The following is a 57,671-nucleotide window of genomic DNA, read 5'->3' as shown; positions in this document are numbered from 1 at the left end:
TAACGTCATGTAAAATAACCGCCTGCCAGATTTTATTTTTGCAGGCGGTTTTTCTACATAACGTGTGGCACATATTTCTTTCAGCCCTTAATCATGTACCATGAGATTTCCTTTTCGTGATAGCGACAAAAGTCACCATTGCAGGCAGCGCCTGATGCGTGAAAAAATTAAATTTCCACTCAGTGGGCACATCGTTTTGGACAGAAGCCTCAGGCTGGCCCGGACCGTGGCACGCCATCAGCACCAGTACCGGAAGGAGCCCCGCCAAACGGTGTCTGCTACCAATTACCGTAGGGATAGGTTTTCCCTTTGATAAATTCAGGAGTATCTCCGTAATATTTATACCCATTGGGATGTTTAGTTATTCCTTTGCAAAGCTCTAATTTATCCCCGGACACGGTCTTTAAGACTGATGGCGTCACGCGATAATTAGGCTGACTACCGATACCTCGTAACCAGACAGCAACCTTACCTCCTGGCGCCAAACCAATTTGTATATTGTCGTAATACCCGACATTACCCTGATAATCCTTATATACGCTGGGTTTGCGCATTTTCTCCACAACGTCGTCAGACAAGGTCAGCCGAGTTTCATAGTATCACTGAGTCCCAGCAAAAAAGAATATGCCTGGGGGGCTGCTTAACGTGATTCCAGTGCCCGTTGAGCGCACGTGCGCGATCATTCCACTCGCCGACAACACCATACAGCGCCTTCGTGCTGTCGAGAGTATTAAACCGATAATCCGTACCGCCAGCATCAAGGATAGCGACAAAAGTCACCATTGCAGGCAGAGCCTGAGGCGTGAAGAAATTAAATTTCCATTCAGTGGGCACATCGTATTGGACAAGAGCCTCGGGCTGGCCCGCACCGTGGCACGCAGTCAGCAGTAGTACCGGAAGAAGCCCCGCCAGACGGGTTATTTTCATATTTTATTTCCATCCATATTGTAAACCGTTCGCTGCCAGCGTTCGTCCGGACGGTTGGTAAAGGTCACCAGCTTCGCCGGTTTGACGGCCCCAGCTATCATTCCCTCACCGTCTCTGACCACGCTGTTCCAGTTGGCTGAACAATGGATATATTTCTCTGTCAGCATTTCGATTTCCTGACTAGTGAATCCGGGAGCAGATGCCCCATTCCGTACCGCGCGGCCCATCGCAATCGCCGTTTCGCACAGGCAGTTTAGTTCTAGTGGCAATGAAAAGTCTGGAACACTGTCATCAATAGAATCAAATACCACGCCTGCATCCTGTGCCGCATCGATCATTACCCGCAGCACCACCTTCGACCAGTCGTTGCGCGTCGGGCGCTCAATGACCGCTGCCGCCCCGCTGCGTTTTTGCGGCATGCCGTAGCGATCGGCTGGCATCCGCTCGTCGTGCCAGGTATCAATGTTAATCTCCAATGCCTGCAATAAAGGGCCAATCGCTGGCCAGGTATCCATCGCACTGAGTTGCTCACAGGCCTGCATATAAACCCGCGTTTTCGTATCAGGTGTGGAAAAGGGTACGGTTTCAAACTGCGGACGGGTAATGAAATAAGCTTCGTACTCGTCAGGGTTGTAACCGCCACCAATGTCAGAGTGCGCACCGGGCAAAGCCAGTTCCGGCCATGCAGGCTTCACGCTGTTCAATGCAAAGTTAAACCGGCATTCGTGCTGTGCGGTGATATGAAAAACCTTCTCGGCCACCCCCGGACGCAGCACAATATTCACCTCGCCCGTATCGGCGCTGTGCGGATTGAACCCGTTGACCGGCGTACCGATGCCCGCCACCGTATCAAATATCCCCAGAAAACGGGTTTTACCGCCGGGCGTGCCTGAGAACTCAATACTTCCCAGACCAGCCTTGATGGCAGCGATAATCGCCTGATCCTGACTGAATACCCGGTTGGCAAAATGCCGTGCCGCCGCCGCTCCCCGGCTGAAACCGAAAATATCAAACTGTAATTCCCTGACGATGCCGATATCTGTTCCGGATGGATTGGTTAAATAGTCTTTGATGGCGGCAACCAGTGCCCTCACTGCCTTGTCGGTTTTACTCACCACGCCGGAGTTACCCCGGCCGGTGCCCATCCCGTATGCACTGTCGCCTTCCCCGCTTTCCGTACCAATCCCCTCGATATAAATTGCGTTCTGTCCCTGCTCACTATCAACAGGAAGGTTGGTAGAGTACAGCGTATTGAGCCAGTGCACATTGGTGTAATAACCGAGATGACTGCCTGCCGCGAAGCCGCTGTGTCCGCTTTTTAGCTGAACACACTGGAAATAAGCTGACTGAGCATCAGCATTGTTCATCCCAAAATGCTCTCCGGAGCAGGCATCAAGGCTGGCTGTAGTATTATCCGCATTATTGCCGGTGCCGTCGAAAAACACCCCGATGGTCAGGGTAATTTCACGCGTCTGTCTTTCCTTTTTGGCCACCTGCGCGTGCTGCTCTGGCTCTGCTGCCTGTTTCTTCGCGCTCTGGGCATTCTGTGCTGGCTCGGCTGCCTGTCCGCTATTCATCAGCATTGAGCGCGGAGATATGGATGGGGCAACCGAGAGCGGTTGACTGCTCGCAACAAGACGATGGCTACCAGCCGGACAACCGCACGCCACACGATGGCCGTCAAGTGCCGTTGGTACACCATAATTACTTCCCCTTCTGCAATAACCCCGATTTTCCCGCAAGCCGGACACGAAACCTTATGCCCTTTCAGCGCGACAGGAATACCATCACACGTGTAATGATTTCCCAGAACTCCCTCCAGTACCCGCCCTCCTGTGGTGGTCGTATCGCCCTGGCAAATGACCGATATCCCCTGGTAGTTCATTCCTCGGCTCATATCCTGCGAGCCTCTTTGTCATCCTCTTCCATGACATTACTCCATGTTTTATTAAGAGTTGTATCCGGAACCAGACTAAACGCTCTACGACAAACTGTCAAAAATTGAGCAGCCTGAAGAAGCAAGGAGACACCATCGGGTTAAACGTCAACATCACGAAATTGGCACCAATGCGCGTATCATCGGCCTGCCTCACACGGGTTCTTACAGGGAGATCAATCGGGTTTTCACTGAGCTATACCAACTGGTGATAAGCCGCCAGCTTTTTCGTCCTGGCATACTGGGTGTTGCTATTCTGCTGCTGTCTCTTTCGCCGGCACTGCCCCTTAGATAGCGGCGTCATACTAAGCATGGAAAGAATTATCTTTCTATCTAAAGGTATAAAATGTTAATAATCGGGATTTTATGCTTAGATTAAAATTTTTACAGACAAACATATCGCCCTGGGACGGTCGGCACATCATTAAATACTTTATTAATGCTTAAGCTTGCGGAATATGGCCTCTCATACCATATTTATTACACTCTGAAGAATGCGGTGGATTAAGTGAAATAAAAACTTAACCACGTACTTTAAGTAGTAAAATTCTGAACGAACTTTTATTTTAATGGGATACCACGAGCCTGCGCAATGCTGGTCCGCTATGTGTATTTCATTTTATTTAGCATAGCAATTCACCGCTAATATAATTACCCCGGGAAGTAAACGTTGTGAGCCTCACGTAACTGTTCGCCACCACCGGTGGCCTTGCTTGCGGACGGCATACACTATTCGTTCCAATTCAAAAGGTTAACACAGGTTAAATCACCGTTATTGTTTTTACAATAGCGTACTTTTTAGTGCGCCTAAAAAACAAAAAAAATCATGAACATCCACGTTACTGGAGGGTCAGGGATTAATACACCCTATTAATCCATAGCAATAAACAAAACGACTAATGCAACCTGTTTTATTGATTTTTCCCGGTGGCAGTAATAAGGCCGCCATAATAAAAACCTATACAGGCAGCACCTTATGAGCGATGAACAACTTGCATCCGATGCGGCACTACAGCAATTTATCGATCTTTCCCGTTTATTAACCGGCTTTGACCGTTTTGAGTTACTCGGTACTGGTCAAGCAGCCTTTTATTATGACTGGGTACAAACGCACGCGGCAGAACGTTTTGCCACATTGTTGGCGACCTACGGAGAACTCCCGGCAGATGCAGCACAGCACTCGTCTTTTGTGAAAACCCACCTGCTGGGTTCAGAAAAGTTATCAACGCTGGTGCGCAGCATTATCAAACTGTGGTACCTGGGCCAGTGGTATTCGCCAGACAACCCGAAGGATACCCAGATCCCCAGTGCAAACAGCTATCAACAGGGTTTGGTGTGGAATGCGATCCATGCCCATCCACAGGGCGCTAAACAGCAAGGCTTTGGCGCCTGGTCTGAACCGCCAGTAACCTCCTCCACGGTGGTGAAACTATGAATATCATCACCCCTGAAAAAGCAGCGAAAACCGAGTACGACGTGGTGATCGTGGGCGGTGGGATCTCCGGTGCCATCGTTGCCAAAACGCTGACACAGGCAGGTAAACGCTGTCTGATCGTTGAAGCCGGTACCGGCGTGGGGACGGATTATCAAGGCTACCTGGACTACCTCAACACCTTTTATACCGCCACCATTAAAATCCCCAATGGACCCTACCCTGATAACCCGAATGCCCGTGAACCACTGGAAACCGATGTTACCAAAACACCGAACGACCAAGGTTACTTTGTCCAGCGAGGAAAGCTGCCATTCAGTTCGACCTACACCCGCTATCTGGGGGGCACCACCCTGCACTGGCTCGGTACCTCGCTGCGCATGTTGCCAGAGGATTTTCGCCTGCAGTCGCTGTACGGCGTGGGTATCGATTGGCCGATCAATTATCAGGAGTTGGAGCCGTGGTACCGCAAGGCTGAGCTGGAGCTTGGAGTTTCCGCCAATGTGGAAGAACAGTCCTATCTTGGTGTCACCTTCCCCCCTGGTTATGTCTACCCCATGCACGGCCTGCCCGCGAGCTGGAGCGACAAGCAACTGGCCAGCCGCATCGATGGCATGCAGGTGGAAGATGATGGCAAGACATATACCCTGAAAGTACGCGGCACACCCGCTGCACGTAATAGCGTTCCCAATAGTGCTTACGATCAGGGCCGTGGTTATACCCCCAAAGGTGCCGTGGGTAACGACAACGTGGGCCACCGCTGCATGGGTAACTCCAGTTGCGTGCCTATCTGCCCCATTCAGGCCAAATACAACGCGCTGAAAACGCTGGATACGGCCAACCACGAAAAGCTCGATATCGTGGTGCAGAGCGTGGCGTTCCAATTGGATATCGATCCGTCAAGCAAGGCCATCAACGGCATTCAGTTCAAACACTATCGGTATCCGGGCGACGATTCCCACAGCCTGCATACGGTGAAAGGCAAACGCTATGTGCTTGCCGCCCACGCTGTCGCCAACGCGGTGCTATTACTGGCCTCCGGTGCCTGTAAAGGTAACAAGCTGGTTGGCCGCCATCTGATGGATCATCCGGAACTGCTGACCTGGGGGCTAGCCAAAACAACCCCTCTGTGGCCGCTACGTGGCCCATTGGCGACCTCTGGAATCGAAGATCTGCGCGGTGGCAGCTTCCGCAAACACCATGCATCGTATCGGTTCGAAATGGGAAACGACGGTTGGCTGTGGCCAGATCAGGCACCGTCGAAGGATGTGATCACTCTGGTAGACGAGGAGCAACTGCACGGTAAAGAGTTACGCCAAAAGCTCAAAGACAAGGTTTCACGTCAATTCCGCTTCGGCATCCTGGTGGAACAACTGCCGGATTACGATAACTACGTCACCATCGATCCGAAGTATCTAGACATGATGGGTAACTATCGCCCGGTCATTCATTACAATTTATCGCCCTATACCCGAGCCGGCTTTGCCAGTGCTTACGATATGTCGATGAAAATCTTCGACCAGGCCGATATCAAAAACTGCTCGTCCTATCTGGAGTCGGCTGCCGGAGCCTTCGACTGTCCAGACGGCAGAATCCTCACCTTTAACGGCGCCGGGCATTTTGCCGGGACCCATTGCATGGGTAATTCACCAGACAACTCCGTGGTGAATAAACACCAGCGCACCTGGGAGCACCCCAATCTCTATCTGGTGGGCTGCGGCAACATGATCAGCATGGGGACCTCAAACCCAACGCTAACCATGTCGGCGCTCACCTGTTGGGCAGCGCACAACATCCTGCAGGATCTGAACGGGGGGCATCATGCGGCAGATTGATTGGCAGCAAGCCACCGCCCAACCCTATGATGCGGTGATCGTAGGTTCAGGATTTGCCGGTTGTATCATGGCCAAGCAGCTGACCCGCGCTGGCCGCCGGGTGCTGATCGTCGAAGCCGGGACGGGCAACGACAGCTTTGGCCAGCATCTGGACCATGTGCAAACCTTTATGCAGGCCGTGGCAAAGACTCCTAACGCGCCCTATCCCGACTCCCCCAACGCCCCACAGCCGGAAGTGACCGACGTTGAACCCATCACGCCCGGGAAACCTTCGCACAAAGGGTATTTCGTGCAGATGGGCCCCTATCCCTTTGAAAGTAACTACACCCGCCGGTTGGGCGGCACTTCGCTGCACTGGTTCGGCAGTTGTCCACGGATGCTGCCAGAGGATTTTGCCATGGCCACGCTGTTTGGCCGTGGCGTGGACTGGCCGCTGAGCTATGAAGCGTTACTGCCGTATTATCAACGCGCCGAACTGGAGATTGGGGTTTCCGCCGACGTGCAGGATCAGCAATACCACGGCATCCATTTTGCGCCGGGCTATCAGTACCCGATGCAAAAAATCCCCCAGAGCTATCTGGATCGCTGGATGATCACCGGATTGGCACAGGCCGAATTACCCGGTACGGCAGAAAAAGCCCAGATCCGCTCTATCCCGCAAGGCAGAAACAGCGTGCCCAATGCAGGTTATACCCCGCGTGGTGCGGTGGGTAATCCGGCCGTGGGTCGCCGCTGTATGGGCAACTCCAGCTGTATTCCTATCTGCCCGATCCAGGCTCGTTACAACGCGTTAAAAACCCTGGTAGAAACGGATGCCGATTTGCTGATCCAGGCGGTTGCCTCTCGTCTGCATATCTCGCCAGAGACGGGTCATATCAGCGCGTTGGACTGCAAAGTGTGGAAGAACGACAGCAACCATGACTTTGAGCCGATCACCTTACACTGCGAGCTGTTTATTCTGGCCGCCAATGCCATCGAAAACGCCGTGTTATTACAGGCTTCACAGGCCTGTCAGTCCAGCGGAGAACTGGGGCGCAACCTGATGGATCACCCCGCCATCTTGTCTTGGGGATTAGCGCCGGAATCGATAGGCGCATTTCGTGGGCCGGGTTTGACATCCACGCTGGTGAACTACCGAGGTGGTGAATTCCGCCGCGAACGCGCCGCATTTGTGCTGGAGATCGGCAACTGGGGCTGGAGTTGGCCACGCAACGAACCGGTGGACAGTACGGTAGATATGGTGGATGTCGAGCGATTGTCTGGCAAGGCATTACGCCAGCGACTTGGGCAGGTACTGCCCCGTCAAATCCGCCTGGACATGATGACCGAACAACTGCCGGATGCCGCCAATCGAGTCACCATCGACGATCGCTGGCGTGATCCGCTCGGCAATTACCGGCCAGTGATCCACTACAACGTGGATGACTACAGCCAGGGCGGCATGGCGTTTGGCCGTGAAGTGGCCAGCAGCCTGTTCAGCCAACTGGGCATCAAGGATTTCACCCACTACCGGTCAGACAACCCTGGTTATTTCACCTGGCAAGGTAACGGTTACATCTGGGCGGGGGTTGGCCATGTGGCAGGCACCCACCGGATGGGAACACGGCCAGATAACTCGGTAGTCAACCGGCACCAGCAAAGCTGGGATCACCCCAACCTTTACGTTATTGGCTGCGGCAGCATGCCAACGCTGGGGACCTCAAACCCCACGCTCACCATGACGGCCCTGACCTTCGCCACTGCCGACCACATACTCGGACGGAAACATTGATATGAACATGACCGCAAAAGCCAAGACCTTCCAGCTTGCTGAAACCTCGTTTGCCGAATTCGGCTATGTGCAGTTTGCCGAAGAAAAAAACCTAGAGGAGGATCTGACCATACTGCGCGATCTGCTACAGAACGCCATGCGGCTGGAACATGCCACCATTCCCCCCTATCTGACGATGCTCTATACCCTGGATGACGACGTTGACTGGCGCATCATCGAAAGCCTGCGTTCAATCGTAGTTGAAGAGATGCTGCACTTCACCCTGACGGCCAACCTGCTTAACGCCATCGGCGGGACACCCGCGGTCGATTCGCCCGACTTCCTGCCCAGCTATCCGGCACGTCTGCCTTACGATATCGATGATATTGAAGTGAATCTGTACGGCTTCTCCAAAAACGGCATCTTCCAAGGCATGAAGATCGAGCATCCGAAAGATGTGCGCCCACGCGCTATCGCCAATGAAGTCCCCAGCGAGATGACCATCGGTGAATTTTATCTTTACGTCGAATCACGGCTGCGGGCTGCGGTGGAAACCCATGGTGAACAGGCGATTTTCTGCGGCGATCCGCAGCGCCAGATCCCACCGGATGTCTTCTACTACGGAGGCGGGGGCAACGTACTGAAAGTGATCGATTTGAAGTCCGCGCTAGCCGCCATGCAATTGATTACCGATCAGGGCGAAGGGACAGATAACAGCATTCAGGTCGCGAATGAAGATGAGTTGGCCCACTATTTCCGTTTTAGCCAGATCTACAAAGAAAGGCTTTATAAAACAAAAGATACCATAACCACTGGCCCTACCGGCGCTCATTTCCCGGTGCCGTGGAACAAAAGCGTGCTGATCGTCAGCAACGCCAAGGTCAGGGATTATCCACCTGGTGAAGTTCGTGACGCCATCGTCCAGTTTAACCAGCGTTACTGTCAGTTACTAGGCGATCTGCAAACGGCATTTACCGGTGCCCCAGACAAGTTGATGGCCGCCGTAGTGGCGATGTGCGCGCTGCGGGATGACTTCCGGGCCATCACCGCCAACCCTTTCCCCGGCAAGGAATTATTCCACTGCGCCCCCACGTTTGAGTATGACGTGGCTAATCGCCAGCCACTGGGTAAACGGATGTTGATGGCTGATCCGGCCACCGCAGCTGTAACCGTAACCGACGGTGAGGATGCCAGTGCCAGCAATGAGGCCACTCTGGATCAACTACAACAGGCCTATTCCACCGGTAACCTGCAGTTGGCACTCTCCTGCATGACTGACGAGGTGATCTGGGATATCTCCGGCCCCAGCGAATGCCCCTATCTGGGCGTGTTCTACGGCCACGAAGGGTTTACCCGCTTTTGGACGTTGCTCGGTGCGACGGTGAATTTTGGCAGCGCGGGCGTCGAGAAATCCTTCTTCAGCGGCGATCAGGCAATGTCCTACGGTGGCGAACAAGGCTCTACCAAATGCGGCCGCGTGCCCTATCGCTACGACTGGGCGATCCGTTATCAATTCAATGAACAGCATCAAATCATCCTGATGCGCCAGTACTTCAACCCACTGAACATTCTTTCGGCGCTGAAAGCCGCGCCTTATCCGGTACCGGCGGCTTGCCCACACTCGGCCAAACCTCAATCCCAACAACAGTAGGAACCACGCACATGTCTAGTCAGCAGAATGATTTACCCAGCATCCCGACGCCGTTCACCATGCCGTTCTACTACGCCTCACTGACCAACGTTGGTGTGTATTATCTGGTGCCGTTGAGCCGTGTGGAACCTTATTTGCAGGGAACCGGGCTAAGCCCGGCGCGGTTTGGCGATAAGGCGATGGTGAGCTTTAACTTCCAATTATACGCCGGGCAATTTGCCTCTGGCCTCAATACTCCACCGGAACAATGGGGCAGCAGCGGCGCGGCGATCACCCAGGAGCTGGAGCTAAACATTGTTGCCTATCCCGAGCACCGTAAAGACCAGTTGGCCCCGATTGGCTACCAAGAGTTTATCCAGGACGGCGATCAAACCAAGCTGTACGGCAACCATCGCGTCTGGGTGCCTTGCGATGCCCCCATCGCCATCGCCGCCGGTGAGCAGCTGTTTGGCGAGCCAAAATTCCAGACCACTTTCAAGGTCAATTTGGCCTCACAAAATCCGGTGCGGACCAACTCTGCGGTCTATCAACCCGAGTGGGTGGAAACCTGGGGCTTCCGGGTGGACGATCCTGAAAATGCCAAAACCGCGATCTTCACCTGTATCGTCAACACGTTGGGCATCAAGGCGATCCCAGGCAACATCTCTCCCATCACCGAATACGGCGTACACGACGGCAAACTGATCGGTTGCCGCTGGAACATCCTGCAGGCGATGGACACCTATTTCCTCAACAGCGGCCACGCTGAGGCGGTAAAACTGGTGCTGGGTACCAGCAGCCACCGCATGCGTAAAGATCTGGAGAAGTTGATCGGCGGTTGTGCTCCCGTGGCGGTGCAAACCCTCAACTCAGCCCCTGCGGCCATTCAAAGCCGCGCCTATTACCCATAGCCGTTTGCCCCGCCGCCGGTTCGGGGCGGGGATGATTTTTCGCATGTCACGTTCCGGGAGCCAACTATGAGTGAAGTCGACAATATCTACTTTTCCCGCTTTGCCCAGATCAAGGGGCAGTCTTTTGACTATATCGTGATTGGTGGCGGTGCCTATGGCACCAGCTTTACCCACCGGGTGCTGCAACATAACCCACAGGCCCGTATTCTGGTGCTGGAGAAAGGCGACTATCTGATCCCCGACCATATTCAGAACATTCCACCGGCCTACATCAAACTCAACACCAGCGTGGGTATCCGGCCATGGACGTATCATGGCTCGGCCGATATGAAACTCAGCCTCAACTTTATGCCGCAGATCCCTTATGTCGGCGGCCGCGCGCTGTTTTGGAATGCCTGGACACCGCAACCCGATAGCAGCGAAATGCCGGACTGGCCAGCGCAGGCGATCGAACGTCTAGATAATCAGTGGTATCCCACCGGCGAATTTATGGGGCGGCGCTACTCCCTGGAGATCCCCGGCAATCGCAACCAGTCGCTGAATCGCTTTATGGGTGAACGCCTGTTCTCGCAATTGGCCAATATCAGCGGAGCCAAGCCGCAGCCAAGCCCGAGCGCGTTGGACTCGGCCATGGCGACTGGCCAGGGGGTGGCACCTGAGGATTGGGCCAAGTTCTCGCCTATTTCGGTACTGGTGAATGATGTGCAGGCTTACGCCTCACTCAAGGTGGTGGTCAATGCCGAAGTGGAAAAGCTGATTGCAAAAGGTGACGTTGTCACTGAAATTATCACCAAAGAAGGCTCACTGAGCGTCGGCAATGCCAAGGTGATTTTAGCCTGCAACACACTGGAAGCCGGGTTTATTCTCACCAAGTCTTTCCCTGACGATAAACTGGTGGGTAAAAACCTGTGCGGTCATATCCGCTCCTGGCTGGCCGCCCGTATCCCCGTCAGCAGCCTGCCGGTATTGACCAACCAATTGCAAACCGTGGCCTATTACCTGCCCGGCATCGATAAAACTACCAACCGCCTGATGCACACCCACATCAGCGTGGTACATAACCCGCAACCGGCAGAAAGTTACGACGTGTTGTACCGCATCCTGCCAGACGCTTCTTCGCCAGAAGCCGTTGCCACCTATCAGGATCCTGACTACGTGGTGATCATGCTGCATTCCATGGGGGAATTCCTCGGGGAACGCTCGGCAAACTCGTGGAATTACGTCACGACCAATCCACTGGGTGAGGCCGAGGTGTATATCCAGATGAAGGAAACCGACCGTCAATTCTGGGATGCAATGGATAAAACCACCTATGACGTGATGCACGCCCTGGCTGGCGATGCCCCTCTTGAGTACCAGCACAATAACCCGGACGGCAGCTTTACCTGGGAAAAATTGCCGCCGGACAATATTCGCAATCAGGGACTGGTGCACGAGGCGGGTACTCTGTGGATGGGCGACGATCCTGCAACCTCGGTCACCACCCTCAACGGTCAGATGCACCGTTACCCGAACGTATATGGCCTGGGCAGTATGTTATTCCCTCGCCCTGGCTCGTGGAACCCAACGCTGACCGGCGTAGCACAGTCTTTCGCCCTGGCCGATGAACTCAGTGGCCCACATCAGGATAAAAATCAATGAAGCGACGTAAACTGAAAATTGATGTGCAGAAAGTCCCCAAATCTTACCGCGCCTATCTGGAACTGTTGGCCAGCAAGGGGGAAGTGGTGGCGATCCCCGACGAGGTGGATTGGTATCTGGAGATCGGCGCCATTCTGCGCCACGCCTGCGAAACGGAAAGCCCGATGCCGCTGTTTAGCAAGGTGAAGGGCGCCCCCGGTTTCCGGGCGGCAGAAATGGGCCCGACGGTCAGCCGCGTACCAGGCAAACGCTGGCAGCGTCTGGCGCTGATGCTAGGCTTGCCGGACGATGCCCAGTTGCTGGAGATCCAGGATGCCTTTCTGGATGCCATCGGTCAGGAGCCGCATCCGCCAGTGATGGTCGACCCGGCCTCCGCCCCTTGCAAGCAAAACAAATGGGTGGGCGATCAGGTGGATATGACCAAAATCCCGGCTCCTATCCTGCACGACGGCGACGGCGGCCGCTATTTCCAGACTGCCGGAGCCATCATGGTGCGTACCCCACCGGGGGAACCGGTGCCGGAAGACGCTTACACGGTAGATAAAGACGCCTGGACCAATTGGTCATTCAGCCGGGCGATGATCGCTGGCTCACGCCCGCAGAATAACCCAACGCCAAAACCGCCTCACGCCAGTTCGGTCGGCGTACCACACGGTAATGGCCCGCATTATTCGAAGAACAATATTGTCGGCCTGTGGCTGCCTTTCCAGCATAACGGCATGATCTACAATATGTGGACGGCCCAGGGTAAAGATTGCCCGTTTGTGATCGCCCTTGGGGTACCCCCGGCGGTCACCATGCTGCTTTCTGCGGCGCCGCCTGCCTGGCATGATGAGTACAACTATGCTTCGGCGTTCCTTGGCCACGGCATCGAGATGGTGAAAGCGGAAACCTGCGATGTACTGGTGCCAGCAGAATGTGAAATCATCATCGAAGGCTATGTCAGCGCGGACAAATCAGTGGCTGAAGGCCCGTTTGGCGAGTTCCCTGGCTACCTTTCCAACCAGTCCAGCCTGAAACCACTGGCGAAAATCACCTGTGTCACCTTCCGTGATGAGGCTATCTTGCCGATCTGCATTCCGGGTGTTCCGATCGACTCTACGTTGATGCTCGGCTGCTTCTGTTTATCTGCCACCGCCAGAGTGTATTTTGAAAAGTCCGGTCTGCCGATCATCGACTGTTTCAGCCCGTTGGAGGCCTCTTCCCACTGGCTGGTGATCCGGGTACGTGACGACTGGCATAAAATCACTGGCCTGACGGTCAAAGCCTTTATCGATAAGATTGCCGAAGTGTTCTGGACCAACCATATTGGTAAAACCACCGCCAAGCTGATCATCGTGGGCGAAGATATTCCCCCTGATGACAGTAACAAAGTGACCTGGGCATTGGCGACACGCAATAATCCGGTGCAAGGCGTGTTTCACTATCCGCAATACGACTCCGACGGTACCGGGTTACAGATTTACCTGGATGTAGCCACCAAACTACGCGGGCGCGGCGGCTTGGTGGCATACAGTTGCTTGCAGATCCAACAGCAGGTCAACCAGCCGTTGGAGCAGGTATTGAGCTTTGCTACCAATTATCCGCTGCCGTTACAGGAGAAAATCAAAAGCAAATGGTCTGAATGGGGGTTTGATCGCTAAGAAGTAGCCCCCGCACTGCTTCGGCGGTGCGGGAAATCCAGTTACCGGCTCTTGGTATCACCCTCACCGTTGCTGAAAAACGCATCAATATTGAGATCGTGATTAACCACCTCACCATTGAGCGATCGTACCAGCAATTCACTACCTAACAGTTGCAGTGAGAGTACGGCATCGGGTTTGACGCGTTTGATCTTGTTCATATTCTGGCTTTCATTGACCAAGGTGATGGTTTTGGTATCTGCCCCACCCACTTCTTTGGCAGCCAATATGATGAAAGCATTAACCGCGTCGCTTTCGGTCAAGGCAACAATATATTTCGCTTTTTCTGCCCCGGCTAATGCCAGCGTCGCAACGGCGGAAGGATCGCCTTCAACTACATCTGCATGACTAGGATAGTGTTGTTTATTACCCGGCTCACAAACAATGGTCACGTTACCGCCGCTTTCAATCAATCCCTGATAGACATTTTGTGCCAATGACGAGGTACCAACAATAATATAATGATTTTTGCGAACCATGTGAGAGAACCGCCCTTTGATAATACGTTGAAGATTTTGGCTGATTAGCACGCCAGCAACCGATGCCAGAGAAGCGGCAAAAACCGTAATGCCAAAGATAATCACCGTGAGTGTGAACATCCGCGCAGCAGTGGTATGCGGAATGATATCGCCAAAGCCGACAGTAGACATGCAGACGACGGCAAAATAAAACGCCGTAGGTAGGTCGGTCACCGCGGGGGTGAATTGATCGCCAATGTACAGCGTTCCTAACATGCTGTAGACAATCAATGAAGCTATGCTGGTGACAGCAAAAAAACTGGTACTCGCCAGCTTACGTTGGTCGAAACGACGCCAGTAGATGAGCATCCCCAAGAGGGTGACCAGTGAATACCCGGCCAACACAGTGATTTGCTTATAGATAGCGATATCAACGATGACGATGCAGCTGAGCAACAGTAACGAGAAAAACCAGGCAATACGCGTTTTTAACAGCAACATACCCGCCATAAAGAGCAGCACGACGCCAATCATAAAGCGGGGAATATCCGTCGCATCAAGAAAGCCCAGAGCTTGTTGCCAGGTGCTGAAATTTTCCACAAAATCATGAGAATGCTGCAACCCGTGCCACAGGATCGGGCTGAGTACCAAGTACCCATTATGCGCAACCATCAACGCCAGGATAAACGTTGGTGGTACGTATTTTTCTATTGTTCTCACGATTTTCATAACTTTCATCATTTCAACACCATGACTTGGCCGATGACCTATTTATAGCGGACTGTAGCTGAACGTGATGCAGGGATCATTCGCCAAGTTGCGTCAGCCAGACGGTACGCCCACCACAGTCGGGATCTTCGGCCACCATACTGACCACCTGGAACCCCTGCTCTTGCAATAATTGCCGGTATTCCTCCGGTGCCAGGCTGGCATGATAAAGGGCTTCGCCTTCCAATGTCCCTATCGCTTCACCATTGCTGGTGCCGCTGGTAAACATTAATGCAGCCTTGCTCTGGGCATGTTGGCGGAAAATGTTAAACATCTGGCGCTGATCTTCGCGCGTCAGATGGAAAAAACTGTCCCAGGCAATTAACCCATCAAATTTATCCGCTAGCGCCAAGCTTCTCATATCGGCCACTGCCCAGCACTGTTCCGGGAAGCGTTGGAGGCAACGGTCGATCATCGGTTGCGAACTGTCCACCCCCGTCACCTGAAAGCCCTGGCGGATAAAATAGTCGGCGATCGGCATGCCGTTGCCGCAGCCAATATCCAGGATCCGTCCGTTGTTGGGTAACAGGCTCAGGAACCGCTCCAACCAGGGTTGCTCAAACAGAGTGGTTGACCGCTTCTGCTCAAATACCCCTGCATGCCGTTGATAGATGCCGATGATGTTATCGGCCATTGAGTTACTCATCCTTGTTACCTCATGATGAATGTTCTTCTTCATCAACCAGACTTTTTGCCCGGTGCTTCATAAACACCACCTCTTGCGGGCTGGACAGGTTGACATTATTGGCGCGCAGGAGCTTCAAAATATTGAACAGCAGATCGCTCTTGGTGGCGCCGACAATGCGTGGGCTGGCAACGTAACCGGTCACGCTGAGGATAATCCCGTCAGGGCCGAGCTGGCTGAAGCGAACGTATGGGGCTGGCGTTTCCAGAATGGATTCGTGTTCATGGTAGGCGCTCAACAACACGTTGCGTACCTGCTCGGGATCGATATCGGTGGGGAAAGTCAGCGCGACGGTGACCACTCCTTGGGCATTCCCCATGGTGGCGTTACGCACGTTTTGCGATATCAACTGAGAGTTAGGCACAATCATGGTTGAGCGATCGCTCAGTTGGATCTCGGTGGCGCGTACATTGATTCGCCGTACATCCCCTTCAACCCCGCCGATACCGATCATATCGCCGACTTTTACCGGGCGCTCCGTTAACAGGATCAGGCCAGAGATAAAGTTCTTCACGATTTCCTGCAGGCCGAAACCAATCCCTACCGATAGCGCACTCACGATCCAGGCCAGGTTATTCCACTGGATACCCAACGTCGCTAGCGTGATCAGGATCAGCAGCACATAACCGACGTTACTGAACAACGTAACAAGCGAGGCGCGGATACCGATATCGCTGATGGTTTTTGGCAGCAGTTCATGGCTTAACCAACGTTGCGTGACCCGCAGCACATAGATACCAATCGTCAGGCAAATCACCGCATTGAGCAGGTTGCTTGGAACGATATTCAACCGCTTCAAGCCTTCCCCGCTCAGGATCGCAATGATTTTTTCTAACAAAGAGTTCGGGGTGGTGGTGCCAAAGGAGCCACTAATTAGGGCGACAATCATCAATAATATCAAGGTACATTTGGACAACGCCGTAAAGATGACGGTCAACTGTTCCAGATGGCGTTCCTTGAGGTTGAGTGATTTTTTCAGCGCCCGCCCGCTAGCTGTTTGGGAGGAGAAAATGGCAGAACAGAAATCGGTAGTAAAGATCACCAGGAAATAGAACGCCATCAGAACCAGCGCAACCCAGATTAACTGATAGGTCAGGAAGCGAGCGAAAGCCACATAGCCGATCAACAGTGATAACAGGATCACGGTTGCCGATACCATAATTATAATATGGATTATCCCGGCAATAACTGAGCGTTTTTCCAGATGCATCCCCTGCTGTTCTAACTTAGAACGGATACGGCGTGCACGGATCGGTATGGCCAACAAGATTAATGCCATCAGGGCGGTAGCAAGCCCATTACCTAACACCGTACTGCCAAGACTGGAGCCAACCACGTTATTAATCAGTTCCACGGTGCCAAAAACCATGGCCAATCCGGCCAATAACGGCGAAAAGAAACGCATGCCGCTCGCAATGGCATCATCCATCAGCGCCAGACGCCACGACGGACGGCTCAGCGAAAGGTACGCCCTGCCTAGTCCAGCGATCAGCGCGCAGAATACCCCCAACTGCATAAGTCCATCGGCGAAATCCTGCTCCTGAGCGGTCAGCGGCTGAACACGGGAAAACGCGGAAATGATCAAATTTAGTGCCAGCGTGGTGGCAAACAGCGTGATCAGCACCGTCATTAATGCCATAAAACTGCGGCGTAAGCGGCCATCGGGTAAAAAGCGGATACACACCCAGGCAAAAAACTGTTCAACGAAATAGCGCCCTAGTGACCAGCAAGCCGCAGCCAGGATCAGCAAGCCTAAAATCCCGTAGCGCCATTCCTCCTGCCAACTGGCATCGAGGGTTTGCTGCAGCTGCTGATTAAAGTCACTAAGGCGAGCTGAATGCTCAACCTGTGAAGACGACTCTGGTAGCCAGAATTTCGAACTAAGAATGCTGCCAGTATTCAACGCCAACTGGGATTTAAAGGCCACACGGCGCAGATCGGTGATTTGCTGCGCTAAGTCGAGCGCCCCTGCTCTGATTGCGTGCGAACGCTTTATGGAGTCGTCCAACTGTTTTTTGGCATTATTGAGTGTGTTGCGTTGTTGCACCACACTGGCGGTTTCAGTCATTACCCCAGGTTCGGGCTGCGGGCCAAGCACGTCCAGCTGCGCCTGTAATTTCACCTGTATGGGTTGCAGATCGGTGGTCAGCTTATCTGCATCCGTGGCTAAGGCCTGCGTGGCTTCAAACAGCTTATTCAACTGACCATCAGAGCTCGCCTTTGAGACCTGCTGTTTAATAGTATCTAGCTGTTTTTGATAGTTTTTTAGTGATGCCGCTATTTCCTGCGGACTCAGTTCAACCGCAGCATCCTGCTGCGCGGCATTAGCCAACGGGGCCAGCGATAAGCCGAACAACAAAAAGGTGAACAGGAAAATCTGTAATGACTTGATCATAACGGTGAATGCTCAGCATGGGGGTTGGCGATAAACGCAACAGGCGAAGCGATGAATATCACTGCGCCTGAACAACAATAAGCAGTGAGTATAATAACAACCTATTCAGTGAAAAAGTGCATTAATCCGAGAAGGTGAGTAGAAAATTTGGCTAACGCCATCCAACCACCCACGGTGCCCTCTCTATGACCGTTTGCTGTTCAAATAGCCACCGCCAACCGATTAATTTATGAACTAAAAAATCATAAATTGATCGCATTTCGATAATTTATTATTGTTGTACGATAATTTAAAGGGTAAGGTCACTGCGACTTTCACTCAACGACTCGAGGTTTTTATGACATTAGATCGCCTTACTCGCTTCAGCCAACGCATGGCTACCATCACGTTGTGCTTACTGCTCGCCATGCTGCTGCTTAATGCTTCCTCTTGGTTATTCCCAAGTGTCGCCGCTAATGAGGGCTACGGATTTGATTTCTCCATCTCAAACAGTTTAATCAGCGCGCTGGGGGTTGATTTGTATAGCTTCCCATGGTGGCAAATTGCCGGTGGCATAATCTTATCAAGCGTGCCGCTGCTGGCACTGGCGCTTGGGTTGTATCATTTACGCAAGTTGTTCCAAACCTATGGTCAACGCGCCTATTTTTCAGGCATTGCGGCGCGCCATTTGGGGAAAATGGGTCAATACGTCGCCATTTGGACGATTTTAGAGTTATTGTGCCAGCCTTTTCTCAGCTATTGGATAACCATACAGGAACCTGTTGGCCAACGGATGGTGACATTCGGTATTGATTCAGGGAATATTGTTGCCCTATTTCTCGCGGCCTGTATTGCCGTTATTGCACAAATCCTGCAACAGGCCAGCAAGTTGCATTGTGAAAATCAACAGTTCGTGTGAGGTTATCCCGTTATGACGATCATCGTCCGGCTAGACGTGTTGTTAGCCACACGCAAAGTCAAATCCAAAGATCTGGCCGCCGCTGCCGGCATCACCGAACAAAACCTCTCGCTGTTAAAACAAGGCAAGGTGAAAGGGATACGTTTTGCTACGCTGGATGCCATCTGCCGCTATCTTGATTGCCAACCTGGGGACGTGCTGGAACATATTCAGGATCCAGAAATCTACGCGGAAGATGAGTGAGTCCAAACGTCACGGGGAGATTACCTTCCTGTGACGCCTTCTATTGCCAGCCAGTATCCCCTTTATAATCCGTTCACCTATTGCTGGGTAAGATCACTGGCGGCTCTGGTTGCTCTGGAACACAAACTTGGGTTGATTTAACCCAACTATGGGCGCAACCATAAGCCTTTCACCAGGCTTATGGAGTGTTAACAAATCATAATGGGCTGATCATAAACCACATCTTGATGGAAAAATTCAGATAAATCGTTGAACCTCCCCTTACTGGTTTTTATTTGGGAATAACCTCATAAAAATCACCACTACCAAGAATAATTCCACTCCAACATATTAAGATTATTCTTGATTTTATTGTTGTGCGTCACTTATTTCAACTAAGCACGGAAAGAAATAATTTTTTATCGATGAATCCATATTGATTATTAATCAATATCAGTGTGCTCCACTCTAAACCCATAATGTGCCACCACGATAAATTCCACTTAACATGTTGATTTTAAATGAATTTAAATTTTATTATTTGTTTGCGATCTGAATATAGCCTTAAGTATTACCTAAGGCCATCTAATTAAAAAGACAGATCAGTAAAATATCACATATAACAGCAAAGTTTAATTCCTGTATTTTAAACTTTATGTTACGCTCCTCTCTTATAACAGCACCAACCTAATAATAGATATCCACATGGCCTTTACCTAGGAAACCACATTTCAAGGAGAACTGTACATTGACCAGCGTCAGAGAGTTTATATATAGAAAGCATGACGGAGATATTAAGACCTTCGCACAACTGCACAGAACCAGTGTCTACAAAGTTAATGAGTGGATCCGCCGGGATGCGCACATTATTAACGGAAAAATCTGTATCCCAACCAGACATTCAGCCTGATCCTGTACTTCATGACGGGGCAGAGTATTCTCAGTAAAAATCGCAGTCCTGCCCCTGCTGACCTAACTTAGTATCCCCTCCCAGAACGTAGTTTAGAACGCTTCTGAGTAGTGCTTCTGTCAGCCTGGTAAAGTCACGTATCATTACCCAAAGAACCCTGCTCAACTGCAGCTGGCTTTTTTGGCTTCAACAAATAATCCACTACTGTGTCATCAACACAGCTGTCTACGCCCATTAACGCTAGCGTATGGCCATCCCCTCGCGGGTAAGTCCGAGGCCATTTCACGGGGCCGGCGGATTTGACCAATGGCTTGGCATTGGCTGGCAGTTGGACCGCACGGCCAGCAAAAACAGAATACGAAACGCAGACATGACGAGTCCTTTCAGCAAACATGTTTTATTTTTAAACAACCTATCACAGTCATAGGTTAATAAACTTAATACTATCAACTACGATTACTCTTAAGGCCGTGAAGCGCTGTTGAATATGGCCTAGCTGATAACCCATTGAGGGATATCATTTTTACTTAAACTGTTAAAGCCGTACGCCACAAGGCTAAGAAAGGTTAATTATGGCACGTACTACCCCCATCGAACGCTACCGCAATATCGGCATCTCGGCGCACATTGATGCCGGCAAAACCACGACGACCGAGCGGATTCTGTTTTACACCGGGGTCAGTCATAAGCTGGGCGAAGTCCACGACGGCGCCGCTACCATGGACTGGATGGCACAGGAACAAGAGCGCGGCATCACCATTACCTCCGCCGCAACAACCTGTTTTTGGAACGGCATGGAGCATAATTATCCTCAGCACCGGATCAATATCATCGATACCCCCGGGCACGTCGATTTCACCATTGAGGTGGAACGTTCGATGCGCGTACTGGACGGTGCCGTGATGGTGTATGACTCGGTCGGTGGCGTGCAACCGCAGTCTGAAACCGTGTGGCGTCAGGCCAACAAGTACAAGGTGCCACGGCTGGCCTTTGTCAACAAAATGGACCGCACTGGCGCGGACTTTTTCCGCGTTCGCAATATGATGATTGAACGCCTGAAAGCCAATCCGGTGCCGGTGGTGATCCCCATCGGCGCAGAAGACCATTTTGCTGGCGTAGTGGATTTGATCCGCATGCAGGCCATCTTCTGGGAGGAAGCAACTCAGGGTATGACCTACCGCTTCGAGGCGATCCCAGCAGAAATGCTCGAACAGGCCCAAGAGTGGCGCGACAAGATGATTGAAGCTGCGGCGGAAGGCTCCGAAGCGCTGATGGACAAATACCTCAATCAGGTCGAATTAACCAATGAGGAGATCGTTCAGGGGTTACGCGCCCGCACCGTTGCCGGTGAGATCCAGCCAATGCTGTGCGGTTCGGCATTCCGCAACAAGGGTATCCAGCGCATGCTGGACGCGGTGATCGAACTTATGCCCTCTCCGCTGGATGTACCGCCGATGGAAGGCCATGACGAACGAGATAACATTATCACCCGCAAGGCCGATGATAATGAAAAATTCTCGGCGCTGGCATTCAAGCTGATGACCGACCCGTTTGTTGGCCAGTTGACCTTCGTACGCGTCTATTCCGGCATCGTGGCCAAAGGCGATAGCGTCTATAACCCGGTAAAAGGCAAAAAAGAGCGTATTGGCCGTATCGTGCAGATGCATGCCAACGATCGTAAAGAAGTCGATGAGCTGCACGCCGGGGATATTGCCGCCTGTGTGGGCCTGAAGGATGTGACCACCGGCGATACGCTATGCGATCCCAATGCCATTATCACGTTGGAACGCATGGTGTTCCCGGAGCCGGTTATCGCACAGGCCATCGAGCCAAAAACCAAGGCCGACCAGGAGAAAATGGGGATTGCACTGCAACGCCTGACTTCGGAAGATCCTTCGCTGCGCGTACGCACCGATGAAGACTCCGGCCAGACCATTATCTACGGCATGGGTGAATTGCACCTTGAGATCATAGTCGACCGGATGCGGCGCGAGTTTGGCGTTGAAACCAACACCGGCAAACCGCAGGTCTCTTACCGCGAAACCATCCGCCAGAAAGTGACCGACGTAGAAGGCAAATTTGTGCGTCAGTCCGGCGGTAAAGGCCAATATGGCCACGTGGTGTTGACGGTGGAACCCAATGAACCCGGTAAAGGCTTTGAGTTCTTTGATGAGATCAAAGGCGGCGTGATCCCCGGTGAATATATTCCTGCGGTGAAAAAAGGCATTCTGGAGGCGCTGAATAATGGCGTGCTGGCGGGTTATCAGATGGTCGATGTCAAAGTGCATCTGACCTTCGGTTCCTACCACGACGTGGATTCCTCCGAGCAGGCGTTCCGTATGGCGGCCATTTTTGGTTTTAAAGAGGCCTGTCGCCTGGCTAGCCCGGTGATCCTGGAGCCGATCATGGCGGTAGAGGTGGAAACGCCGGAGGATTACGCCGGGAACGTGATGGGCGATCTGTCGTCACGGCGCGGTATGGTACAAGGGATGGAGGATATCCCCGGTGGCGGAGGCAAAGAGATCCATGCCAAGGTTCCGCTCTCTGAGATGTTCGGTTATTCCACCACCCTGCGCTCCATGTCGCAAGGCCGTGCCACCTACACCATGGAGTTCAGCCACTACGCAGAGGCTCCACGTAATGTGGCCGAAGAAATTATCCAGCACAGTAAACGTTAATTGATAACGGCTACGGGGAAACCCGTAGCCTCAGATTGATGGCAAAGTTGAACTTGTAGGGGGCTACCTCAGCCTTGTCAGCGTGTCTCCTCCAACGCAACGACCATCGGTTCCAATTTAATGCGCATGGCATAAATCACCCCAATCATCAAACAAGCGATACCACATAGCGTCAGCAATGGCGGCCAGGTATGGCGCAGCATAAAGGTATAGGCCAATCCTGCCAGGATCTCGAACACGATCAGCGGCCCAAGCAGCACCGTCGGTAAACGCTGACTCGCCTCGTTCCAGCACAACGTACCTAACCAGGAACACAAAACGCCAATAGCGATCATTAACGGGATAAATACCTCCGGCCTAGGGCCAAACGGCAGTGCGAACTGCGGTTGTGTCAGCGCCAATTGCCCGCAAACCAGCAAATAGCCCATCAACGCCAAAGGTAAGGTCACAATCCCTTGTGCCGTGGCCCAGGTCGCGGGGCGTTTATCCGGGTTGTCGCGTAACCAACGCGCGTTACGCAGAGGGAACCAGGTCCAACACGCCACCGCTAATAGTGCCAATCCCAAGCCGCTGGTATAACGCCAGACATCAATAGGCTCGCTATTGCCCTGCAGTTCCGCAACGTTAACCAACACCAACCCCAGGGCAATCACCAGCAAGGCCGGGGTCAATTTTCGCCAGGAGAGACGGCCGTCGTGATGGCCATAAAACAGATTGGCGGCGACCGATATCACCACCGGTAACGTGCCGATAATCATGGTTGATATCGGCGCTCCGGTACGCTGGATCGCACTGGCCAAGCACAGGTAATACAGCAGATTACCAATTGCGGTCAGTTTTAACGCCTCTAGCCAATCTTTTGCCAGCAACTGACGCAGACGGTGGCGATCCAGCCAGGCCAGCGGCAGCACGACAAGACCAAAAGCCAGATAGCGCCCGGTGGATTGCAACGCGGCTGGGTAGTCCGGCACCAATAGCGGGCCAATAAATATCAGACCCCACATCAACCCGGCAATCAGGGCAAACATCACACCGACAAACATAGTGACTCCATCATCAACAGCCATACTCAAGTGGCATCAGGATAGAGGGACGTGGGGGCAGAATATTGTACCAGGTTGCTGTTTTACGCTCGCTTTCGCGGCAGAAGTTAACGCATCACCTGCTTTTGGTAGCGCGCAGGCGTGACACCGTAACGATTGACCAGCGCTTTGGTGAGATGTGCCTGATCGGTTAACCCCACAGCTACGGCCACCTGGGCCGCAGGCATTCCCCGCCCGAGCATCTGCTTGGCCTGCTCAAGCCGGATCGCCATCAGCATCTGATGTGGGGTGACATGGAATTGCGCTTTGAATTTACGCTGGAAGTGGTACGGGCTGAGCGAGACCAACGCCGCCAGATCGCTCAAGGTAATCGGGGAAGCGTAGTTATCCCGCAGATACTCCTTCACTACCACCATGCGGTGAGCGGCTTCACTCTGCTGCGGTTGAGCAATACGTATGTGGGGACGGAAAATATCAACGACGGAAAGCAGTAGGCTATCGAGCGCTAGCGTGTCCCGGGTTTGCCATAATGCGGCCAGCGTATGCGAAAGCCGCTTGGCCGCCACCGCATCATGTTGGATCACGTCGTGGAACCAACAGCCCTTCTCACCGGAAATCCGCTCCAGCGCCGCAGGCTCCAGATAGATCATCCGATAGTTCCAACCGCCTGCCGTTTCCGCTTCACCGGTATGCAGCTCGTCCGGATTCATCAGCACCAAGGCACCCGGGGCGGCTAAATGTTGTGCCCCACGGTAGCGAAAGCGCTCCGCCCCGGCTTCCACCGTGCCGATGCCAAACGCATCATGGACGTGTGGCTCAAACGCATAGCGATCGATATGGGCCTGATAAAGTTCCACACCCGGCAACTGCGGCAAATGCCGGAACTGGGCGCGATCTTTCTCAAACGGAAACTGTTCTGGCACACCTTGCACTTCCCTGGCTCCTGTTATCTTTATTGGGTTACTCCATAAAACCATAATGGGCTACGTCACGCCAGAAATCTGGTACCAGTACGGCCATTGTCAGCCTCCCCCCCTATATGCCCATACTTTTAATGTGACAAGGTTAAAAAATATTCAACGAACAGGTTGAGTATTGACGCTGACGTTCTATATTTAACCATATGGTTAAATTATCTTCCTCACCGCTGGACGCCATTTTCCACGCACTGGCTGACCCGACAAGGCGCGCCATTCTGCGCACATTGGCCGAAGGCGAACACAGCATCGGTGAATTGGCTGCGCCGTTCGAGATGTCGTTTGCCGGAGCTTCCAAGCATATCAAAGCGCTGGAGCTTGCCGGGCTGGTGCAACGCACCGTGCAGGGAAGAAACCATATCTGCCGGCTCGCCCCTGAGCCGATGGTGCAGGCCATGCAGTGGCTGCAAACCTACGAACATTTCTGGAATGAGCGGCTAGACGCGCTAGAACAAGCGCTGCTGCAGGCCGACTCGCATCCTCCGACGGAGTGAACCCATGAACGACTACGGTATGATTATTGAAACCGGTACGCTGCGGATCCAGCGGCTGCTGCCCGGCCCGCTCAAGCGCGTCTGGGCCTACCTGATCGAATCGGATAAACGTGCCAGTTGGCTGGCCGCCGGTGAGATGCCCATGCAGGTCGGGGCCAAGATCGAGCTACTGTTCTGCAATGCCGATTTGGCCGGTGAGGATGAGAAACCGCCAGCAAAATACAAATCCTGTGCCGGTAAGATCTCCCAGGTGGGTCATATCACCTGTATTCTGCCACCGCGCCTGGTGAGCTTTACCTGGGCAGAGACTGGGGAAACTCGTCCTTCTGAAGTCACTATTGAACTGACCGAGCAAGAGGATAAGGTGCTGTTGACTCTTACCCATCGCCGCCTGGCCAACCGTGATACCTTGCTCAGCGTCGCCAGCGGCTGGCATACCCATTTGGATCTGCTGGCCGATCTCCTGCAACAACGTACGCCACGCCCATTCTGGGAATCCATGAGCCGGCTGGAAGACGAGTACCGGGCCAAACTGTAAGACCAACAGGATGAGGATAGCAGTTCTCATCCCAGGATTACCTCATCAATCTGATGCCCTTGAAACATGGAGTTACGATGCGTCAACGTATTATTGTTTGCCCGTTAATTGAAAACGATAACGCCTATCTGCTGTGCAAAATGGCGGCCCATAAAGGGGTATTCCCCGGCCAGTGGGCGCTCTCCGGCGGCGGTACCGAGCCAGGGGAAACCATCGAGCAGGCGTTGCGTCGAGAAGTAAGTGAAGAACTGGGTAGCGATCTGGTGCTGGATCACATTCAACCCTGGACGTTCCGCGACGACGTGCGGGTGAAGACCTACGAAGATGGCAGCAAAGAGCAAATCTATATGATTTACCTGATTTTTGACTGCCACGCGGCCAACCGCACCATCACGCTTAATGATGAGTTTGAAGAATATGCCTGGGTACAGAAGGAAGAGTTGGCCAGCTACGACCTGAATGAAGCGACCCGATTCACGCTACGCCAGCGTGGGTTGTTGGAGTCATGATGCCCCTCACCCTAACCATAATTAACACTTTTAAATCGGAACCCGACAACAGTAAAGCGACAACTTTCGGAGTTGAGATTATGATCGTAAGATGTCACCCCGCCGTTTTCAGCGCTTAATCTGTGACGTTAATCATATTAACCCCGGCTTAAAACGCCTTTTCTTATGGTTTTTATACGGAGGTGGGATTTTAATTCATTAAAACAATAGGATGGGTTTTGGCGTCATTTATCCCAACGAGTGTTGGCACCTCTGTTAATTACAAGGATTAATCTTGTTGTGGTTAATTTCGGTTGCATAGAAAAACGATCGGCCTAACAAAATCCTCTTTCATAACATGGGTTATAACAATCCGAGAGCAGTCACCTGCCCTCGGAGAGCGTTAAACGGTCGTTACTTATCTTTCAGCCCGCGGTTGATCAACATCGGTTCAATGCTCGGCTCCTGCCCACGCCACTTAACGTAAAGCTTTTCCAGATCCTGGCTGTTGCCCTGCGACAACACCTGGTCGCGGAAGCGTTGGCCATTCTCTGCCGTTAACCCGCCGTTATCGCTGAACCACTGGAAGGCGTCATCGGCCAACATTTCCGTCCACAGATAGGCGTAATAACCAGCGGCATAGCCGTTGCCCCAGATGTGCTGGAAATAGCTGGAGCGATAGCGCGGTGGCACATAGCTGAGATCGATCTTGTCCTGACGCAGCGATGCAGCTTCGAACTTGTCCACGTCTTGCTGCGGTTGATCGGCGCCCAGCATGTGCCAATGCATATCCAGCAGCGCGGCGGCCAGCAACTCGGTCATGGCGTAGCCCTTGTTGAACTTGTCGGCCTTGTTGATTTTATCAACCAGTTCCTGCGGCATTGCTTCACCCGTTTGGTAATGCTTGGCAAAGTGGGCGAATACCTTAGGATCGCTGGCCCAGTGCTCGTTAAACTGCGACGGGAACTCGACAAAATCGCGGGCAGTGTTGGTGCCAGACAAGCTTGGGTATTGCTGATCGGCAAACATACCGTGCAGCGCATGGCCAAACTCGTGGAACAGGGTGATCACATCATCATAGGATAGCAACGCCGGTTGGCCCGCAGCGGGTTTGGTGAAGTTGGAAACGTTGTAGATCACCGGCTTAGTACCGTTGAGTTTTGACTGCTCAACGAAGTTGCTCATCCAGGCGCCACCGCCCTTGTTGTCACGCTTAAAGAAATCGGTGTAGAACAGCGCCAGAGACTGACCGTCTTTATCAAATACCTCGTATACCCGCACGTCCGGATGATAAACCGGGATATCTTTGCGCTCTTTAAAGCTGATGCCGTACAGCAAATTGGCGGCGTAGAATACGCCGTTATGCAGCACGTTGTTCATCTCAAAGTAAGGCTTGATCTGTGATTCATCCAGATCGTACTTCTCTTTACGTACCTGCTCGGCATAGAACTGCCAATCCCAGGCAGCCAGCTTAAAGCCGCCGTTTTGCCGATCGATCACGGCCTGAATATCTTTGGCTTCGCGCTCTGCCCGGGCCGTGGCGGCAGGCACGATATCACGCATAAACGCCAATGCCGCATCCGGGGTTTTCGCCATCTGATTTTGCAACTTCCAGGCAGCATAGTTCGGGAAACCCAGCAGTTTGGCCTGCTCGGCACGCACCTTGGCTAAGCGCGCCAAGGTTTGGCGGGTATCGTTGGCGTCATTTTTCTCTGCGCGGTTGATCGACGCTTCGAACAATTTTTGGCGGGTATCGCGATCTTTCAGGTTCTGCAAATCGGGCTGTTGAGTGGTGTTTTGCAACACCAAGAGCCATTGCTTATCCAACTTACGTTCGCTGGCTGCCTGTGCGGCGGCTGCCAGCTCGCCCTCTGAAAGCCCGGCCAGCAGGGTTTTATCTCCGAGCGCCAGCGCACCGTTTTTGCTGGCAACCAGTAATTTATTGGTAAACTGGGTGCTCAGCGTCGCCGCTTCCTGGTTCAACGCTTTCAGTTGGGTTTTATCCGCGTCACTCAGGTTGGCCCCGGCCAGCACATAGTTCTTGTAGGTCACCTCTACCAGTCTCAGGGACTCGGCATCCAATTTGAGGCTGTCACGCCGATCGTAAATCGTCTTGATGCGCGCAAACAGTTTGCCGTTCAGCATGATGGCATCATCTAACGCCGCCAGCTTCGGTGAGGTTTCTTCATCCAGCTTTTGCAGCGCGTCGCTGGTATTGGCGGAGGTCATCGCGCCAAACACGTTCATGGTGCGTGTCAGCAGTGCGCCACTCTTTTCCAGCGCTACGAAGGTATTGTCAAACGTAGGTTCTGCCGGGTTATTGGCGATTTTTTCGACTTCTGCCAGTTTCTGCTGGATACCGGCGGCGATGGCCGGGGCATAATCGCTTTCGCTGATGACATCAAAGCGAGGGGCTTGGAAGGGTAACTGACTGGTGGCAAAGAACGGGTTTTCTCCCTGCTTATCCTGCTTAACTTCTCCGGCCACTTTCGCCTCCTTAGTCTGGGTGTTCGTTTCTGCCAGCGCGGGCGTGCTTAGCGCAACGCCAATCGCCAGTACCAGGGTTGATAAACGCATCAAATCGAAACTCCTCCATGTCTTAATGTAGGGACGCTGCGTCCACTTGGATAGAAACTGCAAATTCAGCAACATAGCCTAGCTTAGGCTTAAGTACTTCACAAAGAGATCCCCTCCACACTCTGCGGTTTCGTGCGGCCCATCGGGATCGCATTTTTTACATTCCGGCGGTGGTTTAAACTATCTATTGATTTCCGTCAACAAGAGCCTGCAGCCACTCTGTTGTTATTGGGCAACCAATGTCGATGCAAAGCGTGGTCAGCGCAGGCATCCCACGACCGCACATGATGATCACTTCGGAAGATATCGTGCACGGAAAACCCCATCCAGAGCCCTATCTGATGGCGGCAGCCAGATTTGGCTTGCCGGTGCAGAAATGCATGATTTTTGAAGATGCAATTTCTGGCGTAAACTCAGCCCTTGCAGCCGGAGGACAAGTGATCGTCATCGGTAACGGCATGCCGATTTCCTCCCCGCAAATCAAGGCCACCGTAGCCGACCTGAGCAGCTTTAAAGCCGAATTTATCGACGATATCATCCACTTTTCCTGGTGACGTCAACATTATAGCGGGTACATTTGATGCGCCTGCTAATAATCAGCCAATTAACTTCTTTTTAACCTCCCCGTGATGCGTTATGCTCAAAAATCCGACGTTGTGATTTTTAAAACGGGATTTCTGTTTATGTCTGCCTATTTACCGTTCTCCTGCCTGAGCCGTCCATGAGCTGGTTCTCCCGCGCTAGCGCGCTCCCCTTGCTGGTTGCCGGGGCATTCTTTATGGAAAACCTGGACGGCACGGTGATCGTCACCGCGATGCCGCAAATGGCGGCAGCCTTTGGCGTACAGCCGGTAGATATGAACATCGGGGTTTCTGCCTATATTCTGACCCTGACGGTGTTTATCCCCGCTAGCGGCTGGATCGCCAACCGCTTTGGTGCCCGTAATATTTTCACCGCCGCCATCGTTATTTTTACCCTGGCCTCGGTGCTATGTGCCCTCAGTACCACCTTACCGCAGTTTACCGCCGCTCGTATCCTGCAAGGCTTCGGCGGCGCGCTTATGGTACCAGTTGGCCGCCTGGTGGTACTGCGCAATACCGCCAAATCCGATCTGATCAACGCCATTGCTACCATCACCTGGCCAGGTTTAGCAGCCCCGATCCTGGGGCCACCGGTAGGCGGTTTCATCACCACCTACGCGTCTTGGCACTGGATTTTTATCCTCAACGTACCGCTTGGCCTGTTGGCCCTGTTCTTCGCCTGGCGTTTGATCCCTCGTGAACCCACGCAGAAAGGGGTCCCCTTTGATGGATTGGGTTTTGCGCTTACCGGCGTCGCCTGCTTCGGGTTGATGTTTGGGCTGGATCTGATCAACAGCCCGCAGCTTTCCTGGCTGGTACCGCTGTTATGTCTGGCTGGTAGCCTGGCACTGGGAAGCCTGGCGATACGTCACGCTAAACGTCATACTTATCCCTTAATAGATCTCTGGGCGATGCGGATAAAAAGTTACGCCGTCACTATTAAGGGCGGCACTCTGTTCCGCATCGCCATTGGAGCCGTGCCCTTCCTGCTGCCCTTGCTGTTCCAAATCGGCTTTGGGCTGAATGCCTTCGATGCGGGGTTGCTGGTGCTGGCAGTGTTTGCCGGTAATCTGGTGATGAAGCCGTTCACCTCACCGATCCTCTACCGGTTCCGCTTTCGTACCACGCTGGTGGTCAACGGCTTACTCAATGCTGCCACCATTTTTGCCTGCGCGCTACTAACCCCGCAGACCCCCACCTGGCTGATCCTGGCACTGCTGTTTGTCAGCGGTTTGACCCGCTCGATGCAGTTCACTGCGCTGAATACGCTGGCCTTTTCCGAAGTGCCGCAACCGCGTATGAGCGGCGCCAACACGCTGTTCAATATGGCCCAACAGATGGGCAGCGGCCTGGGTATCGCCATCGGCGCACTGGCGCTACGGTTGGCAGAGATGCTGATGCCGCAGCAACAGGGCGTGGTGGCGCTGGCCGATTTCCAACTGGCCTTTATGGTGATTGGCGTCATCGCCCTGTTGGCGGTGCTGGATAGCTTTACGCTGGGCGCGGAAGCGGGCAATGAAATCCGCCAAAGGAAAAACACGCCCACCACATCTGAAAAATCGATGGCAACCAAGAAAAATAAGTCGCATCTGCCGCTAATCAACGTAATATCGACGATCCGCCCCGTTTTAACGGGAGCGGATTTTTGCCGTTTTAGGCCTGAAAAGCGAGGTAATAATAATGATGCACAGTGACCTTACTCAGTGCCGTGTGAATACCGATCGGTTGTTGATTGCCCCCTTTACCGCAGCAGACGCCGACGATGTTTACCAGGCGATCACCCCTACGCTAACGCGTTTTTTAACCTTTGAACCAGAAGAGTCTCCCGAGGCATTTGCCAACGTCTGGGAAGGCTGGCTGCCGTTGATCCGCGAAGGCGAAGAAGTCATCTTTGTGGCCCGGCTGCGTGACAGCAAGCAGTTCGTCGGTCTGGGCGGTGTGCATAATCTGCACAGCGAGACACCAGAACTAGGCATCTGGGTGAAAGAAAATCTGCATGGCTTGGGTTATGGGCGCGAAATCGTGCATGCCATGGCTACCTGGGCCAGCGAGCGCTACCACCCACCGTACTTTATCTATCCCGTCGCCGAGCAGAATACGCCAAGCCGCCGCATTGCCGAATCGCTGGGCGGTGCCGTACAAGGCCGCCGCGAGAATATCAAATATGACTGTGTGGTTTACCACGTGCCGGCTATCAACGGTTAAAATTGCAGGGTTAACGCAACCGCGTTAGAGTGGATGCAAGCTAAAAACAGTTAAGGAACAGCAGCATGATTATTTTTGTCACGGGCGCTACCTCCGGTTTTGGTGAGGCAATTGCCCGCAAATTTATAGGTGAAGGCCATCAGGTGATTGCCACTGGTCGTCGTGTGGAGCGCCTAGAGGCGCTGCAAGCAGAACTTGGTGAAACACTGCATATCGTGCGTTTGGATGTCCGCAACCGTGCGGCGATCCAGCAAGCCATCGAAGAGTTACCCGCTGCGCTGCGCAATATCGACGTTCTGGTGAATAACGCCGGCCTGGCGTTGGGCCTGGAGCCTGCGCACAAAGCCAATGCGGACGACTGGGAAACCATGATCGATACCAACACCAAAGGGTTGGTCAACATGACCCGCGCGCTGCTACCAGCCATGGTGGAGCGCAACGTTGGCCATGTGATCAACATCGGTTCCACTGCCGCCAACTGGCCTTATGCCGGTGGTAACGTTTACGGTGCTACCAAGGCCTTTGTTAAACAGTTCAGCCTGGGTCTGCGCGCCGATCTGCATGGTACCCATATCCGCGTTACCGATATTGAGCCAGGTATGGTTGGCGGCACTGAGTTCTCCAACGTGCGCTTTAAAGGGGATGACGGCAAGGTAGATAAAACCTATCAAGGGGTGGATGCCCTAACGCCGGATGATGTTGCCGAAGCGGTATTCTGGGTGGCAACGCTGCCTGCCCGCGTCAATATCAATACCTTGGAAATGATGCCGGTCAGCCAGTCCTTTGCCGGGCTGAGCATTCATCGCGGTTAATCGTCCTATCCTATGGCAGGACACCAGCCCTGCCATTTCATGCTTCACGCAGTGCGCCAGCCGGAAACGATAATCAGCATCCCCAGCAGTGCCACCCCGGCCCCCAACCAATCCATGGTCGACAACTTCACGCCATCTACCACCCGTAGCCAAAGCAGCGCCGTTGCCACATAGACTCCACCATAGGCGGCATAGACTCGCCCGCTGGCTGCCGGATGCAACGTCAACAACCAGACAAACATCATCAGGCTGAGGGCCGCAGGCAGCAACAGCCAGGCGCTGGCGTTTTTCTTTAGCCACAGATACGGCAAGAAACAGCCAATGATTTCGGCCAATGCCGTGGCAAAAAACAGTAAAGTGGTTTTTAACATTAACGGTATTCTCTCACTAAATTAAACGAACAAGGCGACGCGCTGGTGCTATATAACAGCACAGTGATATATTTAAGCCATGCTACAGCCAGTGTTGCTGGTGGATGCAACACTCACTTATAAGGATGAAACAATGAAATTACTTTCCCTTCCGCGCCTGATGTTACCGATCACCATGTTATTGCTGGCCGGTGCCTGGCAGGCTCCCGCCTTCGCAGCCACTTGCACCCAGGGCAGCACCTGCGTCACAGTTGACGGCACCGGCGGCCCAGCCATGAGCAATGAACAGGCTCGCCAAAGCAAAGAGCAGTGGAACGAAACCAAGTCGCTGCGCGGTAAGGTCAACACCCGCGTCGAGAAAGAGTTTGACAAGGTTGACCGCGCTATTGATGCCGAAGATCGTTGTGATAACAGCTACAACGTCAACGCTTATTGGGAGCCTTCAACCCGTAAGTGTCTGGATCGCACGACTGGCCGTCCAGTAACTCAGTAATCGCCAGCAAAGGTCAACTATTCAACCTAATGCTGTTATCCTGATAAAGATTATCATGCTCAAATAAGGATAGAATGATGAAAAAAGCGCTTGTAGTAGGTGTACTGCTGTTAGCCACCGCGCCGCTGGCCGCTTTTGCCTCATGTGAGAGCATAAAGGCGGATATTGCCCAGAAGATTGTCAATAACGGCGTGCCGGAATCCGGCTTCAAGCTGGAGATCGTGCCTAACGATCAGGCGAACCTTGCCGGTGGACAGGTGGTTGGCCATTGTGGTCAAGACACGCAGAAAATTGTCTATACCCGCCTGAATAATGGCGACGACAGCGGCGACGCGGCGCAAACTGGCACCAGCCAGGATACTCAAGCCCCGCAGTAACCGGCTCAAGGGCGCAGTTCGTTACTGCGCCCCTCTTCTTTGTTACGCCTGTTTAATCTCTTCACCTTCGCCCTGCGGCCTATGACGAGCAGGGATCAGCATAGCGGCACCCAAGGCAAACAGCGATATCAACGCCGAGACCAGAAATACCCAATGCATTGAGGCGGCGACATGCCCAATGAGATCCGCCAGCGCCTCAGGCCGCATGGTGTTGCGTACTTCTGGTTCCATCAACTGCTGCACCGGATCAACCGTTTGTGGCAGACGCAAATGCAGGTTGATATTCAACGTGGCCCCAAGAATGGCAGTGCCGATGGCCGATCCGACCATCCTGGTGAATACCGTGCAGGCGGTTGCGATACCGCGAATACTGTAATGTGCCGCATTCTGTACCGAGACCAGGAAGGTGGTATTGCACAACCCCATACCGACCCCGATGATAAACGCCGCAACCCGCCCCCACAGTAACCCACCCGAAGGCTGTAATAGCAGCAGGATAAAGCCACCGGCCGCCAACAGCAGCGCACCAAGCAGTGCCGTGGTGCGATAAGAAGTCAGCAGCATCAAACGCCCGCTCAGCATACTGGCCAGCGGCCAGCCAATCGACATCAAGGCCAACGTGGTTCCGGCTTCCAGCGGAGTTCCGCCCTTCACACCCTGGATAAAGGTTGGCAAGAAGGCGCTGATCCCCATCATGGCAGCACCGATCACCACGCCGCCGATATTGCCAGCCACAATCACGCGGTTTTGCCACAGGGCCAGCGGGAACAATGGTTCAGGAGTACGACGCTCCTGACGAATTAACAGTCTCAGCGCCACTAACGCCAACGCCAGCAGTGGTATGATCCACCCTCCCAGCATTTCCGCCTGCAAGAGTGATAGCAGTAATGCAGCGACAAAGATCGTCAGCCAAGCCGTTCCCGCCAGATCCAACGCATGTTTGCGCCCCTGTTTAAGGTCTGGCAGGTAGCGTCCCAGGAAATACATCGCCAGCAGGCCAATGGGCAGGTTGACCCAAAATACCAAAGCCCAAGACGTGTGTTGCACGATAAACGCACCCAGTAACGGGCCAAGAATGGCCGAAACACCCCAGACGCTGGAGAGATAGCCCATAACTTTTGGCCGCTCGGTGGCGCTGTAAATATCGGCGATTACGGTGGTGGCGATCGGCATGATTGCCCCGGCGCCCAGCCCTTGCAGCAAGCGGAAGGCAATCAGCCAATACATATTCGATGAAAAACCGCACAGGATCGATCCGAGCAGGAACAGCGTCGCCCCAAAGAAAAAGAGGGGTTTCCGGCCGTATAAGTCCGCCAATCGTCCGTAGATCGGGATGGTAATAGCCTGAGCCAGTAAATAGACCGAAAACACCCAGCCCAGCAACGAAAAACCACCCAGGTCGCCAATAATCGTCGGCATCGCGGTGGCGACAATGGTGGCCTCGATGGCAGACATGAACATCGCCAGTATGCAGGCAAACAGGATCAACGGCCGATGAGCTACTTGGACAGTGCTCGGAGAAGTGTTAGTGGTCATCAGTTTATTATGTGTCCCTATGTCTTTTATTTTCCCCGGATTATAACAGCCAAGGCATATTCTGTAGTTTGTCAGGGGATGTCGTGCACCAAAATACCGCAACAACGCACCAATGAAATAAATTGTGACAGCGTCACCTAAAAATAGTCACCATATTGAATAATAAGGTATTTCTTAGAAATAGCCTGTGAGCCTCGCCACGCCTGCTTCATCGTCAGAACCTATCCGAACGATAGCGTACACCAATGATAGTGATTGATTTTAATCAAGTTGCCAACCGCCCCTAGCCATGACAATCCGATTGCCCCTTTTATTACCTCTTTATATGTAGGGTTTTTTGGCAGTCAACTCATTGGAGCGAGAACATGATTAAAAAAATTATTCTGGGATGTGCCGTAACCGCCGTCGTCGGCTATTTGGGGACCGTCGGCTATGTCTACCATTACGATCAACAGCGTAACCCCGTCGTTGCTGGCAATCAAATCGATACCCTATTAACCCGCAATGGCTGTGACTATTGCCACTCCAACTCGGCTCAGCTTCCCTTCTATGCCGAGTTGCCTATCGCCAAACAAATTATGGCGCAGGATATCCTCAGTGGAAATCAGCATTTCAACCTCGCTGCTACCCGCTCCGCCCTGCAACAAAAAACCGCAGTGCCGGAAGTGGATCTGGCAAAGCTGGAAGCCGTGCTGCAAAGCCAGGAGATGCCTCCGCCAATGTATAAGATGGTCCACTGGGCTGGAAACGTTAGCGACAGCGATCGCAATGAACTACTGAGCTGGGCCCGTCAACAGCGCGAGCAGTTCTATACCCTGCCGGATACGCCAGCAGAACTGCGTGGTGCCGCCTTACGGCCGGTGCCAGCCTCGTTACCTACCGATCCGCAGAAAGTGGCACTGGGCTTCCGGCTGTTCCACGATCCTCGCCTGTCGAAAGATAACAGCATCTCGTGTGCCCACTGCCATAAGCTGGGCGAAGGCGGCGTGGATGGCCGCGTCTCATCGCTAGGAGTTGGCGATCAGGTCGGGCCAATCAACGCCCCGACGGTGTTTAATGCGGCTTTCAATATGGCGCAGTTCTGGGATGGTCGAGCGACAGATTTACAGGCCCAGGCCGGTGGCCCGCCAATGAACCCGATCGAGATGGCCTCTGAGTCCTGGGATGAAATCATCGCTAAACTGGATCAGGACGCTTTGTTGAAGGCCGATTTCCGGCGCGTCTATGCTAACGGCTTCACCGGCGATAACATTACCGACGCCATTGCCGAGTTCGAAAAAACGCTAATCACGCCAGACAGCCCGTTTGACCGTTACCTGAAGGGCGATAGTGACGCCCTGACGGCTCAACAGAAGCACGGCTACCAGCTGTTCCAGCAAAACAAATGTGGCACCTGCCATACCGGGGTCAACCTTGGCGGCCAATCTTATGAGGTGATGGGGCTGAAAGCGGATTACTTTACCGCTCGCGGTAACTCTACCGAGGCCGACCTTGGTCGTTACAACGTCACTAAAAATGATAGCGACCGCCACCGTTTCAAAACCCCGACCTTACGTAACATTGCCCAAACCGCCCCTTACTTCCATGACGGCAGCGTGACTTCTCTGCATCAGGCGGTCAAGGATATGCTGACTTATCAGGTTGGTGTTACCCTGCCAGACAGCGATATCAAGGATCTGGTCGCGCTGTTGGAAGGCATGAGCGGTAAATATCAACCTGCAACGCCTCCAGGCGGTTAATACTTTAGCCACAACGCCAGGGATCTGATAAAGATTCTCTGGTTTTCAGGTGGGTAGACAAGCACAATGCCCACCTGAGCCTCTTATTCTTCATCATCTGCCGACACATGAATCAATTAGTCCCTCTGCACCACTATCGCGCCCTGCTGCGCCATCTGTTTATTGCCGTCCTACTCGGCATTTGTGCTGCGCTGGCCGTGTGGTTATTTCACCGCGCCATGTTCGGGCTTGAATGGCTGTTGCTGGATCACGATGAAGGCAGTTTGGTAGCCGCTGCTGCTGCACTGCCCGGATGGCGCAGAGCGTTGACGCCAGCGTTGGGTGGATTGGCCGCTGGCTTTTTGTTGTGGATCTACCAGCGTTACCAGCATCAAAAACCCATCGCTCCAACGGATTATATGGAAGCGATTGAAACCGGCGACGGACGGTTGGCCGTTAACGCCAGCCTGATAAAATGCCTGGCCTCGCTGTTGGTGGTTTCCAGCGGCAGCACCATTGGCCGCGAGGGGGCGATGATCCTGCTGGGGGCGTTGGTAGGTTCGGTATTTGCCCAGCGCTTTACCCCGGCGAAAGAATGGAAATTGTGGGTGGCTTGCGCTGCCGCCGCCGGGATGGCTAGCGCCTATCATGCCCCGTTGGCGGGTAGCCTGTTTATCGCGGAAATTCTGTTTGGCTCCCTGATGCTAGCCTCGCTTGGCCCGGTGGTGATCGCCGCCGTGAGCGCGCTGCTGATGACCAACCTGCTGAACGGTGGCCAGGCTCCGCTCTATATCGTGGAGCCGCTTGCTGCTCCCTGGCCGGTGCAGTATCTGTTAATGGCTTTGGTGGGCGTACTGGCGGGAGTTTGTGGCCCGCTCTTTCTGTGGGCAATGGCAGCCAGCGGGAGGGCGTTTCGTTCGCTCAACCTCATACCGCCGTTACAGCTGGCACTTGGCGGGCTGATCGTTGGGTTGCTTTCCTTGCTGTATCCCGAAGTCTGGGGAAATGGCTATAGCGTGGTGCAATCCTTACTCTCGGCCCCACCGGGGATACTGCTGGTCAGTGCGATCCTGATTTGCAAACTGTTAGCCCTGTTGGCCAGCAGTGGCTCAGGTGCACCTGGTGGCGTGTTTACGCCGACATTATTCGTGGGGGCCGCACTGGGCTCGGTAGTGGGCCAGATGTTTGGCCTATGGCCCGAGTTGGGTACTGCAGTGCCCATTCTGCTGGCACTGACCGGTATGGCGACATTGCTGGCTGCCACCACTCATGCGCCAATTATGGCGGCATTAATGGTGTTTGAGATGACCGGGGAATATACCCTGCTGCCAGGCATTCTGTTGGCTTGCGTTATCGCCACTACCATTGCTCGCGGGCTACGCCCGCTGTCGGTTTATCACAACGCGTAACGATCAACCAGCTGCGAAACGTCCAGATACTGTGCCAGCTCACGTTGTTCCGCGCGCGGCAGATACGGGATCTCACCCAGCAACGGAGCCGGAATGCGCTGCTGCATCGCATCGATAGTTTCTGCATAGTGGGCTAAACCGGGGTTGATTCGATTAGCCACCCAGCCCAGCAATGGTAAGCCATCGTTAATAATTGCCTGTGCGGTCAATAGCGCATGGCTGACACAGCCCAGTTTGATCCCGACCACCAGGATAACCGGCAGTTGTTCCTGCACCACCCACTCGGCATAAGGACGGAGATCGTTCATCAATACCCGCCAGCCGCCGCAGCCCTCTACCACTACCGTATCAGCTTTAGCGGCGAGATGATGCAAACCACGGCTCATCAGTCCGTAATCAATATCCTGAGTTGCATGGGCATGAAACACCTCATCCAGACAGGTGATCGGGTTGATTTCGTCATAGGTGAGCGGCAATGAGGAAGAGGCCCGTAAAACTAAAGCGTCTCGATTGCGGATGCCTTCACTGGTTTCCTGGCAGCGTGCCGCAATGGGCTTATAACCCGCCACTGAGCGACCTTGCGCGGCGAAAGCCTGCAATAAACCGCGGGAAACCACTGTCTTACCTACGTCGGTATCCGTGCCTGTAACAAATAAACGCTTTAACATGAATAGATTGCCTTGAAATGCCTCGTTAACCTAAAGAATCGCCGTAAATCACGACGAGAGTTGTCCTACGGGAAAAGTCTAGGGGATGCAACTCAACGGGGGCTTGAGGTAGCTCAATCTTTTGGCGTTAAATAATAAGAAAATCTGATAAGAATAACTTATGTCAACCTTGTAGCAACTTCACCAGCAAAGAACCATTATACATGGCTTCTTTCACCAGTGCGGCTCCCGGCATGGTGCCTTGGTTGAAGAACTGGGTGGATTCAACTTGAACATGTTCGCTGTACGCAGGCAAGGATTGCTGACGGATGCAGGAAGCAATCGCCGGATGCAGGATTTCTGCGGCCCGGTTCAACGGTGAACCTACCAGGATTTTTTCCGGGTTGAACAGGTTGACCATGATCGCCACGATGCGCCCGACGCTGTGGCCTACGCCAAGAATAATATCTTTGGCTAACTGATCGCCGGCCAAAGCCGCATCGCACAGCGATTCCACGGTCAATGGCGCGCCATGCAGCATGGAAGACATCGAACCTCCCAGTCGTTGCTGGGCAATTTCCAACATGTTTTCAATGCTGGCGACCGTTTCCAGACAACCATGGTTACCGCAATAGCAGCGTTTACCGTAAGGATCGACCTGTGTGTGACCAATCTCCACCACGCTGCTGCTGCCCGCATGCAGTACGCGTCCGTTAGTGATCACCCCTGCGCCAACGTTATGATCGATGACGATCTGTATAACGTTGAGGCTGCCACGGGATGCGCCATACAGCGCCTCTGCCATAGTCCAGGCGCAGATATCATGCTGAACATAAACCGGCAGGCCCGTCAGAGCCTCTAGCGCTGGGCCCAACGCCATTTCGTTGACGTCATAAAACGGCATGCGGTGAACAATACCCGCGGCGGTATCAATCATGCCGGGCAGCGTAATGGCGATGGCGGTTAAACGTTCCAGTTTGCTTTGGTGGCGGATAAAGAACTGCTCTACTTCACTAACGATGTGCTGTAATAAAAGCTCAGGATGTTCGGCTGTTAGCGGCAGCAGTTCTTCAACCACCATCTTGCTACTGAGATCGCGCAGCGCCAGGGTAATGGTGCCGCGGCTGATACGTGCAGAGAGGTAATGCCAGGCTTCGGTATCCAGCACCAGACCAACGGCCGGGCGACCACGGCTACCCACTTCCTGATATTCGGTTTCTTTAACCAGATGCGCTTCGAGCAGTTCACGCACGATTTTGGTGATACTGGCTGGCGCCAGCTGCGCCCGCTTGGATAATTCGATGCGCGAAATCGGTCCCAGCCGATCTATCAGCCGGTAAACTGCCCCTGCATTGGTTTGCTTGATCTGATCAATATGCCCAGGCTGCCCATCCGCAATCACACACCCGCTCCTGCTATTTTTCGCGCTTCTAAATAAAGATTAGAAGCTATGGTGGGGCTTTTGGAATACAGCGTCAACTATTTGATTCGTTATGTGATTAACAGCACAAATTCACCAAGCTTTCCGCTCAAAACGTTTCTTATTTACACAGCTTTGGAGTCGAGCATCAGCGCCATCAACGCCCTGGCCGCTGCCGTTAACGGCCTGCTACGATGATGCACCAACCAGACCTCGGTCATCGCCTCAGGCTCGGCTAAAGGGAGATAAGTCACCCCGTCAATTTTCACCCGGCCAAAGGACATCGGCAAAATGGAAATCCCCAGCCCGGCCGCAACCAGACCGATAATGGTCATCGCTTCCCCAACTTCCTGCGTAATGTAAGGGGCGATCCCGGCATTGGCCAACAATGCCAGGATTTCGTCGTACAGCGCGGTGCCCACTTCACGGGAAAAGAACACAAAGGGTTCCAGTGCCAAATCACTGAAATGCAACGTGCCTGGTGCCTTTTGGGTTAACGGATGACCATTGGGCACCACGGCAAGCAAAGGTTCGCGTAATAACAGCTGATGTTGCAGCGCGTCCGGCAAGCGGGTATTACGCATCACCCCCAGATCCAGGTCACCGTTGAGCAGCGGCTCAAGCTGTTGCTTGGTGTTGACCTCTCGCATTTTGATATGCACATCCGGTGATAACTGGCGAAAGGCTCGCAAACTACGGGAAACTACGCTGATAAACGGAGCCGAAGAGGTAAAGCCAATCGTCAGTTCACCCAGTTCGCCCCGCTCAAGGCGCGCCGCCTTCTCTGCTGCCCGGTTGACCTGGGCAAGCACCTGATAGGCTTCTTTTAAGAACATCTCCCCCGCCTGAGTCAGGCTGACGTTACGATTATTACGCGCCAGCAAACGCGCACCCACCATATCCTCCAACGCCTGGATCTGTTGGCTAAGAGGGGGCTGGGAAATCCGTAGCCGTTCTGCTGCCCGGCCAAAATGCAGTTCTTCGGCGACGGCCACAAAGTAGCGCAAATGTCTGAGCTCGATATTCATACTTTAAACATCTTAATTAGGATGATTAATATATTAGACAAAAAACTGGCCGCTCCCTATGATTTTGTGACTCAAGACCTGTTTTTCATCTCCCGAACCCGGTAAGGAACAGTTGTGACAACCGCTTCGCGTTCTGCGGCTAGTATGCCAAAAACGCTGCCTGCCCCTGACAGTGCTCCAACAACCAAACGCACCACGCTGAATAAACTCCCCTACATCGAACGCGGTACCCCGCAGTTTATGCGCGTAACCTTGGCGCTGTTCTCTGCCGGGCTGGCGACCTTTGCGTTGTTGTACTGCGTACAACCGATCTTGCCGGTGCTTTCGCGAGATTTTGGCATCTCACCTGCTGAGAGTAGCCTCTCTCTCTCCTTCTCCACTGGGTTGTTGGCCATAGGCCTGATGTTTACCGGCCCGCTGTCAGATGCGATTGGCCGCAAGTCTGTGATGGTAGTGGCCCTGCTGTTAGCGGCGGTCTGTACGCTGATCTGTGCCTTTATGACCAGTTGGCACGGCATCTTGCTGATGCGGGCGCTGATTGGGCTTTCGCTGAGCGGGGTTGCGGCAGTCGGTATGACCTATCTGAGCGAAGAGATCCACCCGAGCTTCGTGGCCTTTTCTATGGGCCTGTATATCAGCGGCAACTCGATCGGTGGGATGAGCGGACGCCTGGTGACCGGGGTGCTTACCGATTTCTTCTCCTGGAGGATCTCGCTGGCGGTGATTGGGGTATTCGCCCTGGCGGCGGCCTGCATGTTCTGGCGCATTCTGCCTGCTTCCAAACATTTCCGCGCCAGTTCATTGCGGCCAAGGACGCTGCTGATTAACTTTAAGCTGCATTGGCACGACAAGGGGTTACCGCTACTGTTTGCCGAAGGTTTCCTGCTGATGGGCAGCTTTGTGACGATGTTCAACTACATCGGCTACCGCCTTCTGAGCGATCCTTATCATCTTAGCCAGGCAATTGTTGGCCTGCTGTCGGTGGTATATCTCACCGGCTCTTACAGTTCACCCAAGGCGGGTGCTCTGACCTCCAGATTTGGTCGTGGCCCGGTATTAATCGCTTCTATCGCAATTATGCTGATCGGGATACTGATCACCGCCTTGGCCCCGGTAGCGATAATCTTTATAGGCATGATGCTGTTCACTGCCGGCTTCTTTGCCGCCCATTCGGTTGCCAGTAGCTGGATTGGCCACCGCGCACGCCGGGCCAAAGGCCAGGCTTCTTCGCTCTATCTGTTCTGCTATTACGTTGGTTCCAGCGTTGCTGGGACGCTTGGTGGCGTGTTTTGGCATAACTTTGGCTGGGGCGGCGTGGTCACCTTTATCAGCGTGATGCTACTGTTGGCCCTGCTGGTTGGCCATTATCTGAAGAAATTGCCGGAAGCCGCTCGTATTTAACCCCCCTTTCCACTACGGGAAGGGGCGGCAGTGGTGGAAAGAACTTTTCCCCGGGGTTCTTATCGCAACTTCCTACAGCCTTTCTATCAAATCAGCTCATGGGGCGGGTGCCAAAAAATACGGTGAGTTTCCTAACCATGAACTCACTGAATTATCGAAGCTACCAATTGCCATACGGATACGCCTTCCCCTTAATAAAATCCATGATGTCTTTGTCATATCCATAAGAAAAATCGCTCTTGGTTATCCCTTTACAAAGCTCTAATTTATCCCCGGACACGATCTTTAAGACTGATGGCGTCACACGATAATTAGGCTGATTACCGATACCTCGCAGCCAGACTGCAACCTTACCTCCCGGAGCCAGACCAATTTGTATGTTGTCGTAATACCCGGTATTTCCATGATAATCCTTATACACGCTGGGTTTGCGCATTTTCTCCACATCAGCGTCAGATAAGGTCAGGCGAGTTTCATACACTCTTTTATCAATCACGGAGTCCCAGCAAAAAAGAATTACGCCATGTTTATTATGGCTTTAATCCCTAACCGGACTAAATTTTACTATTGCCAGCTTTTGTTACGTATTCCTGGAGCCTACCCCGGCAGAAGTATAAAGGGAATTTATATTTAGCATGTAAATGGTTCGCGTAATAACGTTACGCGCCCTGAATTTACAGGAAATCAGTCACGTTCGAACTCTCGAAAATCAGCGATGAGTATCTTTCTCCACGAGAACCAAATTGCCTCGTATTTCTGGCCGGACAATTGCCCTATTTTGCCTGTTAAGCGTTAACTACTCGTTGTTTATGATTGCGATGAGGCTGAAGTTGCCACCCCAGTTACCTTGCCTTAAAATGTATGTTGTAACTAAAATGCGAGGTGATGATGGATAAGTACAGCCTGATCGGCAGAATGAATGCGCGTTTTAGCGAACTGGAACAGGCGCTGGCACAACTCCACCAGCAAATCCTGCCATTGCGGTTGCTGGCAGCACGAGTGTTCAGCCTGCCAGAAATCGAGAAAGGCAAAGAACATACCGCCATTGAACAGATCAGCGTGGAACAGCATGTGGGCCAGGCCGCGCGTGATTTAGCCCTGGAGCACTACCAACGGCTATTTATCCACCACAACCGCCAGCATATCAGCAGTAAGGCGGCAGTAAGATTGCCCGGTGTCATTTGCCTAGAGACCGAACGAACCGATTATCTGGCGCTACAACAGCAGATCGCCCTGATCAACCGGCTGAAGGCGGAACTGGAACAGATCATTACCGTAGAGTCTGGCCTGGCACCCGAGCAACGTTTTGATTTTGTGCACACCCACCTGCACGGTTTAATTACCCTCAGCGCCTATCGCTCCATTACCCTACTCACCAACCCGGATTCGGTGCGTTTTGGCTGGGCCAACAAGCACATCATCAAGAGGGTGAAACGCGACGATATTTTGGCACAGCTGGAGAAAAGCCAGAAAGCCGGGCGCGCCGTTTCGCCCTTCAACCGCGAACAGTGGGCGGAGTTGGTGGGCCGCGAAATTGACGACGTTAGTCACCTGCCGCAGAACGCCATGCTGAAAATCAAACGGCCAGTGAAGGTACAGCCAATCGCACGCGTCTGGTATCAACCGCAGCAAAAGCAGGTACAGCACCCCTGCCCGCTGCCGCTGATTGCCCTGTGCCAACCAGAGATGGGCGCACAGGTGCCAAAAGTTGGTGAACTGCTTAACTACGACGTGACGGCGGTCAAACACAAATATAAGCCGGAGGCTAAACCCCTGCGCCTGCTGGTGAAACGGCTGCATTTGTATACCGATATTGAGGAATAACTAACGCTTGCAAGGTATCCGCTCAAGAATGCCATCCTGGAAAACCGGATATAACGCGATTTCGTCGGGATGATAGGTCACCCACAGGGCAATCTTATCCGTTTGCGCTTGCTGAAGAAAATCCAGCCGGCTACTTAGGTTGACTTCAAAACTCTGCCAGAAAATCTATCAATTTTCTGATTTTTAGCGGCACATAGCGCGCATAGGGATAAATGAGAATAAACGGCCGTGAGGTGCCAGCATAGGCCGGTAAAACCTCAATGAGTTCTCCGCGCTGTAGATCCTGCTCGACAACAAATCGGTATACCTGCATTAGTCCGGCACCGTTTTTAACCAGTGTCAGGGTCGCAAGAAAATCTTCCCGGCAGACGAATCGACCGGTAGTTTCCACTTTAATGACCTTATCATGCTCGATAAACGTCCAGGGTATTTGTCTTCCGTTACTGGGTAGTACGTACTGAATACATTCATGATGTGCCAAGTCTGCAGGCTCTACCGGTATCGAATGATGCAGCAAGTAAGCAGGTGTGGCTACTACGATCAGTTCTGCATCCTCTAACCGGCGCGCCACCAGACCTGAGTCGTTCAGTTCACTCCCCCGGATCGCTACGTCAAACTTATCCTCGGAAAAGTCGATATTTTGATTACTCACTTCCAGATTGATCGTCAGATCCGGGTAGCGGGAACAGAACTCCGTCAGTCGTGGTATCAGGCGATAGTGCGCATAGAGTGTAGGCGCGCTGATACTGAGGGTGCCTACTGGCATTTGCCGCTCACCAGAGATCTTTGCCTCTGCCTCTACCAATTGGCTCAGCGCCTTGCGGCATTCCAGATAATAACTCTGACCCGTGTCTGTTGTGCGCATACTCCGCGTAGTCCTGATAAACAGCTTGGCCTGTAAGCGTTTCTCCAGTCTGGCAACAGAGCGACTGACCGCGGCAGGTGTCACCCCTGCGGCGCTAGCCGCGGCAGTAAAGCTGCCGGTTTCCACCGCCAGGCAGAACAGTTCGATACTGCCCATTTGTACATCATCAAAATAGCGCGACATGACAACTCCAGGTCGAATAATTACATCATGTATAAATTAAAGTTCTTTTTAGCCTATTTTTCAATTTATTAGCATGTATTAGCGTTAATGCACGGCAAATAGTTGCCCTGTTGAGGACACATAATGAACAGAACTAAAACGGCTATTGTTACTGGCGCATCGAGTGGTCTGGGTTTCGCCATCGCGGAGGCTTATCTGGCTCGTGGCTATAATGTGGTGGCTAATGCCCGTTCACTGGAGCGTTTACAAGCGGCTGCTGACCAGCTTGGCAATCCTGTAAACCTATTATTAGTACCAGGGGATATCGCTATGCCCGCAACGGCAGACCACCTGTTCGCACTGGCAGTGCAGCAGTTTGGTCAGATAGATATTTTAGTAAATAATGCGGGTATATTTATTGCGAAACCCATAACTGAATATACGGCACAAGACGTAGAAGCAATGGTGGATACCAATCTCAAGGGTTTTTTCTACCCTGCACAGGCCGCAGCTCGACATATGGCACAACATGAGTCAGGTCATATCATCGCCATTACAGCGTCGATCGCGATGCAGCCTAATAATAAGATACCGGCCTTATTGCCTGTGCTTATTAAAGGTGGATTAAACCACGCTGTGCGAGGGCTTGCGCTTGAGTTGGCGCCGCATAACGTGATGGTCAATGCCGTTGCACCCGGCATTATTGCCACACCATTACATGAGTCAGATGAACAAAGTCTGGCGTTTCTCAATCAGTTGGCACCCACTGGCCGCATTGGTCAACCACAGGATATCGTCGATGCGGTGCTGTACTTAACCGACGCCAATTTTGTTACGGGTACGGTCGCTACTGTGGACGGTGGCTCCACGGCTGGCGTCTGGTAAAGGAGAATTTGCTTTACCATCAGGTTAGTGATGACAAAGTGGCAATGGTTGCTGAATTTGCAGGGGCGCAATGTAGCGCCCTTACATTGAGTATTGAGCCCCAATTTAATCCATTGATTATCGAGCGGCAGGCAGGCTATTCGTCGTTAAGCTTGTAAACACGCAGCCGGTGGCCATCGAGATCGGTGGCAACAAAGGTGTAGCCGAAATCCAGTTCGACCGGAGATTGCACCATGGTTAATCCCTTTTCCCGCCACTGTTGATAGAGCGCATCAACCTGTTGCGGTTGTTCGCATATGAAGCAGATTTCTGTACCGCCGCCGATCACCGTCGGCGCAGGCTCCACGGTATGTTTCGACCACATTCCCAGCTTGAAACCATTGTTCAAGATAAATAATGCGAAGGTGGGAGACTGCTCGACAGGTTCGGCACCCAACAATTGGCGATAAAATTCGGCGCTTTTTTCTGGGCTATCGACATAAATCATGGTCATGCTTGGAGTGGTCATAACGTTATCCTCTGGATGGGAACCGGCTGGCTCCTGATAACGTCACTCTAGTGCACCCTACTGTCAGTTTATGGCAGTAGGATCATTGCGCAGAGATGCCCTCACTTTCCCGCCACAGCTTCATCAATGCCCGGCGGCCGCGCGGGTAACGGTGCTCCAATGGCGTTAACCTGCCAATACGGTCTAGGCGGAAATGGCGGATTGATCCCCGCAGTTCACACCAGGCCATCAGGATCTGCACCTGTTCAAAATAGCCCATGGCAAACGGCCACAAGATACGCTCGCTGCCATTACCGGCATAATCCCGATACTCCACCTTGATTTTACGCTCCAGACGGATGGCTTCACGGATCGTCACCAGGGTCTCATCCGCCACATAGGCGGTAGGCACCGGGCCGATCAGCAGCGTATTGGCATCCAGCTCTTCACGCAGTTCCGCAGGCAACACGGCAGCAATTTTTGCTAACGCATTGGTCGCCGCACCGGCAAGCTGGCTGTCACCCCGGCGTTCAACCCAGCGCATCCCCAGAACCAGCGCTTCGATCTCAATTTGCGAGAACATCAGCGGCGGCAGCATAAATCCCGGCCGTAATACATATCCGATACCCACTTCACCAACAATATCCGCCCCCTGCTGCTGCAAGGTGGCGATATCGCGGTATAAGGTGCGCATGCTGATCCCAAGCTCTTCGGCCAGGGAATGCCCGGCGACCGGGTAACGATGGCGGCGCAGGATCTGCATCAGATCGAGCAGACGTTGAGTTCGGGACATGGGTTACTCGTTTCGAATAAAATCTCTGAGAACATGAGGTTAGCATTAAGCGGGCTGTACGATATACATCCACTGTGTGATATTTATGTCAACAACTGGTCTCCTCGGCCTTGGCATCTTTCAGATCTTCTTACTTCGGAGCCAGATCTCAGGCGCAGCTTGGTACGCCTGAGATTATCTTGTTCTTATTTCTTCATGCTGCCGACCATCTCCTCTGGCCGTACCCATTCATCAAACTGCTGCTCGGTCAAATAACCCAATTTCAGCGCCGAGGCTTTCAGGGTTAATCCTTCCTTATGGGCCTTTTTGGCGATTTCCGCCGCCTTGTCATAGCCGATATGGGTATTCAAGGCGGTAACCAACATCAGCGACTCGTTAAGCAACTGGCCGATGCGTTCGCGGTTCGGTTCAATCCCCACCGCGCAGTGCTCATTGAAGCCGCTCATGCCGTCTGCCAGCAACCGAATAGATTGCAGATAGTTGTGAATAACCAGCGGGCGGAATACGTTCAACTCAAAGTTACCGGACGCTCCGCCAATGTTCACCGCCACGTCGTTGCCCATCACCTGCGCACAGAGCATGGTCATGGCTTCACACTGCGTTGGGTTAACCTTCCCCGGCATGATTGAGCTGCCCGGTTCGTTTTCAGGAATAGCGATCTCGCCAATGCCGCAGCGTGGGCCAGAGGCTAGCCAGCGCACATCGTTGGCGATCTTCATCAACGAGGCGGCCAATCCTTTCAAGGCACCGTGCCCATGCACCAGCGCATCGCAGGTTGCCAGGGCCTCGAACTTGTTTGGCGCGGTGACAAAAGGCTGCCCGGTCAGTTCTGCCAGCGCCTTCGCCACTCGCACCGCGTATTCGGGATGAGTGTTCAGCCCAGTCCCCACTGCCGTGCCGCCCAAGGCCAACTCACTGAGATGCGGTATGCTGGCTTCTATATGCTTGAGGTTATACTCCAACATCGCCGCCCAGCCGGAGATTTCCTGGCCCAGCGTCAGCGGCGTAGCATCTTGCAGATGGGTGCGGCCGATTTTAACGATATCGTGGAAAGCTTCTGCCTTGGCTTGCAGCGTGCGGTGTAGCGTCTTCAGCTCAGGGATCAGATGCTCACGCACCGCGATCACCGCAGCCACATGCATCGCGGTCGGGAAAACGTCGTTGGAACTCTGGCTTTTGTTGACGTCGTCGTTGGGGTGGACCCGCCGCGCTTCACCGCGTTCGCCCCCCAGCAACTCGCTGGCACGGTTGGCCAGCACTTCGTTCATGTTCATGTTGGTCTGGGTACCGGAACCGGTTTGCCAGATCGACAGTGGGAATTCATTGGGATGCTTATCCGCCAACACTTCATCGGCAGCCTGAATAATCGCCTTGCCCCGCTCTGCAGGCAGCAATCCCAGATCCATATTAACGCTGGCTGCCGCACGCTTGGTCATCGCCAACGCATGGATGAGCGCCGGAGGCATTTTTTCTGATGAGATACGGAAATGTTCCAACGAACGCTGAGTCTGAGCGCCCCATAGCTGGTCTGCGGGTACTTCGATGGGGCCCATTGAGTCTTTTTCAATCCGAACGCCTGCCATCACGGTCTCCTTAGCACAATTCCTAAAAGTAATGAGTAATGCCCACGGGCAACAACCCGTTGGCGAGCCTCCTCAGTATAGCCAGATAATAACTATTCGCATTAACAGTCGGAGCAATAAGCATTTTTAGGCATCTTGGCTTGCATGCACCTGCGCCGCATTGTTTACTTAGCGCAATTTTCTTGAGAAAGCAGGGATACGATCATGCAAAAAATGACTAATGCCATCCAAAATTACGCCTGGGGCAGCGTTGATGCGTTAACCAAGCTGTATGGCATAGCCAACCCGACAGGCAAGCCAATGGCAGAACTGTGGATGGGTGCCCACCCTAAAAGCAGCTCACAGGTAGCCGATCAGGCGGGGAACTCACGTTCTCTGCGTGAAGTGATTGATGCCGATCAGCCTAAACAGCTGGGTGCCGAAGTGGCACAACGCTTTGGCGAGCTGCCGTTCCTGTTTAAAGTCCTGTGTGCCGACCAGCCACTCTCCATCCAGGTTCACCCGAGCAAGGCCGCCGCAGAGGTGGGTTTCGCCAAAGAAAATGCCGCCGGTATTCCGTTTGACGCCGCAGAGCGCAATTATAAGGATCCGAATCACAAGCCGGAGCTGGTGTTTGCCCTGACGCCTTTCCTGGCGATGAATGGCTTCCGTGAGTTGGACGATATCGTTGCGCTGTTACAGCCGCTTTCCGGCGCACATCACGATATCGCCGCTTTCCTGCAACAACCGGATACCACCCACCTTGCGAGCCTGTTTGCCAGCCTGCTGGGGATGTGCGGTGAGCAAAAAACGCTGGCGCTTGGCGTGCTGAAAGCCGCCTTGAATAATCAGCAGGGTGAGCCTTGGGACACCATTCGCTTTATCGCTCGTTTCTATGCCGACGACAGCGGCCTGTTCTCTCCGCTGCTGTTGAACGTGGTCAAGCTGGCACCGGGTGAAGCCATGTTCCTGTATGCAGAAACACCACATGCCTACCTGAACGGCGTAGCGCTGGAAGTGATGGCAAACTCGGATAACGTGCTGCGCGCGGGTCTGACGCCAAAATTCATCGATATTCCTGAGTTGCTGGCCAACCTGCAGTTCCGTCCACAACCGGCATCTGGTCTGCTGACGCAGCCAGAGCAACGTGGCAAAGAGCTGTTCTTCCCGATCCCCGTTGAGGACTTTGCCTTCTCGTTACACGATCTCGATGCTACACCGCAGCCACTGGCGCAAAACAGCGCGGCAATTGTGTTCTGCGTTGAAGGTGAAGCAACGCTGGAGAAACAGGGCCAACAGGTCATCTTGCAGCCAGGTGAATCGTGCTTTATTGCCGCCTTTGAATCCCCGGTTACCGTCACCGGGAGCGGCCGTATCGCCCGCGTTTATAATCTGTTGTCCTAATTGACGGTAAAATATAGGTAAATAAGTTGCTAAGATGATTAGTTTACCTACACAATAAAACGCCTACGGGCGTTTTTTCGCAGGCCCAATTGGTCGCCCTGCCCTCTACCGGCTTAACAAAGGAATAACAGAACTATGAAAAAATCGTTAGTCGCTGTCAGCGTCATTGTGGTGCTTGGCGCAGCATGGACTGGAGCCTCTTGGTACACCGGCAAGCTTATCGAGCAACGGATGGGGGAAATGGTAGACACAGCCAATAGCCAGTTGAAAACCATACTGCCTAAGGCTGGGGTCAAGATGAGCTATGAAAACTACCAACGCGGGATTTTCAGCAGCCAAGCCCGTTTTGTGCTGCGTGCAGATGGTAGCATCACCACCGACGATGCCCTGCTGAAGTCCGGCGAAGAAGTGGCGTTCATTGAAACTGTCGATCACGGCCCATTCCCACTGGCCCAGTTGAAAAAATTCAACCTGATCCCAAGCATGGCTTCAGTGCATACCGAGCTGGAAAACACGCCAAAAGTCAAAACCCTGTTTGAAATCACCAAAGGTAAGTCGCTGTTCAGCGCCGATTCGCGCATTGCCTACAGCGGCGATGTCGCCAGCTCCATCGATGTGATCCCGGTGGAATACCAGAAAGACAAGTCCTCACTGAAATTCAGCGGTGCAAAAATTGACGCGGATATCGGCAAGGATATGCAAACCGCTGTCTTGGACGCCAGCAGTGATAGCCTGGTGATCAGTGGCCCGAATCAGTCCGGCCAGAACGAACAGATGACGATGCAAGGGCTGACGCTCAAAAGCAACACACATCTGGGCCAATACAGTCTGAGCCTGGGTGAGCAAGCGCTGGGCATGAAGCAACTGACCATGGCTATCGACGGTAAAGACGCTATGACCATGGAAGGCTTCAACCTGGCCAGCCAGTTCGGCGAGAAAGGCAACAGCCTCGCAGGCCAGCTGGACTACACCATGGCAGCGTTGAAAATTCAGGGCACCGATTTTGGCGCGGGTAAGCTGCTGCTGAAAATCGACAACCTGGACGGTAAAGGGCTGAAAGAGTTTGCCGATCGTTACAACCAACAGGCCATGGCCTTGCTGCAACAGGCAGAAACGCTGTCACCAGAAGCCTACCAACAACAAACGGCTGAGATGCTGGTGCAAAACCTGCCACTGTTGCTGAAAGGCAACCCAACCATCAGCATCGCACCACTGAGCTGGAAAAATGCCAAGGGTGAAAGCGCCTTTACCCTTAACCTCGATCTGCTGGATCCTTCAAAGGCTGGCGCTGCGGCAGAATCACCGGACCAACAGCTTGCCCGTTCGGTCAAGAAAATCGACGCGCAGTTGACTATTCCGGTCGCTATGGCGCAGGAAACCATGGCTCAAGCGGCACAGCTGCAAGGTGCCAATGCACAACAAGCACAGCAGCAGGCCGAGCAGCAGGTGAAAAGCCTGGCGGCAATGGGCGAGATGTTCAAGATCACCACGCTGAAAGATAACGTGATTAGCAGCAACTTCAAGTATGCCGATAACCAGATTGAGCTGAACGGCAGCAAAATGTCGCTGCAGGAGTTCGTGGGTATGTTCGGGATGCTGGGCGGCGGTTACGCACCAGAAGAAGATAGCGCTCCAGAACCCGATCAGCAGGATGCCGCTCCGGCACCTGAGCAACCAACTCTGCAAGGACAATAAAAACCTTCTAGGGCCAGACGATATCTGGCCCTTTTTTTCTAGCCATAGACCGCATCGCGGATCTGCACGGGATATCAACCACTCATTCCCTCAATCGCGGTGTTGGTCAGCGCTACCATGCTCAACTGCGCGACCGGATCGTAAAACCAGCTGTGCCCATACACGCCCCCACTGCATAGTGCCATTATTCTGCGGCGTTGCTGCCAATGCGGCATCCACCAGCACCGCGCCACCAAAACCAAAGCCCCAACCCGGCCCCTGAATTTCTGCCTGCGCTGCTGCTACATGGGGTTGTCGCATCAATGCGGCGGTTTCTGCCTGCCGTACAGCAAGAGTTGCAGAGCGGGCAACTGAGAGAGGTTCTGCAGGATTTTAGCAACGTCGCGCCAGGGTTCTTTATCTACTTTCCGGCGGGCCGCCATATGCCGCTCAAGCTGCGCGCCTTTATCGATTTTATGCGGGAAAAACGCGAGCAGCAGATCAGGCCGATCCGCGCTTGATCAGCTCTGGGGACAGGATCACATTCTGCGGTGCTAATGAATCATCGCCAATACGTTGTAGTAACCGCAAGGCGGCGCTGCGCCCAACCTCACGGGCAGAACTGGAGATAAAGGTCAGCGGGGGTTCGGTCAGTTCGGCCTCCGGCACATCGCCAAAACCGATCATCGCCACCTGTTGACCATAAAAACTGTCCATCCCTTCCGAGCCAATGCTACGGCCACTGCGCACGATACCAAAATAGGCACCCAACGCCACCGAGGCCTTATGGCACACCAACGCACTGATATTAGGATACTGACGCAACAGATTTTCGGTAGCTTCAGCGGCCGCACGCTGATGACAATCGCACTCGACGATCCACTCTGAACGGAATGGCAGGCCGTATTGCACCAGGGTGGCACAGAAGCCCCCCAAGCGTTCGGCGCGGGTGAGTGAATCACTTTGCCCACCGAGGTAGGCGATCTGGCTATGCCCCCGTTTGATCAGAAATTCGGTGGCCATTTTCGCGGCCTGCATATTATCGGGCCGCACCACGTCCACGCCGTCCAACCCGTTGGAGCGTGCTGCACACACCAGCGGCACCCCCTGAGCTTCGGCTTTCTCTTTCAGCCCTTTCGCGGTACGAACCCCACCCGCCAGCACCATGCCATCAACACCATGCTCCAACAGCATATCAAAACAGCGCATCAACCCTTGGCCTTCGCGCCCGCTTTGGGTCAGAAACAGCACTTTGCCATTAGCTTCCAGTACCTCGCTCACTCCGGCGGTCATCTCGGCATAAAACGGTTCGCAGATATCTCGCAGGATCAGCCCTACCACCCCCGATTCTCCTCCACGCAACGTAGCGGCCTGGCGGTTGCGAACATAGCCAAGCTGCTCGATCGCCTGATTCACACGGGCCATGGTCGTGGGAGAAATACGCCCTTTACCGCTCAGCACCAGGGAAACGGTGGTCACGGATACGCCAGCCAACTGTGCGACGTCAGTGATAGTGATCTTTTTAATGGTGATAACCTCTGCAATGCCCTATCAGAGCGAGTTTCCCCCTGATAACCCATGGTATACCGAATCTATTAATGCAGTAAAACGATTTACCCAGATGAGTATTGTCACCGCAAAGCGCCGTTCATAATTGTGATTAGTGACGCATTTTTACTAGGTAAAACGTTTTATCTTATTTTTACCTAACCAGGTACACACAACATTGCATGCTTTTTCGCCAGGAGTCGTCGGTTATGCCAGCGTCTAAAAAACAAAAAATTACGCTTTGGGAGTTTTTCCAAAGCCTGGGCAAGACATTTATGCTGCCCGTCGCACTGCTTTCATTCTGCGGCATTATGCTGGGGATCGGCAGCTCACTAAGCAGCCGTGACGTGATCACCCTGCTGCCTTTCATTGGTCATCCGGCTTTCCAGCTGCTGTTCACCTGGATGAGCAAGATAGGCTCCTTTGCCTTCAGCTTCCTGCCGGTAATGTTCGCCATTGCTATTCCTCTAGGCATGGCGCGTGAGAACAAAGGCGTGGCCGCCTTCTCTGGTTTTGTCGGCTTTGCCGTGCTGAACCTGGCGACCAACTTCTACCTGACCACCTCAGGTGTGCTGCCTACCGTCGATCCGCTGGTGCTGAAAGCCAATAACATCCAGAACATCCTGGGTATTCAGTCTATCGATACCGGTATCCTCGGTGCGGTGATCGTCGGGATCATCGTTTATCTGCTGCACGAGCGTTTTAACACCATCCGCCTGCCGGATGCGCTGGCGTTCTTCGGCGGTACCCGCTTTGTGCCAATCGTCACCACCGTGGTTCTGGGCCTGTGCGGCCTGATTATCCCGCTGATCTGGCCTTGGTTCGCTGCTGGTATTAACGGGTTAGGCCGTATGATTAACGGCGCAGGCATGTTTGGGCCGATGATTTTCGGTTCCGGCGAGCGTCTGCTGCTGCCGTTCGGTTTACACCACATTCTGGTGGCACTGATCCGCTTTACCGAAGCGGGCGGTACGCTGGATGTTTGTGGCCGTGAAGTCAGTGGTGCTTTGACCATCTTCCAGGCGCAGCTCTCTTGCCCAACCACCCACGGCTTTGCCGAAAGCGCTACCCGCTTCCTGTCACAGGGTAAAATGCCTGCCTTCCTCGGCGGCCTGCCGGGTGCGGCGTTAGCCATGTACCACTGTGCCAAGCCAGAGAACCGTCACAAGATCAAAGGGCTGCTGATTTCCGGCGTGGTTGCCTGTGTCGTCGGCGGCACCACCGAACCGATTGAATTCCTGTTCCTGTTTGTCGCTCCGTTCCTGTACCTGATCCACGCTATTCTGACCGGTCTGGGCTTCACCGTGATGGCCTTGCTGGGCGTCACCATCGGTAACACCGACGGCAACATCATCGACTTCGTGGTGTTTGGCATCCTGCACGGCACCGCCACCAAGTGGTACCTGGTGCCATTGGTGGCCGCCATCTGGTTTGTTGCCTACTATGCGATCTTCCGCTTCGCCATCCAGCGCTGGAACATTAAAACGCCGGGTCGTGAAACTGAAACCACCGCGACGCAGAGCGCCCCTATCGGTGCCGTGGGTAAATCCGGCTATAACGTGCCAGCTATCCTGGCGGCGTTGGGCGGTAAAGAGAATATCGTTTCGCTGGATAACTGCATTACCCGTCTACGTATGTCGGTTAATGATATGAGCAAGGTGGATGATGCGGTGCTGAAAGCCAACCGGGCTATCGGCGTGGTACACCTTAATGATCATAACCTGCAAGTGGTGATTGGCCCGCAGGTGCAATCGGTGAAAGATGAGTTAGAATCGCTGATGGCCAACGCATAACCTTCCCCCCCGGGCGCAGCCTGCTGCGCCCTTGTTCGGAGTTTCACATGTTTGATTTTTCTACCCCGGTAGATCGTCACGGTACCTGGTGCACTCAATGGGACTACATCGCCGACCGTTTTGGCACCGCAGATCTACTGCCTTTCACCATCTCCGATATGGATTTCGCCACCGCCCCCTGCATTCTTGAAGCCCTGCAACAGCGCCTGCAACACGGCGTGTTGGGCTACAGCCGCTGGCAGCATGAAGACTTTCTTGGCGCGGTGCGGCATTGGTATCAACAACGCTTCAATGCTCCCATCGATACGACCAAGGCGGTCTATGGCCCTTCAGTGATTTACATGGTGGCGCAGTTGGTGCGTATCTGGTCGGCTCCAGGGGAATATGTGGTCACCCATACGCCCGCCTATGATGCCTTCTATAAGGTGATCCTGGGTAATCAGCGCCAGGTGTTGCCTTGCCCGCTGCACAAAGTGGATAACGACTGGCAATGCGATATGGCCCATTTGGAAGCGCTACTGGCGCGGCCACAAACCAAGATCCTGCTGTTGTGCAGCCCGCAGAACCCCACCGGCAAGGTGTGGACTCAGCAAGAGCTGGAGCAGATGGCAGAACTGTGCGAACGCCACGATGTGAAGGTGATCAGCGATGAGATCCATATGGATATGGTTTGGGGGGAACATCGCCACACGCCATGGAGCCAGGTTGCCACTACTCCGTGGGCATTGCTGACTTCCGGCTCTAAAACCTTCAACATTCCGGCGCTCACCGGTGCTTATGGCATTATCAGCGATGATAGCGCGCGTGAAAGCTACGTTCAGGCGCTAAAAAGCCGCGATGGGCTGTCCTCACCGGCGGTGCTGGCGGTCGCGGCACATATTGCTGCCTACCGTCACGGCGAGCCTTGGCTAGACGCCCTGCGCGACTATCTGCAAGATAACCTGACCTACGTGGCCGAACGGCTCAACCAGGCGTTGCCACAGCTAAACTGGCAGCCACCGCAGGCCACCTATCTGGCGTGGATCGATATACGCCCATTGGGCATTAACGACCGAGAATTGCAGCAGGTGCTGATCGAGCGTGAGAAAGTCGCTATCATGCCAGGCTTTACCTATGGCGAAGAGGGCCGAGGTTTCCTGCGCCTGAACGTCGGCTGCCCACGCAGCAAGGTTGAGGCCGGGATGGATAAGCTGATTGCCGCGTTGCAATTTTTCCTGGACGAGAAATAGGTTATATCGCCAGGGGCGCAATGCCTCTGGTTTTTCACTGAGCGTCAACTCCCCTCAGTATTGTCGGGATATGAGGGCCAGCGGACCGAAAACGTACGCTTGCGGCCGCCGCATTAACCCCGCTGTTTGTCATAATTCTGCTTCATGAGATTCTGGTGGTGGGCTCCGGCTTTGGCGAGATCCCAGTTAAAACCAGAACCATTGCGATTGACCTGATTTCATCGACGAATGACCCGAGAGCATGTCACTGCTTATCCCTGCCTCATTTTATAGTAAGCCCACTCATACCCATCCTGTCGGACAACAGCAAACACGGTGGATAAGCCTCAATATCTGATGAGTTACTGGAGCAATCAATGAAATTAACACAAATCCGCAACGCTACGCTCGTGTTGGAATATTCCGGTAAAAAATTTCTTATCGACCCGATGCTGGCAGAAAAGGAAGCCTGGGATGGCTTTGCCGGGCATGCACGCCCGCACCTGCGTAACCCCATGGTTGCTTTGCCTGTGGCCATAGAGGATTTACTGGCTGTTGATGCCGTTATCCTGACCCACACGCATACCGATCAC

At 53.4% G+C, this 57,671-nt stretch carries 52 protein-coding genes and 1 pseudogene (1 of these 53 cut by a window edge); 30 read left to right on the top strand and 23 right to left on the bottom strand.

The features are described from left to right. Positions 1 to 278 precede the first annotated feature (278 nt). Genes KAJ71_RS23430 through KAJ71_RS08835 form a run of 4 tightly spaced genes read right to left on the bottom strand, consistent with a single transcriptional unit; the run spans position 279 to position 2,812 of the window. The gene (locus tag KAJ71_RS23430; RefSeq protein WP_283106687.1) at positions 279 to 554 is read right to left on the bottom strand and encodes a DUF2931 family protein; all 276 of its coding nucleotides are present in this window, start codon (positions 552 to 554) and stop codon (positions 279 to 281) included. A gap of 37 nt (positions 555 to 591) precedes the next feature. Next, positions 592 to 927, bottom strand: a complete 336-nt coding sequence (locus tag KAJ71_RS23425) for a DUF2931 family protein (protein WP_283106686.1) — start codon at positions 925 to 927, stop codon at positions 592 to 594. Further along, a complete protein-coding gene (locus tag KAJ71_RS08840) occupies positions 924 to 2,504 on the bottom strand; it encodes a T6SS phospholipase effector Tle1-like catalytic domain-containing protein (RefSeq protein ID WP_248945376.1) in 1,581 nt (526 codons plus the stop codon). Before KAJ71_RS08840 ends, KAJ71_RS23425 begins: the two co-directional genes overlap by 4 nt. Further along, positions 2,504 to 2,812 carry a PAAR domain-containing protein gene (locus tag KAJ71_RS08835; RefSeq protein ID WP_248945375.1) on the bottom strand — a complete coding sequence of 103 codons (309 nt, stop codon included), beginning with the start codon at positions 2,810 to 2,812 and terminating at the stop codon, positions 2,504 to 2,506. Before KAJ71_RS08835 ends, KAJ71_RS08840 begins: the two co-directional genes overlap by 1 nt. Positions 2,813 to 3,839: 1,027 nt before the next feature. Here KAJ71_RS08835 and KAJ71_RS08830 point away from each other — a divergent pair. The 7 genes from KAJ71_RS08830 (at position 3,840) to KAJ71_RS08800 (ending at position 13,705) form a co-directional block, all read left to right on the top strand. After that, entirely contained in the window at positions 3,840 to 4,298 is a 459-nt protein-coding gene (locus tag KAJ71_RS08830) for a sugar dehydrogenase complex small subunit (protein ID WP_248945374.1), read from the top strand. Further along, positions 4,295 to 6,130 carry a GMC family oxidoreductase gene (locus KAJ71_RS08825; RefSeq protein ID WP_248945373.1) on the top strand — a complete coding sequence of 612 codons (1,836 nt, stop codon included), beginning with the start codon at positions 4,295 to 4,297 and terminating at the stop codon, positions 6,128 to 6,130. Before KAJ71_RS08830 ends, KAJ71_RS08825 begins: the two co-directional genes overlap by 4 nt. Then, a complete protein-coding gene (locus tag KAJ71_RS08820; RefSeq protein ID WP_248945372.1) occupies positions 6,117 to 7,901 on the top strand; it encodes a GMC family oxidoreductase in 1,785 nt (594 codons plus the stop codon). Before KAJ71_RS08825 ends, KAJ71_RS08820 begins: the two co-directional genes overlap by 14 nt. A 1-nt stretch (position 7,902) precedes the next feature. Next, positions 7,903 to 9,531, top strand: a complete 1,629-nt coding sequence (locus KAJ71_RS08815) for a ferritin-like domain-containing protein (protein WP_248945371.1) — start codon at positions 7,903 to 7,905, stop codon at positions 9,529 to 9,531. Between the two features lie 11 nt (positions 9,532 to 9,542). Next, the gene (locus KAJ71_RS08810; protein ID WP_248945370.1) at positions 9,543 to 10,421 is read left to right on the top strand and encodes a hypothetical protein; all 879 of its coding nucleotides are present in this window, start codon (positions 9,543 to 9,545) and stop codon (positions 10,419 to 10,421) included. Positions 10,422 to 10,487: 66 nt separating this feature from the next. Further along, on the top strand, positions 10,488 to 12,062 hold the full coding sequence (locus tag KAJ71_RS08805) for a GMC oxidoreductase (RefSeq protein WP_248945369.1): 1,575 nt from the start codon (positions 10,488 to 10,490) through the stop codon (positions 12,060 to 12,062). Further along, positions 12,059 to 13,705, top strand: coding sequence for a UbiD family decarboxylase (locus tag KAJ71_RS08800; protein WP_248945368.1), 1,647 nt, complete (start codon positions 12,059 to 12,061; stop codon positions 13,703 to 13,705). The genes KAJ71_RS08805 and KAJ71_RS08800 overlap by 4 nt, the downstream gene beginning before the upstream one ends. Positions 13,706 to 13,746: 41 nt before the next feature. Here KAJ71_RS08800 and kch read toward each other — a convergent pair whose 3' ends face one another. The 3 genes from kch to KAJ71_RS08785 all read right to left on the bottom strand — a co-directional run bounded on the left by kch (position 13,747) and on the right by KAJ71_RS08785 (position 18,050). Further along, complete coding sequence (gene kch / locus KAJ71_RS08795; RefSeq protein WP_248945463.1) at positions 13,747 to 14,931, bottom strand: voltage-gated potassium channel protein; 1,185 nt, start codon at positions 14,929 to 14,931, stop codon at positions 13,747 to 13,749. A 76-nt stretch (positions 14,932 to 15,007) separates the two neighbouring features. Next, positions 15,008 to 15,616 (bottom strand): class I SAM-dependent DNA methyltransferase, encoded by a 609-nt coding sequence (locus KAJ71_RS08790; protein ID WP_248945367.1) that lies wholly within the window; start codon positions 15,614 to 15,616, stop codon positions 15,008 to 15,010. A gap of 10 nt (positions 15,617 to 15,626) precedes the next feature. After that, complete coding sequence (locus KAJ71_RS08785) at positions 15,627 to 18,050, bottom strand: DUF3772 domain-containing protein (protein WP_248945366.1); 2,424 nt, start codon at positions 18,048 to 18,050, stop codon at positions 15,627 to 15,629. Positions 18,051 to 18,387: 337 nt separating this feature from the next. Here KAJ71_RS08785 and KAJ71_RS08780 point away from each other — a divergent pair, with 337 nt between their 5' ends. Both KAJ71_RS08780 and KAJ71_RS08775 read left to right on the top strand, forming a co-directional pair. Beyond that, complete coding sequence (locus tag KAJ71_RS08780) at positions 18,388 to 18,948, top strand: DUF2975 domain-containing protein (protein WP_248945365.1); 561 nt, start codon at positions 18,388 to 18,390, stop codon at positions 18,946 to 18,948. Positions 18,949 to 18,960: 12 nt separating this feature from the next. Further along, positions 18,961 to 19,191 carry a helix-turn-helix domain-containing protein gene (locus tag KAJ71_RS08775; protein ID WP_248945364.1) on the top strand — a complete coding sequence of 77 codons (231 nt, stop codon included), beginning with the start codon at positions 18,961 to 18,963 and terminating at the stop codon, positions 19,189 to 19,191. A 1,022-nt stretch (positions 19,192 to 20,213) separates the two neighbouring features. On the opposite strand, the gene KAJ71_RS23630 is transcribed toward KAJ71_RS08775, so the two are convergent. Then, positions 20,214 to 20,474, bottom strand: a complete 261-nt coding sequence (locus tag KAJ71_RS23630) for an alpha/beta hydrolase (protein ID WP_375540727.1) — start codon at positions 20,472 to 20,474, stop codon at positions 20,214 to 20,216. Between the two features lie 178 nt (positions 20,475 to 20,652). On the opposite strand from KAJ71_RS23630, the gene fusA reads away from it, so the two are divergent. Beyond that, positions 20,653 to 22,758 carry an elongation factor G gene (fusA, locus tag KAJ71_RS08770; RefSeq protein ID WP_248945363.1) on the top strand — a complete coding sequence of 702 codons (2,106 nt, stop codon included), beginning with the start codon at positions 20,653 to 20,655 and terminating at the stop codon, positions 22,756 to 22,758. Between the two features lie 77 nt (positions 22,759 to 22,835). Here fusA and KAJ71_RS08765 read toward each other — a convergent pair whose 3' ends face one another. Then, on the bottom strand, positions 22,836 to 23,801 hold the full coding sequence (locus tag KAJ71_RS08765) for a DMT family transporter (protein WP_248945362.1): 966 nt from the start codon (positions 23,799 to 23,801) through the stop codon (positions 22,836 to 22,838). Between the two features lie 107 nt (positions 23,802 to 23,908). Further along, entirely contained in the window at positions 23,909 to 24,733 is an 825-nt protein-coding gene (locus KAJ71_RS08760) for an AraC family transcriptional regulator (protein ID WP_248945361.1), read from the bottom strand. A 191-nt stretch (positions 24,734 to 24,924) separates the two neighbouring features. Here KAJ71_RS08760 and KAJ71_RS08755 point away from each other — a divergent pair, with 191 nt between their 5' ends. The 3 genes from KAJ71_RS08755 (at position 24,925) to nudI (ending at position 26,319) form a co-directional block, all read left to right on the top strand. Continuing rightward, positions 24,925 to 25,272, top strand: coding sequence for an ArsR/SmtB family transcription factor (locus KAJ71_RS08755; RefSeq protein ID WP_021178010.1), 348 nt, complete (start codon positions 24,925 to 24,927; stop codon positions 25,270 to 25,272). Positions 25,273 to 25,276: 4 nt separating this feature from the next. After that, on the top strand, positions 25,277 to 25,810 hold the full coding sequence (locus KAJ71_RS08750; protein WP_248945360.1) for an SRPBCC family protein: 534 nt from the start codon (positions 25,277 to 25,279) through the stop codon (positions 25,808 to 25,810). Positions 25,811 to 25,887: 77 nt separating this feature from the next. After that, positions 25,888 to 26,319, top strand: a complete 432-nt coding sequence (gene nudI / locus KAJ71_RS08745; protein ID WP_248945359.1) for a nucleoside triphosphatase NudI — start codon at positions 25,888 to 25,890, stop codon at positions 26,317 to 26,319. A gap of 393 nt (positions 26,320 to 26,712) precedes the next feature. On the opposite strand, the gene dcp is transcribed toward nudI, so the two are convergent. Continuing rightward, positions 26,713 to 28,875 (bottom strand): peptidyl-dipeptidase Dcp, encoded by a 2,163-nt coding sequence (dcp, locus tag KAJ71_RS08740; protein ID WP_248945358.1) that lies wholly within the window; start codon positions 28,873 to 28,875, stop codon positions 26,713 to 26,715. A gap of 239 nt (positions 28,876 to 29,114) precedes the next feature. Here dcp and KAJ71_RS08735 point away from each other — a divergent pair, with 239 nt between their 5' ends. The 4 genes from KAJ71_RS08735 (at position 29,115) to ydfG (ending at position 32,473) form a co-directional block, all read left to right on the top strand. Next, the gene (locus KAJ71_RS08735; RefSeq protein ID WP_248945357.1) at positions 29,115 to 29,429 is read left to right on the top strand and encodes an HAD-IA family hydrolase; all 315 of its coding nucleotides are present in this window, start codon (positions 29,115 to 29,117) and stop codon (positions 29,427 to 29,429) included. A 167-nt stretch (positions 29,430 to 29,596) separates the two neighbouring features. After that, on the top strand, positions 29,597 to 31,150 hold the full coding sequence (locus tag KAJ71_RS08730) for an MFS transporter (protein ID WP_248945356.1): 1,554 nt from the start codon (positions 29,597 to 29,599) through the stop codon (positions 31,148 to 31,150). Further along, positions 31,137 to 31,661, top strand: coding sequence for a GNAT family N-acetyltransferase (locus tag KAJ71_RS08725; protein WP_248945355.1), 525 nt, complete (start codon positions 31,137 to 31,139; stop codon positions 31,659 to 31,661). Before KAJ71_RS08730 ends, KAJ71_RS08725 begins: the two co-directional genes overlap by 14 nt. Before the next feature lie 65 nt (positions 31,662 to 31,726). After that, a complete protein-coding gene (ydfG, locus tag KAJ71_RS08720; RefSeq protein WP_248945354.1) occupies positions 31,727 to 32,473 on the top strand; it encodes a bifunctional NADP-dependent 3-hydroxy acid dehydrogenase/3-hydroxypropionate dehydrogenase YdfG in 747 nt (248 codons plus the stop codon). Between the two features lie 44 nt (positions 32,474 to 32,517). On the opposite strand, the gene KAJ71_RS08715 is transcribed toward ydfG, so the two are convergent. After that, entirely contained in the window at positions 32,518 to 32,844 is a 327-nt protein-coding gene (locus KAJ71_RS08715; RefSeq protein WP_248945353.1) for a YnfA family protein, read from the bottom strand. A gap of 133 nt (positions 32,845 to 32,977) precedes the next feature. Here KAJ71_RS08715 and KAJ71_RS08710 point away from each other — a divergent pair, with 133 nt between their 5' ends. Both KAJ71_RS08710 and KAJ71_RS08705 read left to right on the top strand, forming a co-directional pair. Then, entirely contained in the window at positions 32,978 to 33,337 is a 360-nt protein-coding gene (locus tag KAJ71_RS08710) for a DUF1283 family protein (protein ID WP_375540726.1), read from the top strand. Positions 33,338 to 33,414: 77 nt separating this feature from the next. Beyond that, on the top strand, positions 33,415 to 33,714 hold the full coding sequence (locus KAJ71_RS08705) for a DUF1161 domain-containing protein (protein ID WP_248945352.1): 300 nt from the start codon (positions 33,415 to 33,417) through the stop codon (positions 33,712 to 33,714). A 42-nt stretch (positions 33,715 to 33,756) separates the two neighbouring features. Here KAJ71_RS08705 and KAJ71_RS08700 read toward each other — a convergent pair whose 3' ends face one another. Further along, positions 33,757 to 35,250 carry an MDR family MFS transporter gene (locus tag KAJ71_RS08700; RefSeq protein WP_248945351.1) on the bottom strand — a complete coding sequence of 498 codons (1,494 nt, stop codon included), beginning with the start codon at positions 35,248 to 35,250 and terminating at the stop codon, positions 33,757 to 33,759. Positions 35,251 to 35,618: 368 nt separating this feature from the next. On the opposite strand from KAJ71_RS08700, the gene KAJ71_RS08695 reads away from it, so the two are divergent. Next, positions 35,619 to 36,989, top strand: a complete 1,371-nt coding sequence (locus KAJ71_RS08695; RefSeq protein ID WP_375540730.1) for a cytochrome c peroxidase — start codon at positions 35,619 to 35,621, stop codon at positions 36,987 to 36,989. Positions 36,990 to 37,096: 107 nt separating this feature from the next. After that, complete coding sequence (clcB, locus tag KAJ71_RS08690; RefSeq protein ID WP_248945349.1) at positions 37,097 to 38,377, top strand: voltage-gated ClC-type chloride channel ClcB; 1,281 nt, start codon at positions 37,097 to 37,099, stop codon at positions 38,375 to 38,377. Here clcB and bioD read toward each other — a convergent pair. From bioD to KAJ71_RS08675, 3 genes are all read right to left on the bottom strand, one after another. Further along, the gene (gene bioD, locus KAJ71_RS08685) at positions 38,365 to 39,045 is read right to left on the bottom strand and encodes a dethiobiotin synthase (RefSeq protein ID WP_248945348.1); all 681 of its coding nucleotides are present in this window, start codon (positions 39,043 to 39,045) and stop codon (positions 38,365 to 38,367) included. The two genes, clcB and bioD, sit on opposite strands and share 13 nt — an antisense overlap. A gap of 163 nt (positions 39,046 to 39,208) precedes the next feature. Beyond that, the gene (mlc, locus tag KAJ71_RS08680) at positions 39,209 to 40,426 is read right to left on the bottom strand and encodes a sugar metabolism global transcriptional regulator Mlc (RefSeq protein WP_248945347.1); all 1,218 of its coding nucleotides are present in this window, start codon (positions 40,424 to 40,426) and stop codon (positions 39,209 to 39,211) included. 143 nt (positions 40,427 to 40,569) lie between these two features. Beyond that, positions 40,570 to 41,472, bottom strand: coding sequence for a LysR family transcriptional regulator (locus KAJ71_RS08675; RefSeq protein ID WP_248945346.1), 903 nt, complete (start codon positions 41,470 to 41,472; stop codon positions 40,570 to 40,572). 144 nt (positions 41,473 to 41,616) lie between these two features. Here KAJ71_RS08675 and KAJ71_RS08670 point away from each other — a divergent pair, with 144 nt between their 5' ends. Then, positions 41,617 to 42,873: an MFS transporter gene (locus KAJ71_RS08670; RefSeq protein ID WP_248945461.1), complete on the top strand. Its 1,257-nt coding sequence runs from the start codon at positions 41,617 to 41,619 to the stop codon at positions 42,871 to 42,873. Between the two features lie 160 nt (positions 42,874 to 43,033). On the opposite strand, the gene KAJ71_RS08665 is transcribed toward KAJ71_RS08670, so the two are convergent. Next, positions 43,034 to 43,390 (bottom strand): DUF2931 family protein, encoded by a 357-nt coding sequence (locus KAJ71_RS08665; RefSeq protein ID WP_311294846.1) that lies wholly within the window; start codon positions 43,388 to 43,390, stop codon positions 43,034 to 43,036. Between the two features lie 371 nt (positions 43,391 to 43,761). On the opposite strand from KAJ71_RS08665, the gene tus reads away from it, so the two are divergent. Further along, positions 43,762 to 44,697, top strand: a complete 936-nt coding sequence (tus, locus tag KAJ71_RS08660) for a DNA replication terminus site-binding protein (protein ID WP_248945460.1) — start codon at positions 43,762 to 43,764, stop codon at positions 44,695 to 44,697. A gap of 145 nt (positions 44,698 to 44,842) precedes the next feature. Here the strand turns inward: tus and KAJ71_RS08655 are convergent, their stop codons facing one another. Further along, on the bottom strand, positions 44,843 to 45,745 hold the full coding sequence (locus KAJ71_RS08655; protein ID WP_248945344.1) for a LysR family transcriptional regulator: 903 nt from the start codon (positions 45,743 to 45,745) through the stop codon (positions 44,843 to 44,845). A 123-nt stretch (positions 45,746 to 45,868) separates the two neighbouring features. On the opposite strand from KAJ71_RS08655, the gene KAJ71_RS08650 reads away from it, so the two are divergent. After that, complete coding sequence (locus KAJ71_RS08650) at positions 45,869 to 46,609, top strand: SDR family NAD(P)-dependent oxidoreductase (RefSeq protein WP_248945343.1); 741 nt, start codon at positions 45,869 to 45,871, stop codon at positions 46,607 to 46,609. A 136-nt stretch (positions 46,610 to 46,745) separates the two neighbouring features. Here the strand turns inward: KAJ71_RS08650 and KAJ71_RS08645 are convergent, their stop codons facing one another. From KAJ71_RS08645 to fumC, 3 genes are all read right to left on the bottom strand, one after another. Continuing rightward, the gene (locus KAJ71_RS08645; protein WP_248945342.1) at positions 46,746 to 47,117 is read right to left on the bottom strand and encodes a VOC family protein; all 372 of its coding nucleotides are present in this window, start codon (positions 47,115 to 47,117) and stop codon (positions 46,746 to 46,748) included. An 82-nt stretch (positions 47,118 to 47,199) separates the two neighbouring features. After that, positions 47,200 to 47,889 (bottom strand): helix-turn-helix transcriptional regulator, encoded by a 690-nt coding sequence (locus KAJ71_RS08640; RefSeq protein WP_248945341.1) that lies wholly within the window; start codon positions 47,887 to 47,889, stop codon positions 47,200 to 47,202. 185 nt (positions 47,890 to 48,074) lie between these two features. Continuing rightward, positions 48,075 to 49,472 carry a class II fumarate hydratase gene (gene fumC, locus KAJ71_RS08635; RefSeq protein WP_248945340.1) on the bottom strand — a complete coding sequence of 466 codons (1,398 nt, stop codon included), beginning with the start codon at positions 49,470 to 49,472 and terminating at the stop codon, positions 48,075 to 48,077. Positions 49,473 to 49,676: 204 nt separating this feature from the next. On the opposite strand from fumC, the gene manA reads away from it, so the two are divergent. Together manA and KAJ71_RS08625 are read left to right on the top strand one after the other, a co-directional pair. Continuing rightward, positions 49,677 to 50,855, top strand: coding sequence for a mannose-6-phosphate isomerase (gene manA / locus KAJ71_RS08630; RefSeq protein ID WP_248945339.1), 1,179 nt, complete (start codon positions 49,677 to 49,679; stop codon positions 50,853 to 50,855). 135 nt (positions 50,856 to 50,990) lie between these two features. After that, positions 50,991 to 52,550, top strand: a complete 1,560-nt coding sequence (locus KAJ71_RS08625; protein WP_248945338.1) for a YdgA family protein — start codon at positions 50,991 to 50,993, stop codon at positions 52,548 to 52,550. A gap of 74 nt (positions 52,551 to 52,624) precedes the next feature. Here the strand turns inward: KAJ71_RS08625 and KAJ71_RS08620 are convergent. Beyond that, positions 52,625 to 52,865 (bottom strand): annotated as a pseudogene (locus KAJ71_RS08620) (serine hydrolase); the annotation flags it as partial. Here KAJ71_RS08620 and KAJ71_RS08615 point away from each other — a divergent pair. Next, positions 52,853 to 53,050, top strand: a complete 198-nt coding sequence (locus KAJ71_RS08615) for a type 2 periplasmic-binding domain-containing protein (protein ID WP_248945337.1) — start codon at positions 52,853 to 52,855, stop codon at positions 53,048 to 53,050. The pseudogene KAJ71_RS08620 and the gene KAJ71_RS08615 sit on opposite strands and share 13 nt — an antisense overlap. On the opposite strand, the gene KAJ71_RS08610 is transcribed toward KAJ71_RS08615, so the two are convergent. Further along, complete coding sequence (locus KAJ71_RS08610) at positions 53,031 to 54,062, bottom strand: Mal regulon transcriptional regulator MalI (RefSeq protein WP_248945459.1); 1,032 nt, start codon at positions 54,060 to 54,062, stop codon at positions 53,031 to 53,033. The two genes, KAJ71_RS08615 and KAJ71_RS08610, sit on opposite strands and share 20 nt — an antisense overlap. 224 nt (positions 54,063 to 54,286) lie before the next feature. On the opposite strand from KAJ71_RS08610, the gene malX reads away from it, so the two are divergent. The 3 genes from malX to KAJ71_RS08595 form a co-directional block, all read left to right on the top strand. Then, positions 54,287 to 55,870 carry a maltose/glucose-specific PTS transporter subunit IIBC gene (malX, locus tag KAJ71_RS08605; RefSeq protein ID WP_248945336.1) on the top strand — a complete coding sequence of 528 codons (1,584 nt, stop codon included), beginning with the start codon at positions 54,287 to 54,289 and terminating at the stop codon, positions 55,868 to 55,870. A 47-nt stretch (positions 55,871 to 55,917) separates the two neighbouring features. After that, the gene (locus tag KAJ71_RS08600) at positions 55,918 to 57,099 is read left to right on the top strand and encodes a MalY/PatB family protein (protein WP_248945335.1); all 1,182 of its coding nucleotides are present in this window, start codon (positions 55,918 to 55,920) and stop codon (positions 57,097 to 57,099) included. Positions 57,100 to 57,455: 356 nt separating this feature from the next. Then, a protein-coding gene (locus tag KAJ71_RS08595; RefSeq protein WP_248945334.1) for an MBL fold metallo-hydrolase crosses the window boundary here: on the top strand, positions 57,456 to 57,671 show its start. 564 nt of this gene lie beyond the right edge of the window; the window shows 216 of its 780 coding nt (coding positions 1–216); it begins with the start codon at positions 57,456 to 57,458; its stop codon lies beyond the right edge, outside the window.

The organism is Serratia silvae, assembly GCF_023282985.1.
Classification (GTDB): domain Bacteria; phylum Pseudomonadota; class Gammaproteobacteria; order Enterobacterales; family Enterobacteriaceae; genus Chania; species Chania silvae.
Note: the sequence above shows the minus strand (reverse complement) of the source record. Positions and strands in the feature narration are given on the sequence as shown.

Coding starts and splice junctions, on each gene's coding strand:
- KAJ71_RS08820 (WP_248945372.1), top strand. CDS start 6,117: ATGCGGCAGATTGATTGGCAGCAAGCCACCGCCCAACCCTATGATGCG.
- KAJ71_RS23430 (WP_283106687.1), bottom strand. CDS start 554: ATGCGCAAACCCAGCGTATATAAGGATTATCAGGGTAATGTCGGGTAT.
- KAJ71_RS08625 (WP_248945338.1), top strand. CDS start 50,991: ATGAAAAAATCGTTAGTCGCTGTCAGCGTCATTGTGGTGCTTGGCGCA.
- KAJ71_RS08600 (WP_248945335.1), top strand. CDS start 55,918: ATGTTTGATTTTTCTACCCCGGTAGATCGTCACGGTACCTGGTGCACT.
- KAJ71_RS08735 (WP_248945357.1), top strand. CDS start 29,115: ATGTCGATGCAAAGCGTGGTCAGCGCAGGCATCCCACGACCGCACATG.
- KAJ71_RS08805 (WP_248945369.1), top strand. CDS start 10,488: ATGAGTGAAGTCGACAATATCTACTTTTCCCGCTTTGCCCAGATCAAG.
- nudI (WP_248945359.1), top strand. CDS start 25,888: ATGCGTCAACGTATTATTGTTTGCCCGTTAATTGAAAACGATAACGCC.
- fumC (WP_248945340.1), bottom strand. CDS start 49,472: ATGGCAGGCGTTCGGATTGAAAAAGACTCAATGGGCCCCATCGAAGTA.
- KAJ71_RS08790 (WP_248945367.1), bottom strand. CDS start 15,616: ATGAGTAACTCAATGGCCGATAACATCATCGGCATCTATCAACGGCAT.
- KAJ71_RS08765 (WP_248945362.1), bottom strand. CDS start 23,801: ATGTTTGTCGGTGTGATGTTTGCCCTGATTGCCGGGTTGATGTGGGGT.
- KAJ71_RS08825 (WP_248945373.1), top strand. CDS start 4,295: ATGAATATCATCACCCCTGAAAAAGCAGCGAAAACCGAGTACGACGTG.
- KAJ71_RS08775 (WP_248945364.1), top strand. CDS start 18,961: ATGACGATCATCGTCCGGCTAGACGTGTTGTTAGCCACACGCAAAGTC.
- KAJ71_RS08700 (WP_248945351.1), bottom strand. CDS start 35,250: ATGACCACTAACACTTCTCCGAGCACTGTCCAAGTAGCTCATCGGCCG.
- KAJ71_RS08675 (WP_248945346.1), bottom strand. CDS start 41,472: ATGAATATCGAGCTCAGACATTTGCGCTACTTTGTGGCCGTCGCCGAA.
- KAJ71_RS08655 (WP_248945344.1), bottom strand. CDS start 45,745: ATGTCGCGCTATTTTGATGATGTACAAATGGGCAGTATCGAACTGTTC.
- KAJ71_RS08835 (WP_248945375.1), bottom strand. CDS start 2,812: ATGAACTACCAGGGGATATCGGTCATTTGCCAGGGCGATACGACCACC.
- KAJ71_RS08815 (WP_248945371.1), top strand. CDS start 7,903: ATGAACATGACCGCAAAAGCCAAGACCTTCCAGCTTGCTGAAACCTCG.
- manA (WP_248945339.1), top strand. CDS start 49,677: ATGCAAAAAATGACTAATGCCATCCAAAATTACGCCTGGGGCAGCGTT.
- dcp (WP_248945358.1), bottom strand. CDS start 28,875: ATGCGTTTATCAACCCTGGTACTGGCGATTGGCGTTGCGCTAAGCACG.
- kch (WP_248945463.1), bottom strand. CDS start 14,931: ATGAAAATCGTGAGAACAATAGAAAAATACGTACCACCAACGTTTATC.
- KAJ71_RS08650 (WP_248945343.1), top strand. CDS start 45,869: ATGAACAGAACTAAAACGGCTATTGTTACTGGCGCATCGAGTGGTCTG.
- KAJ71_RS08840 (WP_248945376.1), bottom strand. CDS start 2,504: ATGAATAGCGGACAGGCAGCCGAGCCAGCACAGAATGCCCAGAGCGCG.
- KAJ71_RS08615 (WP_248945337.1), top strand. CDS start 52,853: ATGCGGCGGTTTCTGCCTGCCGTACAGCAAGAGTTGCAGAGCGGGCAA.
- clcB (WP_248945349.1), top strand. CDS start 37,097: ATGAATCAATTAGTCCCTCTGCACCACTATCGCGCCCTGCTGCGCCAT.
- KAJ71_RS23425 (WP_283106686.1), bottom strand. CDS start 927: ATGAAAATAACCCGTCTGGCGGGGCTTCTTCCGGTACTACTGCTGACT.
- KAJ71_RS08710 (WP_375540726.1), top strand. CDS start 32,978: ATGAAATTACTTTCCCTTCCGCGCCTGATGTTACCGATCACCATGTTA.
- malX (WP_248945336.1), top strand. CDS start 54,287: ATGCCAGCGTCTAAAAAACAAAAAATTACGCTTTGGGAGTTTTTCCAA.
- KAJ71_RS08750 (WP_248945360.1), top strand. CDS start 25,277: ATGAACGACTACGGTATGATTATTGAAACCGGTACGCTGCGGATCCAG.
- KAJ71_RS08755 (WP_021178010.1), top strand. CDS start 24,925: ATGGTTAAATTATCTTCCTCACCGCTGGACGCCATTTTCCACGCACTG.
- tus (WP_248945460.1), top strand. CDS start 43,762: ATGGATAAGTACAGCCTGATCGGCAGAATGAATGCGCGTTTTAGCGAA.
- KAJ71_RS23630 (WP_375540727.1), bottom strand. CDS start 20,474: ATGTTTGCTGAAAGGACTCGTCATGTCTGCGTTTCGTATTCTGTTTTT.
- KAJ71_RS08645 (WP_248945342.1), bottom strand. CDS start 47,117: ATGACCACTCCAAGCATGACCATGATTTATGTCGATAGCCCAGAAAAA.
- KAJ71_RS08640 (WP_248945341.1), bottom strand. CDS start 47,889: ATGTCCCGAACTCAACGTCTGCTCGATCTGATGCAGATCCTGCGCCGC.
- bioD (WP_248945348.1), bottom strand. CDS start 39,045: ATGTTAAAGCGTTTATTTGTTACAGGCACGGATACCGACGTAGGTAAG.
- KAJ71_RS08785 (WP_248945366.1), bottom strand. CDS start 18,050: ATGATCAAGTCATTACAGATTTTCCTGTTCACCTTTTTGTTGTTCGGC.
- KAJ71_RS08810 (WP_248945370.1), top strand. CDS start 9,543: ATGTCTAGTCAGCAGAATGATTTACCCAGCATCCCGACGCCGTTCACC.
- fusA (WP_248945363.1), top strand. CDS start 20,653: ATGGCACGTACTACCCCCATCGAACGCTACCGCAATATCGGCATCTCG.
- KAJ71_RS08730 (WP_248945356.1), top strand. CDS start 29,597: ATGAGCTGGTTCTCCCGCGCTAGCGCGCTCCCCTTGCTGGTTGCCGGG.
- ydfG (WP_248945354.1), top strand. CDS start 31,727: ATGATTATTTTTGTCACGGGCGCTACCTCCGGTTTTGGTGAGGCAATT.
- KAJ71_RS08830 (WP_248945374.1), top strand. CDS start 3,840: ATGAGCGATGAACAACTTGCATCCGATGCGGCACTACAGCAATTTATC.
- KAJ71_RS08800 (WP_248945368.1), top strand. CDS start 12,059: ATGAAGCGACGTAAACTGAAAATTGATGTGCAGAAAGTCCCCAAATCT.
- KAJ71_RS08670 (WP_248945461.1), top strand. CDS start 41,617: ATGCCAAAAACGCTGCCTGCCCCTGACAGTGCTCCAACAACCAAACGC.
- KAJ71_RS08725 (WP_248945355.1), top strand. CDS start 31,137: ATGATGCACAGTGACCTTACTCAGTGCCGTGTGAATACCGATCGGTTG.
- KAJ71_RS08715 (WP_248945353.1), bottom strand. CDS start 32,844: ATGTTAAAAACCACTTTACTGTTTTTTGCCACGGCATTGGCCGAAATC.
- KAJ71_RS08780 (WP_248945365.1), top strand. CDS start 18,388: ATGACATTAGATCGCCTTACTCGCTTCAGCCAACGCATGGCTACCATC.
- KAJ71_RS08705 (WP_248945352.1), top strand. CDS start 33,415: ATGAAAAAAGCGCTTGTAGTAGGTGTACTGCTGTTAGCCACCGCGCCG.